The 57,671-nt window shown below is 47.8% G+C and carries 46 protein-coding genes (2 of these 46 running past the window's edge); 13 read left to right on the top strand and 33 right to left on the bottom strand.

From position 1 onward, the window contains the following. The 5 genes from AAIH57_RS02040 to AAIH57_RS02020 form a co-directional block, all read right to left on the bottom strand. A protein-coding gene (locus AAIH57_RS02040; protein WP_430020368.1) for a glycogen/starch/alpha-glucan phosphorylase crosses the window boundary here: on the bottom strand, positions 1-2,426 show its 5' portion. It extends 7 nt beyond the left edge of the window; only the first 2,426 of its 2,433 coding nucleotides appear in the window; the start codon lies at positions 2,424-2,426; its stop codon lies beyond the left edge, outside the window. Positions 2,427-2,720: 294 nt separating this feature from the next. Next, positions 2,721-3,824 (bottom strand): glucose-1-phosphate adenylyltransferase subunit GlgD, encoded by a 1,104-nt coding sequence (gene glgD, locus AAIH57_RS02035; RefSeq protein ID WP_175396248.1) that lies wholly within the window; start codon positions 3,822-3,824, stop codon positions 2,721-2,723. Between the two features lie 26 nt (positions 3,825-3,850). After that, positions 3,851-5,020 carry a glucose-1-phosphate adenylyltransferase gene (locus AAIH57_RS02030; protein ID WP_281366049.1) on the bottom strand — a complete coding sequence of 390 codons (1,170 nt, stop codon included), beginning with the start codon at positions 5,018-5,020 and terminating at the stop codon, positions 3,851-3,853. A gap of 566 nt (positions 5,021-5,586) precedes the next feature. Continuing rightward, positions 5,587-6,738 (bottom strand): iron-containing alcohol dehydrogenase, encoded by a 1,152-nt coding sequence (locus AAIH57_RS02025; protein WP_430020367.1) that lies wholly within the window; start codon positions 6,736-6,738, stop codon positions 5,587-5,589. A gap of 271 nt (positions 6,739-7,009) precedes the next feature. Then, positions 7,010-8,704: a M3 family oligoendopeptidase gene (locus tag AAIH57_RS02020; protein WP_175396245.1), complete on the bottom strand. Its 1,695-nt coding sequence runs from the start codon at positions 8,702-8,704 to the stop codon at positions 7,010-7,012. Positions 8,705-9,413: 709 nt separating this feature from the next. Between AAIH57_RS02020 and AAIH57_RS02015 the strand changes: the two genes are divergently transcribed. Then, positions 9,414-10,151 carry a hypothetical protein gene (locus AAIH57_RS02015; protein WP_175396244.1) on the top strand — a complete coding sequence of 246 codons (738 nt, stop codon included), beginning with the start codon at positions 9,414-9,416 and terminating at the stop codon, positions 10,149-10,151. Positions 10,152-10,287: 136 nt separating this feature from the next. After that, positions 10,288-10,500, top strand: a complete 213-nt coding sequence (locus AAIH57_RS02010; protein WP_175396243.1) for a hypothetical protein — start codon at positions 10,288-10,290, stop codon at positions 10,498-10,500. Between the two features lie 113 nt (positions 10,501-10,613). Here AAIH57_RS02010 and AAIH57_RS02005 read toward each other — a convergent pair whose 3' ends face one another. Beyond that, positions 10,614-13,355, bottom strand: a complete 2,742-nt coding sequence (locus AAIH57_RS02005) for a PAS domain S-box protein (protein ID WP_430020366.1) — start codon at positions 13,353-13,355, stop codon at positions 10,614-10,616. Between the two features lie 271 nt (positions 13,356-13,626). Here AAIH57_RS02005 and AAIH57_RS02000 point away from each other — a divergent pair, with 271 nt between their 5' ends. Further along, on the top strand, positions 13,627-14,451 hold the full coding sequence (locus AAIH57_RS02000; protein WP_430020365.1) for a protein-glutamine gamma-glutamyltransferase: 825 nt from the start codon (positions 13,627-13,629) through the stop codon (positions 14,449-14,451). 124 nt (positions 14,452-14,575) lie between these two features. Here the strand turns inward: AAIH57_RS02000 and infC are convergent, their stop codons facing one another. From infC to AAIH57_RS01965, 7 genes are all read right to left on the bottom strand, one after another. Continuing rightward, positions 14,576-15,067 (bottom strand): translation initiation factor IF-3, encoded by a 492-nt coding sequence (gene infC, locus AAIH57_RS01995; protein WP_430020364.1) that lies wholly within the window; start codon positions 15,065-15,067, stop codon positions 14,576-14,578. A 99-nt stretch (positions 15,068-15,166) separates the two neighbouring features. Further along, complete coding sequence (locus tag AAIH57_RS01990; RefSeq protein ID WP_175396239.1) at positions 15,167-16,099, bottom strand: manganese-dependent inorganic pyrophosphatase; 933 nt, start codon at positions 16,097-16,099, stop codon at positions 15,167-15,169. 362 nt (positions 16,100-16,461) lie between these two features. Further along, entirely contained in the window at positions 16,462-16,785 is a 324-nt protein-coding gene (locus AAIH57_RS01985; protein WP_430020363.1) for a (2Fe-2S) ferredoxin domain-containing protein, read from the bottom strand. 104 nt (positions 16,786-16,889) lie between these two features. Beyond that, positions 16,890-17,663 carry a metallophosphoesterase family protein gene (locus tag AAIH57_RS01980; protein WP_430020362.1) on the bottom strand — a complete coding sequence of 258 codons (774 nt, stop codon included), beginning with the start codon at positions 17,661-17,663 and terminating at the stop codon, positions 16,890-16,892. Between the two features lie 69 nt (positions 17,664-17,732). Continuing rightward, positions 17,733-18,740: an LLM class flavin-dependent oxidoreductase gene (locus AAIH57_RS01975; RefSeq protein WP_430020361.1), complete on the bottom strand. Its 1,008-nt coding sequence runs from the start codon at positions 18,738-18,740 to the stop codon at positions 17,733-17,735. A gap of 251 nt (positions 18,741-18,991) precedes the next feature. Further along, positions 18,992-20,929, bottom strand: a complete 1,938-nt coding sequence (locus AAIH57_RS01970; protein WP_430020360.1) for an LTA synthase family protein — start codon at positions 20,927-20,929, stop codon at positions 18,992-18,994. A 129-nt stretch (positions 20,930-21,058) separates the two neighbouring features. Further along, complete coding sequence (locus AAIH57_RS01965; protein WP_430020359.1) at positions 21,059-23,239, bottom strand: putative PEP-binding protein; 2,181 nt, start codon at positions 23,237-23,239, stop codon at positions 21,059-21,061. Between the two features lie 250 nt (positions 23,240-23,489). Here AAIH57_RS01965 and AAIH57_RS01960 point away from each other — a divergent pair, with 250 nt between their 5' ends. Next, positions 23,490-23,867, top strand: coding sequence for a VOC family protein (locus AAIH57_RS01960; RefSeq protein ID WP_430020358.1), 378 nt, complete (start codon positions 23,490-23,492; stop codon positions 23,865-23,867). Positions 23,868-24,094: 227 nt separating this feature from the next. Here the strand turns inward: AAIH57_RS01960 and AAIH57_RS01955 are convergent, their stop codons facing one another. The 9 genes from AAIH57_RS01955 to AAIH57_RS01915 all read right to left on the bottom strand — a co-directional run bounded on the left by AAIH57_RS01955 (position 24,095) and on the right by AAIH57_RS01915 (position 33,195). Next, positions 24,095-25,591 (bottom strand): helix-turn-helix domain-containing protein, encoded by a 1,497-nt coding sequence (locus AAIH57_RS01955; protein ID WP_430020357.1) that lies wholly within the window; start codon positions 25,589-25,591, stop codon positions 24,095-24,097. 274 nt (positions 25,592-25,865) lie between these two features. Beyond that, entirely contained in the window at positions 25,866-26,870 is a 1,005-nt protein-coding gene (locus AAIH57_RS01950; protein WP_430020356.1) for an ABC transporter substrate-binding protein, read from the bottom strand. 383 nt (positions 26,871-27,253) lie between these two features. Then, positions 27,254-27,940, bottom strand: coding sequence for a 3'-5' exonuclease (locus AAIH57_RS01945; RefSeq protein ID WP_430020355.1), 687 nt, complete (start codon positions 27,938-27,940; stop codon positions 27,254-27,256). A gap of 6 nt (positions 27,941-27,946) precedes the next feature. Then, positions 27,947-28,483, bottom strand: a complete 537-nt coding sequence (locus AAIH57_RS01940) for a DinB family protein (RefSeq protein ID WP_430020354.1) — start codon at positions 28,481-28,483, stop codon at positions 27,947-27,949. A gap of 33 nt (positions 28,484-28,516) precedes the next feature. Then, positions 28,517-29,104 carry a histidine phosphatase family protein gene (locus AAIH57_RS01935; protein ID WP_430020353.1) on the bottom strand — a complete coding sequence of 196 codons (588 nt, stop codon included), beginning with the start codon at positions 29,102-29,104 and terminating at the stop codon, positions 28,517-28,519. Beyond that, positions 29,101-31,284, bottom strand: a complete 2,184-nt coding sequence (locus AAIH57_RS01930) for a class I SAM-dependent methyltransferase (protein WP_430020352.1) — start codon at positions 31,282-31,284, stop codon at positions 29,101-29,103. Before AAIH57_RS01930 ends, AAIH57_RS01935 begins: the two co-directional genes overlap by 4 nt. 31 nt (positions 31,285-31,315) lie before the next feature. Next, a complete protein-coding gene (locus AAIH57_RS01925) occupies positions 31,316-32,131 on the bottom strand; it encodes an aminoglycoside phosphotransferase family protein (protein WP_175396229.1) in 816 nt (271 codons plus the stop codon). Positions 32,132-32,152: 21 nt separating this feature from the next. Then, complete coding sequence (locus tag AAIH57_RS01920; protein ID WP_430021309.1) at positions 32,153-32,725, bottom strand: GNAT family N-acetyltransferase; 573 nt, start codon at positions 32,723-32,725, stop codon at positions 32,153-32,155. A 23-nt stretch (positions 32,726-32,748) separates the two neighbouring features. Then, positions 32,749-33,195, bottom strand: coding sequence for a RidA family protein (locus tag AAIH57_RS01915; RefSeq protein ID WP_430020351.1), 447 nt, complete (start codon positions 33,193-33,195; stop codon positions 32,749-32,751). A 356-nt stretch (positions 33,196-33,551) separates the two neighbouring features. Between AAIH57_RS01915 and AAIH57_RS01910 the strand changes: the two genes are divergently transcribed. After that, entirely contained in the window at positions 33,552-34,496 is a 945-nt protein-coding gene (locus AAIH57_RS01910) for a glycosyl hydrolase (protein ID WP_430020350.1), read from the top strand. A gap of 125 nt (positions 34,497-34,621) precedes the next feature. Here AAIH57_RS01910 and AAIH57_RS01905 read toward each other — a convergent pair whose 3' ends face one another. Then, on the bottom strand, positions 34,622-35,503 hold the full coding sequence (locus tag AAIH57_RS01905; protein WP_175396226.1) for an AraC family transcriptional regulator: 882 nt from the start codon (positions 35,501-35,503) through the stop codon (positions 34,622-34,624). 125 nt (positions 35,504-35,628) lie between these two features. On the opposite strand from AAIH57_RS01905, the gene AAIH57_RS01900 reads away from it, so the two are divergent. The 7 genes from AAIH57_RS01900 (at position 35,629) to AAIH57_RS01870 (ending at position 45,390) form a co-directional block, all read left to right on the top strand. Continuing rightward, complete coding sequence (locus AAIH57_RS01900) at positions 35,629-36,918, top strand: Gfo/Idh/MocA family oxidoreductase (protein WP_430020349.1); 1,290 nt, start codon at positions 35,629-35,631, stop codon at positions 36,916-36,918. A gap of 111 nt (positions 36,919-37,029) precedes the next feature. Next, positions 37,030-38,850: a cache domain-containing sensor histidine kinase gene (locus AAIH57_RS01895; protein WP_430020348.1), complete on the top strand. Its 1,821-nt coding sequence runs from the start codon at positions 37,030-37,032 to the stop codon at positions 38,848-38,850. Further along, the gene (locus AAIH57_RS01890) at positions 38,825-40,426 is read left to right on the top strand and encodes a response regulator transcription factor (RefSeq protein ID WP_430020347.1); all 1,602 of its coding nucleotides are present in this window, start codon (positions 38,825-38,827) and stop codon (positions 40,424-40,426) included. Before AAIH57_RS01895 ends, AAIH57_RS01890 begins: the two co-directional genes overlap by 26 nt. A gap of 119 nt (positions 40,427-40,545) precedes the next feature. Then, the gene (locus AAIH57_RS01885; RefSeq protein ID WP_175396222.1) at positions 40,546-41,460 is read left to right on the top strand and encodes a carbohydrate ABC transporter permease; all 915 of its coding nucleotides are present in this window, start codon (positions 40,546-40,548) and stop codon (positions 41,458-41,460) included. Between the two features lie 5 nt (positions 41,461-41,465). After that, positions 41,466-42,305, top strand: a complete 840-nt coding sequence (locus AAIH57_RS01880) for a carbohydrate ABC transporter permease (protein WP_175396221.1) — start codon at positions 41,466-41,468, stop codon at positions 42,303-42,305. Positions 42,306-42,403: 98 nt separating this feature from the next. Further along, positions 42,404-43,720: an ABC transporter substrate-binding protein gene (locus tag AAIH57_RS01875; protein WP_430020346.1), complete on the top strand. Its 1,317-nt coding sequence runs from the start codon at positions 42,404-42,406 to the stop codon at positions 43,718-43,720. A 23-nt stretch (positions 43,721-43,743) separates the two neighbouring features. Beyond that, entirely contained in the window at positions 43,744-45,390 is a 1,647-nt protein-coding gene (locus AAIH57_RS01870) for an MGH1-like glycoside hydrolase domain-containing protein (protein ID WP_430020345.1), read from the top strand. A 126-nt stretch (positions 45,391-45,516) separates the two neighbouring features. On the opposite strand, the gene AAIH57_RS01865 is transcribed toward AAIH57_RS01870, so the two are convergent. Then, positions 45,517-45,861, bottom strand: coding sequence for a hypothetical protein (locus AAIH57_RS01865; protein WP_430020344.1), 345 nt, complete (start codon positions 45,859-45,861; stop codon positions 45,517-45,519). A 121-nt stretch (positions 45,862-45,982) separates the two neighbouring features. Between AAIH57_RS01865 and AAIH57_RS01860 the strand changes: the two genes are divergently transcribed. After that, entirely contained in the window at positions 45,983-46,390 is a 408-nt protein-coding gene (locus tag AAIH57_RS01860) for a hypothetical protein (protein WP_175396218.1), read from the top strand. Between the two features lie 170 nt (positions 46,391-46,560). Here AAIH57_RS01860 and AAIH57_RS01855 read toward each other — a convergent pair whose 3' ends face one another. From AAIH57_RS01855 to pepF, 9 genes are all read right to left on the bottom strand, one after another. Then, entirely contained in the window at positions 46,561-49,737 is a 3,177-nt protein-coding gene (locus tag AAIH57_RS01855; protein WP_430020343.1) for a bifunctional cytochrome P450/NADPH--P450 reductase, read from the bottom strand. Between the two features lie 357 nt (positions 49,738-50,094). Beyond that, positions 50,095-50,649 carry a glutathione peroxidase gene (locus AAIH57_RS01850; RefSeq protein WP_430020342.1) on the bottom strand — a complete coding sequence of 185 codons (555 nt, stop codon included), beginning with the start codon at positions 50,647-50,649 and terminating at the stop codon, positions 50,095-50,097. A gap of 227 nt (positions 50,650-50,876) precedes the next feature. Beyond that, the gene (locus AAIH57_RS01845) at positions 50,877-51,602 is read right to left on the bottom strand and encodes a LutC/YkgG family protein (protein WP_175396215.1); all 726 of its coding nucleotides are present in this window, start codon (positions 51,600-51,602) and stop codon (positions 50,877-50,879) included. Next, positions 51,592-53,109: a LutB/LldF family L-lactate oxidation iron-sulfur protein gene (locus AAIH57_RS01840; protein WP_430020341.1), complete on the bottom strand. Its 1,518-nt coding sequence runs from the start codon at positions 53,107-53,109 to the stop codon at positions 51,592-51,594. Before AAIH57_RS01840 ends, AAIH57_RS01845 begins: the two co-directional genes overlap by 11 nt. Beyond that, a complete protein-coding gene (locus AAIH57_RS01835; RefSeq protein WP_430020340.1) occupies positions 53,106-53,834 on the bottom strand; it encodes a (Fe-S)-binding protein in 729 nt (242 codons plus the stop codon). The genes AAIH57_RS01840 and AAIH57_RS01835 overlap by 4 nt, the downstream gene beginning before the upstream one ends. An 87-nt stretch (positions 53,835-53,921) precedes the next feature. Beyond that, entirely contained in the window at positions 53,922-54,683 is a 762-nt protein-coding gene (locus tag AAIH57_RS01830; RefSeq protein ID WP_430020339.1) for a DeoR/GlpR family DNA-binding transcription regulator, read from the bottom strand. A 1-nt stretch (position 54,684) separates the two neighbouring features. Then, positions 54,685-56,178, bottom strand: a complete 1,494-nt coding sequence (locus AAIH57_RS01825; protein ID WP_430020338.1) for a rhamnulokinase — start codon at positions 56,176-56,178, stop codon at positions 54,685-54,687. Positions 56,179-56,491: 313 nt separating this feature from the next. Beyond that, positions 56,492-57,007, bottom strand: coding sequence for a DUF2500 domain-containing protein (locus tag AAIH57_RS01820; RefSeq protein WP_430020337.1), 516 nt, complete (start codon positions 57,005-57,007; stop codon positions 56,492-56,494). Positions 57,008-57,115: 108 nt separating this feature from the next. Then, positions 57,116-57,671, bottom strand: partial view of an oligoendopeptidase F gene (gene pepF / locus AAIH57_RS01815; RefSeq protein ID WP_430020336.1) — the final stretch only. 1,247 nt of this gene lie beyond the right edge of the window; only the last 556 of its 1,803 coding nucleotides appear in the window; its start codon lies off the right edge, out of view — the gene reads right to left on this strand; it ends in the stop codon at positions 57,116-57,118.

Raw genomic sequence — 57,671 nt, 5'->3', positions numbered from 1 at the left:
TTCCAGTGTCCAGACACCGGATGAATGCCCCAGATGTCGGTCGCATACTCACTTATGGTACGATCACTGGAGAAAATACCGGATTGTGCCGTGTTCAGCACGGTTTTGCGTGCCCAGCCCGGCACATCCCGATAAGCCTTATCAATGGCCGCATGCGCATCTGCATAGGCAGCAAAGTCACGCAATACAAAGTATTCATCTCCATGTGCGAGCAGCGAGTCGTAGATATCCCAGAACTCTCCTTCTCGGCAGCAGAACGCACCTGGATGAACAAGCTGTTCAACCACTTCGCGAATGCGTTCATCCTGCTGCACAATCTCGTATGGACGATAGCTGCCTGAACGGTAATAATTCAGCACTTCGTCTGCACGAAGGCCAAAAATAAACATGTTTTCTTCCCCAACCTGTTCCGCCATCTCCACGTTAGCCCCATCCATCGTACCGATGGTTAATGCACCGTTCATCATAAATTTCATATTTCCCGTACCCGAAGCTTCCTTACCGGCTGTGGAGATCTGTTCACTAACGTCCGCGGCCGGAATAATCTTTTCAGCCAGAGATACCGAATAATTTTCGAGGAAAAATACCTTTAGACGATCACTCACAGCCTTATCCTGATTCACGGTATCTGCCACCGTATTGATCAGCTTGATAATTTTCTTCGCAAAATAGTAACTTGGTGCGGCCTTCGCCCCAAAAATGAACGTACGTGGCACGATATCAAACGACGAATCGTTCTTGAGACGGTTATACAGATGCATGACGTGCAAAATGTTTAGCAGCTGGCGTTTGTAGCCATGCAGCCTTTTCACCTGTACATCAAAAATGGAATCCGGATTAACTGCTGTTCCGGTATGATTCAGGATGTAAGCAGCGAGCCGTTCCTTATTTTCGTGTTTGATGGACCTGAACTGCTCCTGGAAAGAAGCATCATCTGCAAATCCCGTGAGTTCATTCAGCCTGCCCGGCTCGGTAATCCATTCAGTTCCTATGGTATCGGTAATCAGGCTGGACAGTTTCGGATTCGCATGCATCAACCAGCGGCGATGGGTTATCCCATTCGTCTTATTATTGAAACGCTCCGGATACAGGGCATAGAATGGTGCCATCTCCCGTTCCTTCAATATTTCAGTATGCAGCGCTGCCACACCATTGACACTATGACTGCCGACTATCGCCAGATGTGCCATACGAACTTGATCGTTTGCAATGATGGCCAGGTGCTGAATCCGATCTTGTTCACCCGGATAACGATCCAGAAGCATGCCGCAGAAGCGTTTGTTAATCTCTTCTATGATCATATAAATGCGAGGTAACAGCCTGCTGATCATAGACACAGGCCACTTCTCCAGCGCCTCGCTAAGCGTTGTATGATTCGTATAGGAAACGGTACGCGTAGTGATGTCCCATGCTTCGTCCCAACCATACCCTTTGATGTCAATGAGGATACGCATTAATTCCGGAATAACCAGCGTAGGATGGGTATCATTAATGTGGAAAGCGACCTTGTCTGGCAATCGGTCATATGGCAGCTCCAGCTTGTTGAATGTCCGCAATGCACTTTGCACACCGGCAGAACACATGAAGTATTGCTGTTTCAAACGAAGCAGTTTGCCCTCGTACTGGGAATCATCCGGATACAGGAACTCGGAAATCGACTCCACGGAGCGACTGTAATCCAGGTAACCGTAATAGTTCGAAGGGGTATCCAGTGATGTTTCCCGTTTCGGTTCAGCACTCCACAGGCGGAGCGTATTCACATGCGGCTGACCATAACCCAAGACAGGAATATCGTAAGGAACTGCAACGACGGATTCGGCATCTTTGGTAACAAAATGATAATGTCCATCCTGTTCATAGGCCTCTACTCTTCCCCAGAACTGAACTTCCACCTTTTTATCCGGGCGTCGTACTTCCCATTCATTGCCCTTATCGAGCCAGTTGTCCGGCAGCTCTACCTGGTTGCCACCAATGATTTTTTGCTCAAACAATCCGTATTTGTACCGAATGCCGCATCCATGACCGGCGTAGCCGAGTGATGCAAGCGAATCCAGAAAACACGCTGCCAGGCGGCCCAATCCGCCATTACCCAAACCTGCGTCAGATTCCTGTTCCTCTATTTCCTCCAGCGAGAATCCCAGTTCGGCGAGACTGTCGCGGACCAGTTCCAGTTCATTCACATTCAACAGATTGTTACCCAGCAGACGTCCAATCAGGAATTCCAGCGAGAAGTAATAAACCTGCTTATCCTGGCGCTGCTTAAATCCCTGATTCGACGCTGCCCAGTCCTGACCTGCATACTCACGGATCATGCTTCCCAGAACGTGATAGACATCTTCCTTCGTGGCTTCTTCAAGCGGTTTGCCCAATTTGCTGACCAGATTCCGTTGAAAGATACTCTTGAACGTTTCCTTGTTGTCAAACAAAAGCAGGTTCCTCCCGGTGAAATTCTGTAGGATGGTAAGTTTCATACGCTTTACTGCTCGAATGCGGCAAGCGGCCGTTCCGGTTACGAATCGTTCTTTCGATCGCCGTTATCCCTGGATTTTTTTAATCCTTTCAAAAGGTTAAACTCCAGGGATAAATGCGAACGCTCTGCTTCTCCAGAATCGACTTCGTCCCCTTCACTACTTCTGCCTTCTATCAAGCATTATCGTGCGCGTATTCCACCCTACAGAATTTTTATTTTATTTATAGATGATATCGGTTAACAGCCGGTATTAGATAATAGTGCTCTTTGCCAAGATATACGGGTTCGACGGGTCGCCGATGAGCGTCTGTCCACCGGTCAGTTTAACGTCTTTGTCCAGAATGACATTCTCCAGTACCGCATCTTCACCGATATAACATTTTTGCATAATAATCGAGCCTTTGATTTTGGCTCCCTTGGCTACATGCACGCCCCTGAACAAAATGCTGTTCTCCACTTCGCCGCCCACAATACAGCCGTTTGCAAGCAGTGAGTGTTTCACCTCTGCAGTGTCAAGATATTTGGCAGGTGCCTCATACTTGATCTTGGTCTGAACCGGTTCTTCCTTGAACAGTTGTTCATACAATCCCGTATTCAACAATTCCATACTGTTGCGATAGTAGCTGTCAATTGAATTGATCACGGCGTGATAACCATCATAAGCGTAGGCCGCAATGTTCAATCCATCCGGATTTTTCTGGATGACATCACGGAAGAAATTACTCTCGCCATGATCTATGCAGCGCTGCACCTGGCGCAGGAACAACTTTTTTTCCATGATGAAAATTTCTGTATATATATTCGGGTGATCGGCGCTTTGGTGAATGTCCACTACGTTACCGTTCCCGTCATGTTCAACTTTGACACAGGCGTCGTGCTCAGGAAGCAGTTGGTCCACTCTTTTGCAAACCAGAGTCACGTCTGCTCCCTTGCTTACATGATATCTGTAGACATCCTGCAGATCCGCTTTGGTCACATGCCGACTGCCCGCATGAACCACGTATTCCCCCGCCCCGCGGTGGAAGAAATCTAGATTGTTGTGAAAATGCTGCAAATCCCCCTGCGACGTATCGGTCGGATCATTCCAGTCTGGCGGCAAGATAAACATGCCTCCATGCTTGCGATCCAGATCCCAGGGCTTGCCGTCACTTAGGTGATCCATCAGCGAACGGTATTTGCGGCGGACAAATACACCAATACTCTCTATGCCCGCATTCATCATGTTGGATAATACAAAATCAATCAGACGGTAACGCCCAGCATAAGGCACCGCGGCTCCGCAGCGAAAGTACGTCAATTCCTTCAATTCCTCTAGTTCCTGATCAAGGTTAATAACACCGATTAATGGTTTCATCGCATGCACCGTCCTTTGGGCTCAGATTAGACTTTGGTTGTCATTCCCTGTTGAAGCTGTCGTTCCAATTCCTCCTGGTCAACAAGCAATACGTCACTTTCATCCTCTGGAGCAGGAGATAAATAAACTCCATCTGGAATGACCAGCCCTTCGGCAATGATGGCGTTGTGAATGCGGACGTTTTGCCCAATCTTTACCCGAGGCATTACAACTGAATCAATTACGGAACTATGCTCTCCGACCTCCACCCCGTAGAACAATACGGAATGATTGACCTCACCATGAACAACGCTGCCCTCACTAATAATGCAATTCCGCACCTTGGCGGCAGGCGAAATATACTGAGCGGGCTGATTCGGATTACGGGTATATATGCGCCAATCCGGATCATTCAGGTTGAGCGGTGTATCCTCATCCAGAAGATCCATGTTGGATTCCCACAGACTGCGGATGGTGCCTACGTCTTTCCAGTACCCTTCAAAAGGGTAGGCGTATAAGGATTTTTCATTTTCAAGCAATAAGGGAATGATGTCTTTGCCAAAATCGTATGAGGTGGATGCCTGCTGTTCGTCCTGGATCAGGAAGCGTTTCAATACATCCCACTTGAAGAGATAGATACCCATGGAAGCAAGTGTGCTTTTGGGTTCAGGAGGCTTTTCTTCGAATTCGTAGATGCGGTAGTCATCGTGGGTATTGAGCAGCCCGAACCTGCTGGCTTCTTCCAGCGGCACGTCAATGACCGATATGGTGCAATCTGCATCTTTTTCTTTGTGATACTGGAGCATCTTTTCGTAATCCATTTTGTAGATGTGATCCCCAGATAGAATAAGCACGTGTTCTGGATCGAATTGTTCAATAAAGTTCAAATTGCGGTGGATCGCATCCGCCGTGCCACGGTACCAGCTGCTCCCGTCTTCACGCTCATGTGGAGGAAGTACATAAACTCCGCCATTTTTGCGATCCAGATCCCAATCACTGCCGATGCCAATATATGAATGGAGTACCAGAGGTTCATATTGTGTAAGCACACCGACAGTGTCGATGCCCGAATTGGAGCAGTTGCTTAGAGGAAAATCAATGATCCGGTAAGTCCCGCCAAAGTATACAGCCGGCTTAGCCAATGATTTGGTCAACCCTTTTAACCTTTTGCCTTGCCCTCCTGCGAGCAGCATCGCTACAACTTCTTTTTTTGCCATCATTACAGCCTCCTCCACGCGCATTCGTTCTAGTTCATTTCAGAGCCCATAATCTTGTATTCTGTTGTGTGGACGCTGTTGTCATGATTAGGAGCATGCTGTACAGACAAACCTTGTAATTGGTATGAAATCTCACACGAGATTGCAACTGAACATCATTCATTGTCATGTCTGAGTAGGTTGATCATTGCAGAGAGTAGCCGTGACTTGCCGTGCAGAGGTGATTGGTGGATTCGAAATTAAGATGTACCCCGTGAAAAATGCAATGCACAATCCCTAATTAACATTAAACACGAAACGGGCTGAGGAATCTTGCTGGAAACGTAAGACAAAAGTTTAGGTCGAAATCACTCCTTTCCGATGCTCTTCTGTGATTAGATTATTGTATTCGCTATACAGGAATCAAAATCCTTTTGCTTCTGTACGAATGATTAAAATGGAAAAGTAAGTGATGTCTAAGTGTCATGACAAGACAAAAAGCCGGGACTTCTCCCGGCTCATTATGCCTGCTTTGCATGATTTATTTGCTGCCTCCCCTCCCTGCTTCATCCTGGCATGTCTACCATTTATACAATTTTCCGAAAAAGCTCAACCACTTCTTCTTTGGAAGGCTGATATGGGTTCCCTGGGGCACAGGCATCCTTCATTGCATTATCCGCAAGCAGTTCAAGATCAGGATCCGTCACACCCAGTTCAGACAACTTCTCTGGAATGCCCACTTCCCTGGAAAGCTGGCGAATGGCATCAATGACATATGTGGAACATTCCTCATCACTCTTGCCCTTCACATTCATGCCTATGGCTTTGGCGATATGGCGGAATTTGCCGGGCACATGCTTCGCGTTCATCTCCTCCACATAAGGAAGCAGCATGGCGTTACATACACCATGCGGCAGATCATACACTCCCCCGAGTTGATGTGCCATGGCATGCACGTAACCCAAACCGGCATTATTAAAGGCGATACCACCCAAGAAGCAGGCATAGGTCATATGCTCCCGTGCTTCGAGGTCACTTCCGTCTCTGACGGCTCTCGGCAGGTATTCAAAGATCAGTTCAACCGCTGCTGCTGCTGTTGCGCTGGTCACTGTAAATCCACCAGGGGTAACCATTGCTTCCACCGCATGAGTCAAAGCATCCATACCTGTAGCTGCCGTAAGGCTTGCTGGCTTGCTCAGCATCAATTCCGGATCATTCACGGACAGGGAGACCAGACTGTTTCGATCTACCATTACCATTTTCACCTTTCGTTCCTCATCTGTAATCACGTAGTTAATGGTCACCTCACTCGATGTACCTGCTGTAGTGTTAAATGCTATAAGCGGCACAGACTTATGATGCGATTGATGTAATCCTTCGTAGTCCCGAATATGTCCACCATTGGTAGCTACGATACCAATCCCTTTGGCTGCGTCCTGGGGCGAGCCTCCCCCTATGGATATAATGGCGTCACAGCCATGTTCCTGAAATATTTTCAGACCCTCATGCACATTTTGACACGTTGGATTGGGCTGTACTTCATCATATACGACATAGTCTAGCCCTGAATTTCTTAATATAGACAATACCTGTTCCGCTACACCAGAAGAGATCAGCTGTCGATCACTTACAACTAGCGCTTTGCAAATATCCATGTCCTGAATCATCCTGCCTGCTTCCTGTAAACATCCTCGACCCATCAAGTTCACGGGCGGAACATAATAAGCATGTGTTGCCATCTGAACCAGCCTCCTGTAACCCCTGATTTACTATCTTCATTGTAACTGAATCCGTTTTCAGAAATAGTGAAATTAATCACAATCAGCCTGAGAAATGTTACAAATCCACATTTTTTTACACCACATCTTTACCGTGTTCATCCCATTAAATCTATACGAAAAACGGCCCTGAAACCTTTTGGTTTCAAAGCCGCTTCATTTTCACTTGCCCAGTCAGTGTACGATTCAGCCATTCTCGATAGCCAGGTAATTGGTTCAATAAAGACCCAATTTACAACGCTTTATCGTCTACCCCATCCAGCCAGGCTTCAATATCTCCGATCACGGATGAGACACAACCGTCCTCGAAGGGAGAGTTCAGTCCTGCCAGTTCAACCAATCCTGTGAAAGAGAGACTTCCTCCCGCCTTGCACAAGGTCAGATAATCGGCCCATGCAGACTTCATATCCTCGTTACTGCGTTTCCAGAACTGGAATGCACAGATCTGTGCCAGCGTGTAGTCGATGTAATAGAACGGCGAGGAGAAAATGTGTCCCTGCTTGTGCCAGAATCCACCCTGCTCCAGATAGGCATTATCCTTATAATTGATGTGTGGCAGATACGTTTTCTCGATGTTGCGCCAAGCCTGTTTGCGCTCAGCCGGTGTTGCATCCGGGTTGGCATAAACAAAGTGCTGGAATTCATCTACGGCAACACCGTAAGGAATAAAGAGCAATCCTGAAGACAGGTGATCAAACTTGTATTTGTCCGTATCTTCCTTGAAGAACAATTCCATCCATGGCCAAGTGAAGAACTCCATGCTCATGGAATGAATCTCTGCCGATTCATAAGTCGGCCAGTTGTATTCCGGCACTTCAAAGTGACGGCTCTCATAAACCTGGAACGCGTGTCCCGCTTCGTGTGTCAGGACATCGATATCCCCTGAAGTACCATTGAAGTTCGAGAAAATAAACGGCACTTTATAATCATTCAGGAAGGTGCAATAGCCTCCACCCTGCTTGCCTTTTTTGCTCACCAAATCCATTAGTTCGTTATCCGTCATCATCTGGAAGAACGTATCCGTCTCCGGTGACAATTCAGCGTACATTTTTTTACCATTTTCAATAATCCAGTCCGGATCACCTTTCGGCGTCGGGTTACCTGTCTTGAAGCTGAAACCCTGGTCATAATAATAAAGGGTGTCCACATCAATCCGGCTGCGCTGACGCTCTCTGAGCTTTGTTGCAACGGGCACGATATAATCCCGAACCTGTGCTCTGAAATTAGACACCATCTCTGCGTTATAATCCGTACGGTTCATGCGGTCATAGCCCAGTTCCACATACGACGGATAGCCTAATTTTTTCGCAATTTGAGTACGCACTTTCACCAGTTCATCGTAAATGCGATCAAATTCCGCTTCATGCTCGGCCATGAATGTATATCTTGCTTCTGAAGCGCGCTCACGCATGGAACGGTCCGTGGACAATTCGAACGGGTGCAGCTGCGGCAATGTACGTTCTTCACCTTCAAACGGAATTTTGGCCGAAGCAATCAGCTGGTTGTACTCCGTGGAAAGTTTGTTCTCTTTTTGAAGGTCCTCGATAATTTCCGGGCTAAATGTTTTCAGGGACTGCTCCGCTAGTTGGAACAGCTGTGTTCCCCATTTTTGCTCCAGTTCAGCACGAAATTTGGAGTTAACCAGTGCCCGATAATAATCGGTGATGTATTCTTGAATGATTGGGGAGCTTTCATCGAGAAATTCGTTTTCTGCTTTGTAAAACGTATCATTGGTATCAATGGAATGACGGATATAAACCAATTGCGCCATGGTCTCAAAATCACTGCGCAGGGCGTTAATTTGATCCATAAATCCACTCTGCTCTTCAACCGTAGCTGCTGCTTCAAACCCTTTCAGAAGCTCATGGAATGATGTTTTGATTTTTTCCAGATCGGGACGTGTATACGTATATTCACTAAATTTCATTTATGTACACCCTTTCCTCTTAGGCATATTTCGGGAAATATCCCGAGTTGGACTAATCCCTATTATACAAAAGAGCAGCCTAAAAATCCCATCTTTACGAAAAATATTTGTCCATCGGTCAAATTGCACAACACGTTTCGTTATATATATTACGTACAAATGTCAGGTAATTCTCAACCAGAAGCTCTGGCAAATGGTCCTCATAAATAAAAATAAACAAATAAGCCCGCCTCGCATGATCGCGAAGCAAGCTTATAGGCTTGTCTCCCATTTCCTGTTAATTAGCTCTTGTCTTTGTCCATAATCCGATAGAACCAGCCCATTCCGACCATGCCCACGACCATTACGGCCACCATAATAATGATGTATGTCATGAATGTAACCCCCCTGCTCCCGAGTATTCAACACACTACTACCAGTTTACACGTTGAAACGCCTTTTGAATTGTCCGAACATTGACAAAAATACGACATCTTTAATTTTAATCAAAAAATAGTATCCCACATCCACCGTATCCGCATCCATTTGTTCAAAACAGAGATTAACCTTCCGCACGTTGGCGCGGGTTCGGTGAATAACTCTTAGGTCATACCATCCATTATGCTACGAACCACATGTTACCAGCTCAACGTTTCATCCGCGATATTTCCGGTGTATACTATAATTCTATGATTGGATATGGACTATTTACATAGAAAGGTTGAAATCAATGTCGACTCGTAATCCAATACGTCATCTAATTCTTACAATTATGCTAAGCCTTATGCTGGTTATTCTATCTGCTTGTGCGGATGGGGAAGCCCATCTCACGGTCAATATGGATGGCTCAACAGATCTGGATCTAAATCTCGGCGTAGCTGAATCAGCACTCGGAAAGATTGGACAGGACAATCTAATGACCCTGCTGGAAGATGCCCTGAAACGGAACAACTTCCAGGCTGAGGTGGTTGATGAAGGTGAACGGAAGCAGCTCTCGGCAACAACGCATTATGAGAAAAGCAGCACCGCCACAAGCTTCGATATGTCCCAGTTACCTGCGGGAATCCAAGTGGAACAGTCAACTGAATCAGGCTTCTTCACTTCCAAACTCCATATTAAGGCAACTGCTGACCTGATGGAATCCATGCCGGATGGAGAGATTAAAGACCAGATCAACAAGGTTCCGAGTTTCCTCAAAAAGCTGCTGCTAAAAGACGTGAACTTCGATTTCAAATTGAGTCTGCCGATCAAGGCAGAAGATTCCAACGCAGATCTGGTTGAAGATCAGGGGAAGACACTAACCTGGCACGTTTCCCCCCTCAATCCGAATACACTGGATTTGACGGTACAGGTTCCCAACATTCGGAACATTATCATTACAGCGGTCATCGCTTTAATTGTCATTGCTGCACTGCTCATCTGGTTTTTTGTCCGTCGCAAACGGACAAGACACCTCCGCAAGGGATAACTTCATCCGGCAAATGTTAATACTGGACTATAATTGGATGTTTGGCTTGCCAAACCGTGTTATGGATAGTAGAATACATCCGTACTGTGAGAACGGTTAAATTCATTTTGGAATAGCTAAAGAGGTGACAGGTTTCATGAATATCCGGGAATGCCCACTGCCTGGTATCGGAGTCAAGTACCAGTTTGATACAAAAAGCGGCAACCAACTGGTTATTATTGTACACGAAGATGGACGCCGCGAATTGTTCTCTGTTGATCCAAGTGATCAGGAAGAACTTACGTTGATTGCGGAACTTGAAGATGACGAATGCGTAACGCTCTCCGGGTTAATCGGAGGATGGTCCTGATCCCTTTCGGTTCACGGACTTGTATTTAAACCAAAAAACCTGACCCATACCCGGGTCAGGTTTTTTGACTATCATTCATCCTAATCAACATTGTCATTGCTTCCTGTTTCGCATTAACGATGAGCCCGGATGTATGGAACCCACGTACGCAGCACTCGAGTAATTTCAGATGAGCTGAACGGTTTACTTATAAAGTCCTGCATTCCGCATTGGAGACAGGCCTCACGGTCACTAGCACCCGCAAATGCCGTTATCGCCGCGATGACCGGAATCTCGGGATGCGTCTGTCTTATTTTGCAGGTTGCTTCGATGCCGTCCATAATAGGCATCTTAATATCCATGAAGACGATATCGTAGGATTCCCTTTCCAATGCACGTACCGCTTCATCTCCATTTTCGACAATATCACACACACCGCCGTGCTTACGAAGCAATTCTTCCATCAGGTGGCTGTTCACTGGCTGATCCTCGGCAATTAAAATCCGGATGTTGGCTGCAAGCTGGGATTGATCGTCATATCCATCTGTTTCTTCTGAACCTTCCACTACATCACCGGATTCGTCCTGCCACTTTTCAAGCAGAAGAGTGAAATGAAACTCTGCTCCCTTGCCCATTTCACTCTGCACTCCAATGGCTCCGCCCATCAGTTCAACCAGCTTCTTGCTGATCGCAAGTCCAAGCCCGGTTCCTCCGTATTTACGATTAATGGCCGGATCCAGTTGGGAGAACGATTGAAACAATTGATGCTGTTTGTCCATGGGGATGCCTATGCCCGTATCTTTTACGACGAAAGAAAGGTTCAGTTTGTTCGGATCGCCATCTTCGGCGACACTGGCATCCACACGAATCTGAATACTGCCTTTCTCCGTAAATTTGACCGCATTGCCCACCAGGTTAATCAGAATCTGACGAATTCGGGTTTCATCCCCTCTCACACGTTCAGGAATCCGATTAGACATCTCACAATATAGCTCTATATTTTTCTCCGCAGCTTTTAAGGCAAAAAGTTCAACAACATTCGCCAGCATCTCCTGGATATCCACTGCTTCGCGTGACAGATCCATTTTACCCGCCTCTATTTTGCTGAAATCGAGTATTTCATTGAGAATGTGGAGCAGAGACTCCCCGCTATCGATAATAATTTCGGCGAATCCGGATTGTTCTGCATCGAGTTCTGTTTCCTTTAACAGATGCGCCATGCCCATAATCCCGTTCAGCGGTGTGCGAAGCTCATGACTCATAATCGCAAGAAATTCCGATTTGGCACGGTCGGCCTGTTCGGCTGCTTCCTTGGCACGAATGATATCCTTCACCGACGTCATATCGCGGAACACCAGCACACCTCCGCGGGTATTCCCTTGGTCCATAATCGGTTTCAGCTGAAACTCTGCGAGGAAGCTGGAGCCGTCCTGTCTCCAGAAAACAGACTCCGTTCGCGGCAGGCTTCGACCTTCACGAACAGCCTTTACAATGGGGGTTTCATTCACGGGATAGGGTATTGCCTCGCTTTGCATCTGCAGTATGATATGCTCAAAGTGCCTGCCATTCATTTCGCTGGGACAAAAACCCACCATCTCAGATGCAGCCGGATTGGCAAATATTAACCTTCCATTCTGATCCAGTCCAATAACTCCTTCAGACATCGCATTCAGGATCAAGGCGCGTTCGTAGCTTAAATTCTCGATCTCTTCCACATACCTCTTTGATTCCGTGATATCACTTGTAATTCCATATACACCAACGACCCGATCCTCAAGGATAATGGGAACATTAATAACTCGGGTTTCAATTCGGCGTCCATCTTGGTGAATCAACCCAATTTCGTAACTTTGGGCATCTCCTTTGACGGATTCTTCAAAATGATATCGGGTCTTGGCCAAATCCACCGGATCAATCAGATGATCAAAGGATTGACTAAGCAGCTCCTCCTTCGAATGTCCTGTCAGAAGTTCCTGGCTAACGTTCGCTTTCAGCAAGTTCCCTTCCAGATCAAGCGAAGCTACGCCCAATGGATTACAGTCAAAGAGTGATTGGTACTCCTGCAGACTCTGCTGCTGCTTTTTGCTAGCCGTCATATCCCGGGTCACTGCAATCATCTCCTGCAGGTTGCCTTTCTTATCGTAGACATAGTGGGATATGGTGTCTGCCCAAACAACAGAACCATCCTTGTGCAGCAACCGATAGCTAATACGATCTGGAGCCAGACCTTGTATCTGACCTGCAACATAAGCCTCAACGAGTGGAATATCCGCCGGATGAATACAGAACAAGCCCGATTGGCCGATCATTTCTTCAGGCTCATATCCCAGCATGCTCTGGCAGGCTGGCGAAACATACTTGAAGGTCCGCTCTGAATCAGCACAATGTATGGCAATCAGATCCAGAGAAGACTCTGTGAGCAGCCGAGAGATCCGATTACTCTCCTCCAGCTGTTTACGCTGTTCGATCAAGCGCTGCTCCGCTTCCTTTTGATTCGTTATGTCCGCTGCCTGAACAAGCAGATACAGGGGATCACCGCTCGCCTCATCCCTTACGATACATGCTCTTACGGCGGACCATAGAAGTGAACCGTCCTTGTGCTTCAGCCGAACCTCCATTTCATACATTTGGCTTATTCCGTTCGTCATATCCCAAAACTTCGATCGAAGTTCCTCTATTTCCAGATCATCATCATGGATCATATGTACAATCGGGGAGTCAATCAACTCATCTTCCTTAAAGCCCAGCATTTCGCAAAACGCCGGATTAAGCTGAAGCCAATGTCCGTTTACATGTGAAGCAACAGCAATGCCGATGGGTGCATATTTGTACAATTGTTCAAACAGAGAGCGGTTCTCTGTAATTGGATTCGACACCACTTATCCTCCTTTTTAAATTCAACATATTCCGTAATTAACAGGCTGAGCTGTACATAACTTCATCTATAGAGTAGTACCCCGAATGGGATGATAATTAAACGATATCCTATGAATCTTTTGCATGAATCGACATTTTATTTCGAAGTTTCATCCCTACTGCATGGCAGGCAAACTCATCCGGTTATTTGTCGTCGTTTATATCCTTAAGATACTCGTGGTCAACCATTTGCACAAGCCTGTATATCCAACGAAACGGAGGTTGTAATGTATGATCATCGTCACCAATCAACCGCTTGATTTAGTACCTACCCACTGGTCTTCCTTTGAATGGCACTGGTTGCAGCAGCTGCAGAACAGACCCACCCTATATTCCTATCAGTCCATGGATCACCTTCAATTTGAATGGAAACTTCGGGCCTCCCTGGTTGAAGCGGCTGAGGGGCTAGATGCCAGCGGCGTCAGCTTTGCTTCATTTGAAAAATCCCGGTGTAATCCCGCATACTGGAATCTCAATAATGAAGGAGGTTTCGAGCTTAAACCGAATGTAACTCCGGCAGATGGAATCCGGGATATTTGGAAGAATGGTTCCTTGTATGCATTTGAATGCGCAACCGCTACAGTCATTGTACTTTATGGAGGCGTGCTCGGCAGTATCCGTGAAGAGGCCTTCAATTCACTCTTTCGCAACTTGCTGCTCTATGATTGGCATTATGACAGTGACCTTCGCCTAACCGAGAAAAACGGCAGCCATACCGCACTTCCCGGAGATGTGCTCTATTTTAAAAACCCGGATGTCTCTTCCGAAACACCAGAATGGCAGGGGGAAAACACCATCATGCTCCGTGAAGATCTGTATTACGGTCATGGGATAGGCATTGCCTCAGGAGGACAGATCATTCGTACACTGAATCAATTCCGCACGCCAGGCAGCAGAGTTACGGCCTACTTAATGGACAACGTTATTTATCCCGATTTTTATTATCTGTCCCGCTTTGCCGAAAATAGTGATATAAACATACCCGCAGGTTCTACGCCTGTTTTGCCCGGACAGTTATATGTGCGTGTTGGCGGCAGCCGGTATTTGCGAACATGATGTGGATCTCATGGGAACGTGAGAGAAATGCGTTTCATATTTCTGCCATAGCATAAAAAGAGCCCGATGAAATAACAGATCCTCTGCTTTTTCATTGGGCTTCTTCTTATGGGAAAATATAATGCTATTCGTGCGGGTCCAACTGGACAACAACTTGTTTACCACTCACTTGGACACCAGTTGTCTTACTGCCGTATTCAGATAGTGACTTGCATAACTGCTCAGCCCATTCCTTACCGGCGGTACCTTCTTTGCTTCCGCGCACCTGTATGACCAGTTTAACCGAGTCACCTTTTTTCAAGATGCGTTCTGCCTGAGATTGTTTCGTGTCCCGGTCATGGTCTTCCATCTGCAGGTTAAGACGAATTTCCTTTACTTTGCGTTTATCTGGGGATTTGCCGGTTTTTTTCTTCTCCTGCTGCGCTTCCTGTTTGGCTGCTCCGGCACTGATTAGTTTGCAGGGCGGCGGACTTGTCATCAGAGACAGGCATACCAGATCAACTTTATGCTGTTTGGCAAGAGCCAGTGCCTCTTTCGTAGACATAATGCCCAGATCCTCGCCGTTCAGGCCGGTCAGCTGGATTTCGGATGCTTTAATCTTTTCATTTTTAATCATGGTGAATTTCTCCTTTACAGCAAAAGCCTGTCCTGACCTATGACAGATCAGAGCAGGCTTGGATAAGATAAACGCTGCATTCAAGTACGAGATCTTAAATTACAGGTTGTTGAATGCTTCAGTCAGAACCGGCACAATTTGCGATTTCCGAGACACGACGCCTTTCAGCAGTGCTCTGCTATCGGAAAGAGTTACGTTATATGCTTTTTCGACTGCTTTGGTTGACTCACCGTAAGCCAGCGCGACGGAATCATTGTTCAGGATGTCAGTTACGACAAATACGAACAGATCCAGACCTTTACTTGAAATAATCGCTTCAATTGCCGCTTCAAGTTCAGGTTGTTTCACAAGTACATCATTGACGTCAACGGCGTTCACTTGTGCAATTTCCACTTTTGCTTGACCCATAGCGAATTCTTTCGCATCCAGGGAGATCAGTTCGGCAATTGTTTTTTGGCTCAGGTCCGCGCCGGCTTTCAGCATTTCCAGACCGTAGCTGTCTGCATCCACACCTGCGATGGCAGCCAGCTCACGTGCTGCTGCTACATCCTGCTCTGTGCAAGTCGGGGATTTGAACAACAGGGAATCGGAAATGATCGCGGACAACATCAGACCTGCAATCGGTGCGCTGACTTCCACGCCATTTTCTTTGTACATTTTATTCAAAATGGTTGCTGTACAACCTACAGGTTCTGCACGGAAATACAGTGGCTGGCTTGTTTCAAAGTTGGCAATACGATGGTGGTCAATAACTTCAGCCACAGTCACTTCTTCAATATCGCTTACACTTTGCTGACGCTCATTGTGGTCAACCAGGATGACCTTGTTAACTTCATTCGCAGCAGTTTTAATCAGACGTGGTGCTTCAACCTTGAAATGATCCAGTGCAAACTGGGTCTCACCGTTCACTTCACCAAGACGAACAGCTTCAACGTCCTGACCCAATTTGGTTTTGAGATCTGCATAAGCAATCGCAGAACAGATTGTATCCGTGTCGGGATTTTTGTGACCGAAGATTAACGCTTTTTCCATATTTATAGCCCTCCGTCAATTCTGATTTATACAGAATGGGAAAATCAACGTTACACAGACCACTTCGACGTCAGAACTACCTTCGGATCACTGTTATCGCCCGATTTTTCAATCCCTTTTTGTAAGGAAAAATCCGGTGATAAAGGTGAACGCTAGGCTTCTTCAGGTTTTTATCTGCCCTCTCCGTTATCGTGTAACTCTCTCCTCATTCGGTATAGAAAAATTTAATTAGACATATTTTAATTCATACCCTTACTGATTATAGCGTCTATAAGACTTACTTCCAATCCCTTTACAGCGAATTAAGTGAAAATCGTTCTCAAATCCACCTCTTCACACTGCGTTTTGGAAGGAAGCACTTCCTATTTGGAAGCCGTTTGAGCAACATTCGCAATCAGGTGACTCTCCAGCTTCTCCCCTTCACACAGTGCCTGTACCAACGCTCGGCCTGATTCGGGTGTCATGTTGCCATACCAATCCCCTTGAGGATATACGATCGTCACACAAGCATCATCGCACCGTCCATTACAACGTGTTCGTGTCGTATGAATAAATCCACCGGCCTGCTGCTTGATAATTTCGTCCCGCACAGCCTGAGTAACTTCCTCGCCTTCGTTACGCATGCAGGTACCGCCGTTGCAGAGCAAGATGTGATGCTGAAGTTGATCCAGATTATAAATAGCCAAAACTCGGTTCATTCCCCTCGACTTCGATGTGATATGTATTGAAATTCAAGCACCACTATAAAATTATAAAGTAGCATACGGAACCTGGATACGCAATGCAAATATTAATCTGCCGAACCCTGACCGCTCTCTCCCTTTTTCACATGAAACGTTTGTATGCTGCCATCCTCGCCAATCACCAGCATGTTCAACTGAGCGCCATACGCGCATCCGCCATCTATGCCGATCTTGTCTCCACTGGGATCAAACCAGATGTCTGCATGGTCATGCAGATGCTTCACAGGGGTGTGTCCAAATATCACCGTCTCCGTGATGGAAGTTGGCCTTGTGTAGAATTCTTCCCGAATCCACATAAAGTCTCGCTCAGGCTGGTTACGCCAGTCCTCCACGTCTGGATTAACTCCTGCATGCACAAAAATGTAACCAGGAACTTCATACACCAGGGGAAGTTCATCGAGAAAACGAAGATGATGCTCATACTGGGCACGAATCCACTGCTTGGCTTCCGTATAGGCCGTCCAATCGATCTGTTCTTCGTCAAAACTGACCTCCACGTAACTGCCCAGTGTCTGCAGTCCTCCATTGCGAATCCAGTGTCTGTCGTACTCTTCAACATCATTCATCAGCGCTTTGACCATCATGGCATCATGATTGCCCTTGATAACCACTATACCTTGCGTTTGTCGCAGTTCCATAATCTGTTCAACTACCTGCCGGCTCTTCGGTCCCCTGTCTACATAATCCCCAAGCAAAATCAGTTCGTCCTGACCGGGATCAACATTCACTTGATTAAGCAGCGCATTGAATTCATCATAACAGCCATGAATATCACTAATGATACATCTGCGAATGTGAATTTCTCCTTTCTGCTCACACAAGAATACAGTTGAAGCCCCGCACAGTGAGGCCCCAACCCCTTAGAAATATAAATTCCCGTTCAACCGATGTTAATCCTTCTTCAATCCAAAAGCTTCAGCGATCAGGCCAAAAGAGCGCAGACGTGCTTCAAAAGAGTGAATCGCTGATGCAATGATGACTTCATCGGCTTCGTGACGTTCTGCCATGGCCGTAATTTTCTCCTTCACCTGATCAGGCGTTCCCACGATGGAGAAGGAGCGACGCTGACGAATCTGTTCCATTTCCATGGCGGTATACGGATAATTATGCACGGTTTCCAGCGAAGGGAAGGAATTCTGTTCCAATCCTCTGCCAAGACGCAGAAAGAACAGTTCATTACTGCGGGCCAGTTCTGCCGCTTCTTCCTCCGTCTCCGCACAGAAAGCCGATACGGCAATCATGGAATGAGGCTTGTCATTCAGAATCGATGGTTTAAAATGTCTGCGATAATGCTTCATCGCTTCTTCTCCGCCAGGTGTACCGAAGAATTGTGCAAATGCATATGCCGTTCCCTGTGCTGCAGCAATACGGGCACCTTCTGAACTTGAGCCCAGCAGCCAAACTTCAGGTACAGTCGGCACGGATGGTCCAGCCACCAATGATGCAAAACGGTGACCCTCTGGCAGCTGCTCGTGGAAATAACCGCCCAGATCAGCGATCTGCTGCGGGAAAAATTGTACATTCGATGCTTTGCCCTCATTCAGCGCCCGGCTCGCGATTGGCATGCCGCCTGGTGCTCTGCCAATGCCGAGATCAATTCGTCCTGGGTGCAGCGCCTCAAGCAAACGGAAGTTCTCTGCGACTTTATAGGCGCTGTAGTGCGGCAGCATCACGCCGCCGGAGCCTACCCGGATACGATCCGTATGAGCTGCTACATGGGCAATCATCACTTCCGGACTGGAAAAGGACAGCGCTCCGCCGCCATGATGCTCGGACATCCAGAACCGGGAGTACCCAAGTTCATCGGCATGCTTCGCAAGGGTCACCGTCTTATGGAGGGTGTCCTGCACACTGCGTCCTTCATTGATATGTCCGTGTTCGAGTACACTAAGTTTCATCTATATTCATCCTCTCGTCTTCTGCGTTGTTGGCTGCAAATTATGTTAAAAACCTCGCTCATTCCATTGTAACATTATTAATTACAGTTTCAAAATAAACCCTGATTTTAGGATTACCGGATGGAGCATTGAACCTGGGCACTTCACCTATCTCATTATTTACACGGATCCGTAAACTATGAATACAAAAAAACGTCACCAGCATGAGCAGCAGCTGGCGACGTTACTTGTTGATCAGAGCCTGCATTCCGTTATGGTGCTCGTTTGGGCAGCAGCTTCACGTACTCATCCGATAACCTCATCAGGCTGAGCACATGCTCATAATCCGAACGATACGGTTCCAGATCGGTAACCGGTTCATACGTTTTGAGCGAGTAGGCTGTTCCATCTTCAAAACCTGCACCCGGAATAAACATGATGTCATTGTTCACAAATGAGCCGGTCGGCAAATAATAGCGGATACCGAATGCATTATGATCCATATTCAGCAGATCATGACCAAATGCGGTGAACTGTTCTTCTTTTAACGAAACACCCATCAGATTCATGACCGTCGGCAAAATATCAAGCTGGCCTCCAGGCTGTTCGATCACTTGACCTTTTACCTGTTTTGGCGTGTGAATCAGGAGAGGAATGTTAAAACGACTCACTTTGCCATCATACGGGACATTCAGGTTGGCCTGAATCTGCTCCGTAATCTCGTCATTTGCGGGCAATCCGAAGTGATCCCCGTAGATGACAAGTGTTGTATTATCCCACAACCCGTTGGCTTTCAGTTCGTCAATCAGCTGTCCGACCGCATAATCGGTGTAATTAATCGCTTGTAAATAGTCATGCAGCAATGTATTCGTAATCGTTGCAGGAATGGTGATGCGGGCACGATCCGCTGGCACCGTAAACGGTGAGTGGCTCGATGCTGTGATGAACTGAGCATAGAACGGCTGGTTTGCAGCCTGATGCGCAGCCATCTTTTCCACACCTACACGATACAATTCCTCATCCGATGGACCGAAATCGTTAAAACGGTCATTTTCGAAGCTCGGCTTGTCGAAGTATCGATCAAATCCAAGAGCAGGATACATCTTGTTCCGATTCCAGAACGTCACGTCATTGACGTGAAATGTCTCTGACTGATAACCTTCCTTGCGAAGCAGCTTCGGAAGACTTGGCAGCTCGCGGTCACTATAACCGGCTGACATCGGGACAACCCCGGTTGGATAAATGGACGTATTGGACATAAACTCGGCATCCGAGGTGTTTCCCTGTCCGATCTGTTGGAAAAAATGAGAGAAATAATAGCTTTCCTTGGCTAAATCGTTCAGTACCGGTGTTAACACCTGACCATCCAGCGAAGCGTTTATCGGAAAATTCTGAAAGGATTCCAATTGCAGCACAATCAGATTGCTGCCTTTGGCCTGACCAAAATATTTGGCCTTGATCTCCGATCCCTGACTTGCTTGATCCTGGTAAGGGTACTTGCTCACCAATTGATTGATTTTCTCAATCGTTTCATTAATATTGCCATTTGCAATGGCCTCGTTTTCCTTGCTTGTTAGAATGGCCGAAGATACCTGATAATTCAGAAACCCAAGATTTTCAGCCCGCACCAGTTCGTTATCAATGGTTTCGCCTTTGACAATGAAACTGCCTGACAGAACGATACAAAACGCAGCAGTAAGGGCTACGCCCAGCTTGCCCCAGTATCTTCTGCGAATTTTTCCGAAATGCAAGCCGCTGTCCCGGTAACTCCCATTCCTTCCACTCGAACGTCGACTGCGCAAAATGAGCCAAACCGGAAGTGCGAGTATGATATCTGCAAAGAACAAGAAATGTGAAGGACGTACCAGTGGTCCAATACTTCCCCGTACCTGTGCAACCTGCCCGAGTTCGCTGAGTGCCGTATATGTCGGTACGGAACTGAAATGCACGTTATACAATGTAGCCGCGAATAGAATGAGAGAGAACAGCAGGTTAAACCCGCCATATACGATCCGCTTCCAACGCTTCGGCACAATGAGATCCAGTATGCACACCACGGTCAGAGCCCCCAAAGCATCGGTTACCAGACCGACCCCGGACAAACCTTGGAAAAAGAAATACCGCAAAAGCGACAGCTTCAGCAGCATAAGGATAAATAGGACGGCAAATAAAGTCCGTGAGGAGGTCCGTTCATTTTTGGAATTTAACATGGTCGCTTTCAACCCTTATCTGAAATTTTACGTTCATTTTACAAAACGCATATTTCAGTATAACAGTTTTGCAATTTGTATTCCATGAACGGACCCGAATTCCTCTAACCAGCTTATTTGCTCATAAACTTAAGCTGTTGTCGATATATCATCATTCTGTACGTCTCTGTCCTGCATCCGAGCCATAAGTAACGCTTGTGCTGCAGCAATTCTTGTGTAGGCCACCTGCTCAGGCGGACAGCTTACGTAGTCCATTCCCATGCGGTGACTATAAGTCAGGATATCCAAACCAATACTTTCCTCCACACAAAGACCCACTTTTAAATGAGGTTTGCGGAGGCGGGCCTGAACAATAGCACGTTCCAGCAATTGTTCCCCCCCTTCAAGATGCAGAATCTCAGTCCCAAAGGACAGGAAATCGGCATGCCTAACGATGTGGGCTACAGTCAACGCCATTTGAGGACCTTCGATCATGGAGCCTACCCTGTAGTGGCAGTGACGTCTTTCCTCCCCGAGAATCTGGTCAGCCACATCATCAATCAGCTCTCTGATCATCTGAAGTTCGCTGCCTGGACCTCTCGAAGTCACTACAATCTCAGGGCGAACCCACAGTCCTTGACGAATGCTTTTGAGCGCCGCACGAAAAATGGCTTCAATCTGCATTTCATAGATCTCCGGGAAAACGGTTCCAAGACAACAACCACGCTGTCTACTGATCGGATGTTGTTCATACAACCGGTAAACACGCTGGATTATGCGATCCAGCTCCTCAAGACTGGTTTCATTTCCCCCTTCATTGCCTGCCCGCAAGGAATTCCGACGTTCCTCTAACGCTTCCACATCCGGAAGAAGTTCATCCAACAGGGAGTCAAACAGCCGTATGGTTACCGGATATCCGTCCATTTCTTCGAAAATCTGCTCCAAATCGGACTGCAGCATGGGCAGCAGACGTTCCAGGCCGCGTTTGCGCTCATACTCCGTTTCCGCCAGCACCATCTTTTGTACATAGGGTAACCGTGAAGAGGAAAGCAGCATATGTTCCGTTCGACTTAGACCAATTCCCTCGGCCCCAAGCGTACGGGCTATCGCGGCGTCACGGGGGTGGCTTGCATTTGCCAGTACGGTTATATTTTTCACATCATCTGCCCATTCGAGCAGCTGTCGAAGTTCAAGTGAAGGAGATGATTGTTGATGTTTATTGACCACGGCAGTTCTCTTTAATTCTGCAAATTGATTTGCCCCTTCGAATACGTGAGAGGGCTCCACACGCAGCAGCGCCTCTTGCCTGGTCAGCAGACCTTCGTGGACGAAATCTACCATTGTTTTTAGAGCTGATTCAGGAGTCAGACATGCGTCCCGGGCATGTAAAAGGTAAAGCTTACCCGACTCAATGATAAATTGGATTTCCTGAACAGCAGTACTCCGGCTCTCCAGCTCAAGGCTTACTTGCAGCAGAATCTTATACAATTCAGGTTCCGTATTCCTCAGCTGCTCCAGTTCCTCAGTATCAGATGCAGAAGCTGCAGAGGGAGTGTAGTCCCCGTACAATCCTTTAACCCCAGTCAGCGGATGACGCGAGTAAATTGTCCCCATTCCGCAGCGATCCCCATATTCTCCATTCACCAACACTTGGATTAATACCGGCGTACCCTGCTCTACCGAAACAGTGTTGACGTTTTGATTTTGCCTTCCTGAATCTATACGGGCGAAAGCACGAATGGCACCTTGCAGTTGAAGCTGCACATCCTGAGGGAAAGGTGGATGCCCCCATTCTTCGATGACGTCTTTATATTGGGCTATAGCAAACTCAAGCTTCGTTTCATCCAGGCTCGTGATATTACCCAATCGTTCTTCAAACACTGCATACGGAATTCCATGGACCAAGCGGCCATAATTCTGCAGCAATATCCGGTAACAGTTCAATGCATAGGGACGATTGTTGATTTGACGTGCAAAGCCTTCTACCGTGATGTCATTTAAACCTACATGCAGTAACACTAGGGAGTTCGCAGCTTCGGGAAGTACGTCACTGGCTTGCACAGCAAGCAAAAGCGGAGCCTCCGGATCGCCGAAGGTTTTGCCTGTATGCTGCTCCAGCTGCCAAACTGCCTTGATTACATCCTCCGACCCTTCGCCGTAAAATCGTTCAGGACGGGTATGGAACTCGTGACAGTATTCCGTTGTAATGGTGAATCCCGCCGGGACAGGCCAACCCGCTTGACATAGCTCCGCAAGCCCGGCTCCTATACTGCCCATTAGTCCTTTCATCTCTGCCGTGCCTTCTTCCAACAGAACTACCCGTGTCGTCATTACAGCGCTCCCATCCGCCATTCCATGGCTATGCTTAGAGGTACTCGCTTGTTGCGAATCGCCCTCTTTTTAATGGTATGATGCAAACCCGCAGTCAAGGACATTTGCTTGCGCATTTTGTGTTGGGAATGTAAACGGATATGGCAAGAAATTTATGGTAGTATATAGCTTGACTCATCAGAAATAACTCAAGAATGACGAGGCATACCCATGCTAGGTGAATCATCACATTACAAAGGAGTGACTATCATTGTTTAGCAAAGTTGGTCAAATCATGTTGTACGTAAACGATCAGGACAAAGCCCTTCAGTTTTGGACAGAAAAAGCAGGCTTCCACGTGGTCTCCGAAGAAAACAGCGGGGACATGCGGTGGATTGAGATTGCTCCTGAAGAAGGTGCCGAGACAACTCTTATTCTGCACGACAAAGAACTCATTGCCAAAATGTCCCCTGAGTTAAATCTGGGTACACCTTCGCTTATGTTTTTCACAAAAGACCTCAATCGGCTCTATTCGGACTTGTCCAGCAAGCAGGTTACGGTTGGTGAACTGGTTACGATTCCGGGCGGAAGAGTGTTCAACTTTGCAGATGATGAGAATAACTACTTCGCTGTGATGGAAAAAGAGTAATGTAATGCAGGTATCTTTGTTACGATCTTGTGATCTTCAACCAGATGAGAGCTTTGGTTTATGAATGTCTTTAACACAAACTAGGCGACTGACAATAGTAGTCAGCCGCCTAGTTTGTTTTACAACCATAGAACTTCACTATATTTGCCCTATCGATTTTCGTTCTTTTCAACACAATATTCCCGCAAATCCGAAAGCGCCAATATCTACGTCAATGTGTCCAATCCTCAAGCCATAAACCGCAATATGTCATCAATCTTTTTCCCATGGGAAATAACACCGTAGTTCATCCAGCTCAGAAAATCGACCTCATACACATGGCCACGCTTGACGGCAGGCAGCTGCTTCCATTCTGTCGTGTCCAGCAGCTTTCGCTCCTCCCCGGGTATGACAGAATCCACATTATCAAATGTAATGAACAAATGATCGGCATGCAGCTGGGCCAAATGTTCCGGTTGAATGTCGATTCTGCGCTCCTCCTTAGTCCATTGCTGTACAAGAGGATGCGGTGTCAAGCCCAGGTCTCCGTACATTACAGGTCCTACATAACCTTGCTGTGCACCGTACAACACAATTTGAGTCGCTGAGATGCGCAAAAAGGCTACCGTTTTTCCATGTGTGCACCGCGCTAACAGATCCTTGGCCTCTCTCACCTTTTCTTCATAAGTACCGACAATATCCCAAACACGACTCCCTTTTCCCAACACGTCCGCAGTCGATCTCAAAATGGAACGCCAGTCCTCTCCTTGGTGATTCACATAAAAAGTAGGGACAGTATGCTTGAAACGTTCCAGATTCCACCGTGTATGACCAGCATTAAGCAAAATAAAGTCAGGCTTATGGCTCTCATTGAAAATCGCATCCTGCCGGGTCACATCGAATTCTGGTATATGATCCAATCCCAAATATCGCTGTTTTCCCCAGGAATGGTGAGCAGATTGAAGTACGGGCTCCACACCGAGCGCAAGCACAAAATCCTCCAGATACGGCGCAAATACACGCACTTCCTGACGATAATGACGTCTGTATACACCCGGTGAGATGCCTGCATATTGCTTAAACCGACGACTGAAATAATATTCGTTACTGAACCCAACATTCTGAGCAATGTCATGCAGCCGATCATCCGTTAGCTGCAGAAGCTGTTTGGAACGTTCCAGGCGAATCGTATTCACATAATCCAGAGGAAGCTTGCCGGTCATCTCCTTGAATTGCCGAGTATAACTGGATCTGGTGAGCCGAGTATCCGCGGCCAGTTCATCCACCGTAATAGGTTGATTGTAATGGTCACGGATATAGCGAATAGACCGTTGTAAAAGGGATCGATGATCCTGGCAAGTATTTCGCGGATCATTTTGTTGAAGGAGCACACGGAACCATTCCTGAAAGCGAAGCTGCATGTCCCATTGTTCTAGCCAATCACTTGTTTCCTGTTGGCGCAGCATTTGATCCAATACTTCCAGACAGGAGCTCCACGGGCTGTAGGACAACTCTATAGGCATGGATGCTTCCAAGGTTCCTTTTCGTTGCTGAAGAGCAGGTTTCTTCTTATCAAGTTGAGCGTATGAAGCATCCTTGCTTTCCTTACCCGGTACCAGGTCAAGTCTATAATAATGCAACTTTGTTTCTGAGAAAGTTTTAATTTGCAGAGGTAAGATGGGTACTCCAGCGGGAACAAACAGTATCATTCCTTTGCTTAACTTGAACATGACATCTTGAGCCATCAGTTCTCCCTCTCCCTGGGTAACAATGAACAATGAATGGTTACTTGACGTCGTGTAATTTATTCTAATGGATGTTTCTGAAAGAGGGTACTGCACATACTGAATATGTTGAAGAGAACAAAGCCAGGGCTTGGGAAGAATCTGTTCTATTGTAAGTGACATCGTCATCGTCCTTAATTGAGAATAGTTATCATTTATAAACAGTGTAAACGAAAAAAGAAAGCTCTTCAACCCTGGCTGAAGAGCTTTCATGATTGCATACATAAAGATTTCACTAAGGCGTCATTTTTTGTAAGAGGTCATCAATCTTCATCGAATTCGCCGTTATCGCACCTGATTGCCAATACGACCTTTCCATCATGTACACCTGGTTGTTTTTGACTGCAGGAAGGGATTTCCACAACTTGCTATCCAGCACCTTCAAAGCTTCCTTGTTCTCGGGGGAAGACCAGTCTCCATTGGATGGAAATACAATAATATGATCCGCATCAAGCTCTGGAATACCCTCTTCAGAAAGGATTTCCTGATATTCTTCCATCTTGCTGACCAGTGGATGCGGCGTTAAACCAAGCTCCGAATAAATAAATCCGGTAAACCGATTTTTAATACCGAATAATGCCAGTGTATTATCGCTGATATTCAGTCGGACAACAGCTACAGTCTCACCCCCGACTGCTTCCTTAAGCTTCGCCTTGGCGTCTGCAATCTTGGCCTCATATGCCGAAACAACTTCTTTACCCTTGTCCGGTTTACCTACCACATCGGCAATGGTCGTCAAAATCTGATTGGAATCCTGCAAAATGTCTTCTGGCAGGCGGTACGTCGGTGCCACCTTTGAATACATCTCATATTTCTCCATGTCCACTCCGCCATCCACTATGATGAGATCCGGATCATATTGCAATAACGCTTCAATGCTGCCTGTGGTGTCAAATTGAGGCACATCCAGATCCAAATATTCCTGTACGCCCCACATCGGATTATACCACTGCACTACAGGTGTGATATCCAGAGCCTTCAGGTAATCTTCCACATAGATACCAGCAATGCGCTGCGGATGAACCGGAATCGTTACATCTCCGAATTCATCCTGTACCACACGTGTCTCCGTCTCTTTGTTTGTTTCAGATGCAATGTCGCCAGAAGCAGCATTCTCAGTTACCGGTGTCTGAGCCTTCCCTTCCTGTGTTCCGGAATTAGCACTACATCCCGTGATAAGCACTACCGTAACCAGAACTGCGATTCCCCAACCTTTAATACTGTTACTCCAACTTGCCATGCTACTCTTCACCCCTATGTAATCAGCTGTATAAAAGAGAATGTAAATATATAATGATTATCATTCTCAATTAAGTTCTAAGGTGAATTGTACCTTACGCCTTACCAGACTCACAATACACATTTGAATTCATTTTTTTATACAAACAAGAAGCACGGGGGTTATCTTGCCTCTGCTATCGCAGAGGCAATTTCCCGTTATGATAACTAGCAAGCAGTTGTCCCAGAAAAGTACTGTGGACTTCACCCTGCAGTAATCCAGCCACAATCAGTCCGTTATCATCACTCACATAACCGGCCAATTCGGGATTTTCTTAAACTTCTGATCTGTGATCAGCTTGCCATCATTCAAATCGTTCAGGAGCTTCTCCGCCGCTGTTCTGCTCATTTCGGCATTCCTCCATTTGGTGTGATCTTGTACATCTCAGGTATCTCAAATCTTCGCACGAAGCGAGTAGGATCTGCAGTGAAGTGATCCAAGCCCCTCTCATCATACTCCTGAAGAAGTTGACCCAGTATGCGAGCAATAATGCCGCAATCCGCCAAGGCATCATGTCTTCGAATGCCGACTGTATTGATGTTATAATACTGAATCAGAAAATCCGTAGATATAACCTCACGCACTTCAGGATGAATATACGTGAACATCGCTTTCGTATCCAGCACCTTATTGGTAAACATCGACACGCCCAATTGCTCGCAGTGGCGCTTCAGTATAGGCAGATCATATTCATACCCTGCATGTGTTACGAGAATCTTGTCCCCCACAAAGCTGGAGAATGCATGAAATGCTTCTGTAAAAGCAGGAGCTGTGATCATATCCTCATTCGATATGCCCGTTAACTTGGCTACAGCATTCGGTATCGGTTTACTGGCACGTGAGAAGGAAGAGAATGTTGAATTCCTTGTCTGTCCGCGTTTGTAATCCATTGCACCGAATTGGGTAATGCTCTCTTGCTCGGGATGAATCCCTGTCCCTTCGAGATCAAATATGCAGTACAAGCGCTCGTGCAGCTCGGGCACATACAGGTCGTCCACAACATACCGGTCGGGATAAAACTTGATTTCCATAAGTACCTACCCCTTGAACTGTTCGGAATATGTACGTCTCAGGTAGACGATGTGAGCATAGTGGTGTCGGCAATGGTCCGCAATATGGAACAGACTCCAGCGAATCACTGCACCTTCTCCATTTTCATAAGGAACCACCCGTTCCAGATCATGATCTTGCAAAGACAGGCATACACTTCTGAACATTTCCCGAATGGAAGAATGCTCTTGCAGCCAGGTTTGTATCGTCAAGTCCGGTATCAAAGGTAACTTTCCATCTGCGTCAAACATCGGTCCATATTTCTCCGTATAGCCAGCAGGCACTTCTTGAGACTGTAAGCGAAATACCCAGTGAAGCAACACAACACTGATGTGTCTTAACAGCTGGGCTGTGCTGTTTACATCATGTGCAGGTCCTTTGAACTGCAATTCCTCCGCACTCATGTCTTTCACGAGTCGAATTAATCTCTCATCATTGTAATCTACCATGGCATGCAGCAGACCTACTACCGGCGTCATGGCTGGATCAGGGCTCAAATCATTGATATTTGTCATTTCATCCATGCTGTAACCTCCTTGAGGATCTACGGATTAGAATTAATTTGACTCTTGCCACAGACGGGTGACCTGCACCAAATTATGTTCCTTATCGAACTCCAATTTATAAATATCCGGCATCGTTGTGCTCACCCAGAAATCGTAACCGTAGGAAGGATCAAAATGCTGAAAAATAAGGGTCATCACATCCCCATGTGTCCCAATCGCCACTTTTTGTCCAGCGTGTGTATCCAGAATTCGCTCAATTACAGGTACAGCTCGTGAGCATGCCTGTTCACCTGACTCTCCTCCCGGGTATGCATAGGAAGGATCAAGGTATAATCGTTGTTTGGCTTCACGAAAATCGGCATGCTTCACCGTCTCATCAGATAGCTTACGTTCTCGCAAATCTTCCTCTGTCACCACGAATGCACCCGCTCCTTCAGCCAGTTCCTGAATCGTATCCACTGCCCGCTTGTAAGGACTGGAATAAAAGCATTGAATTCGCTCCTCACGGAGCAGAGTTGCAACTGCCGCCGCATCCCGCTTCCCCTGTTCCGTGAGTCCCCGCTCTCGTTCCTGCCCTTCCACATAAGCTGACTCCGCATGCCGAACAAAGTATAAAACCGTTGTGGCCTCATTCCTCATCTGCCCGCCATCCCTTTCTTCTTCTCAATAACAATCAGGCAGGTGCTGTCTGGCAAAGGTGTTGGCTGACCGTCTTCCTTCATGAACACAATGCGTTCTGCAAGTGCCTCGTTATACCCTTCCTGAAGAAAATGCTCCAGCCGAATGATCTCGGCCTGCTCACCAAGTGCTTCGCGAATACAATTTTCATAGGTAGATGGGGTAAAGATGCCAAACTGTTCCTGGATCTCGTGAACATATGCTTCTTCGCCCCATGTATATGTGTACAGAAATTCCATCGCATCGTTGATGTTGAGAACAGCTTCATTTTCAGCAGCCCGTTCGAATGTAATCTCACGACCCTGGAAGTCCTGAGCATATCGTTCCAACCAGCGCATCCCTTCCGGTTCCAAAAAGCGAATCCGCCTTTTCTGATCTTCAGGTTCTGTCATAATGCCATCCCTGATCAAGATCCTTCCACCCGGCGACAGTACGTGAAACGAACTCTTCAGTGCTGCGACAACCGTGTCCGTGTTAAATCTCCGTCCGTCTCGCTCAATATAGGAGTATAACTCATGCAGAATAGATGAAAAAATGACCGTATCCACCGTGCCTGGCTGCACGTATTGATCCAGCTGCAAAGCATCCCCTTTCATCACCTGCCAGCTGTGACCTTCCCGCTGCTTTTTGCGCTCCAGCGCTTCGATGACATTGGTAGATATATCAATGCCGATCGGCTCCGCATCCGGTTTCTCCTGCTCAATGAGATCAAGCAGCACGCCCCCGCCAGGACCAATATCCAGGACACGTTTGCCAACGATGTAGTCCAGCAGCACTTTTTTATAATCACCCGAGCTGTTCATGTCCGCCAGATATGTTTCTTCATTATGAAACCGGTCATACGCATCCCGCCGCAGTCCGAACAAATCGAATAGCAACAATACAGCCTTCTCGTATAATGGAGATTTCTCGGCTTCAATACAAAACGCAATCAGCTTCTCGGCCGCAGGAGAAAACTCAAAAGTCACAAAAACCGTATCCGTCAAATCAGGATGACGTAAGGCGCGATGGGTCAAGTGGGGATAAGTGACCGACTGTCCCTCTTCAATCTGTTTCCAGGACCATTGTTCCAGGTACTTCTCAATCATTCGTTTTTTGTAGATGTTCAGCTTCTTGACGCCTTTATAATCGTAATACATCGTATTCATTAACGGTTCGAAGCTGATATGGCGTACTTCATCTGCCTCCGGTGCTGAGGTAGCCATGTCCTTACTGTGCAGGGAGAGAAGGAAAACTTTGACCATTTCCTGCAAAGAAAAATCACGCAATGCGGATTCCACGTACCACAATGTGAGATGAGACAGCGGTGCCAGCACCTTTTCTATATCAAGCTCTGTCTGCAGGTTGGCATAAGCCTCATCCATGGACTCTCCTTCACGAATGGATAAACTCCTCAGACGGGATAGTCGTTCCTTCAACGGCCAGTCTGCATGATCCGGCTCACTAATGATCCACCCTACAATTCGCTTTACTTCTGATTCGACCTGTCTCCACAGCATCGGATCAACACCAGCAATAATGCATTCATTGAGCGCCATTAGGATGGTCTGCAATTCCTCGGCTGTCAGCCAGCCTTGCGTTATGAAGGAATGCAGCGGAGCATTCTCTGCAAAAGGGATCTCACCTCGTATGTATTGACCAATAAGACCATGCGTCGCAATTAAGGTGCGGATCATGTGCTGCCTCGGCATTATGGTGTTCTCCCGATCAGCATATAATTCGGGTGCTTGATCAACCGTATTATTTTGGCCTTCGTCCATGCTTCCTGTCTTCCGATGAATAACGTACTGACTGTATAACTGTGCGGATCCAATATTATGTACGAACAGATTTATCCCTGCGCGCTGCCAAACCTTTCTTTGTTTCAGGGAACCGGCTTTGGCTGTCTCCGACCAGACCAGCACTTCCTCTACCAACTCACGTACCCAAAAGGAAACATTCAGCTGATCCAGTACGCGCAAACTCCGCTCCACGTAGTCCAGAACGGGATTGGTCCCTTCAAGTTCAGCAATGGAATGAATACGTTCCAGATTAATAATGGGTTGCTCGGCTGCTGCCAGCAGCTGCAGCCATGAATGCTGCCCCGCCTCTGGGATGTTGCCTCTTCTGTAGGAATGTATGGCTTCTAATGAGTGCAGCATGTTGACATTCACCTCGTTATTTTAGTTCAATTTATACGTTCAATTGATTCAGTTGCTCCTGGACAAATTTCAGCACTTCTTCTGCTTCATTGCCTGGCAAACACTCTTCCAGACGTGCAGCAGCAACAGGCAGAATCCATGATTCGATCTCCTTCCAGGTTAAGCCAGTAAGGTGCATATAATGGTTGGTGTACCCATCCACAATCGTATCACGAGACCTTTCAAATCCCAATCGAATCTCCGGATCCGCATCCTCCGGTAACGATGCGCTTTTTAATATGACCCAGCTGCGTGCCACATCACCTGCAGGATCGCCCGACATGCCCGTCATCCAATCGATCACATAGCAGCTGTCTTTCATCTCGTTCACCATGACATTATCGGGATGATAATCACCGTGACAGATCTGTGTTCGTTCCGGGAGACTTGACAGGTAAACCAGTATGCGTGTCTTATCCTCTTCGGACAATAGCTGTGTTCTTCGAATTGCGCCTGACAAGATCTGCTTCTGTGAAGGAAGAACTCCTTGATCGTCACTTTGGGAATGAAGCTCCACATGGCAGACAGCCAGTTGATGTACAAGCTCCTGAAGTCTTAGGGGCTGTCCAAACATCATTGAAAACATCGTATGACCTTCAATTCGTTCAAACACGATTCCTTGACGATTCGCCTCATCTATAATTACCCTGGCCTGTGGCACGGGCAATCCCTTGTCATATAGAATTTGCGTAATTCTGAATTCATTCTGGACAGCTTCAAACGAAAAGTCACTTTTGTACAATTTCATAATCTGATTGGACGGATAAGCATAGATGTCTGCGGTTCTTCCCTGACCAATAAGCTTCATAACTGAGCCCCCACCCATCTGTTATTCGAATTCTTTGCCTCTGATTTTACTAAACACCATGACATCTACCAGCGTACCTGCACGGTCACGACGCACACTTCGCAGTATGCCTTCAAGAGTAAATCCTGCGCGCTCAGCCACTTTGGCACTTCGTATATTACGCGAATCACAGCGAATCTCCAATCGATTCGCATCCAGATATTGAATTGCGAACTGCTCAATCCCTTGCACAGCTTCCGTCATCAGTCCTTCACCGGTCCGCAATGTTCTGATCCAATAGCCAATCTCGAAACAGCGTGCATTCCAATCGATGCGATGCAGACCGCTGCTGCCTACAAATTCATTGGTATGTCTATCTCGCAAATGGAGAACCATATCGGTTCGCTCCAAAAATTGCAATCTGGCTTTGCGAACATGCGCTTCGGATTCTTCTAACGAAGGTATATTTTCGGCAAAGGGCAGCCACGGACGCAGCTGCTCCACACTTTCGCGAATGGCATCGTTAACTTCCGCCCCATCTCCCCACTCCGGAGCTCGAATCGTGAGACGGGTTGTATTGAAGCTCTCAGGAAAGGACAGCATAATCGGATTCATTGGATTGGTGTTAGCCATGCTCCCTACTCCTCTACCTGGAATATGGAATCCACAATAAGCGGCAGGTTATCCCGTACGGAGACAGCTCCAAAAACCGACCGTGCGTGCACGCCCTTCTCCCCAAATACGTCCAGCATTAGATCCGAAAACCCGTTCAAAACTTTGTGATGTTCCTGATAGGAAGCAGAAGCATTAATGAAGCCCTGAACCTTGATCACACGTTTCACCCGATCCAGTGAACCCAGCACATCCTGGACAACGGCGAGCACTTCGATCCCTGCATTCCGGGCAAAATCATACCCCTGCTCGGTCGTAAAATCCTCCCCTAGTTTGCCACGCTCCACTGTATCCGGCCCTTTCCCTGACACGTACATCAACCCATTTACAATGACCGCATTGGCATACTTCGCTGCCGGTGCGCTTGCCTGTGGCAAGATAATTCCCAATTCACTCAACCTCGTTGCTATCATCGGCTTCGACCTCCCTGGAGACAAATGTTTACATCGTACATCTATCAATATATTACTATTTTGGATAAACATTAATATACGCCCGATCTAAGACTTAAGCAATGTTTATACCTTGATCACAGGTACCGTGCCATCCTAGTTCATTGCTTTCAAGTTTAACTCCCCTATACTACGTTCAATATTTTATCAGATGGCACATCCCCAAGGTTGTTTCTAAATTAAATGCTTATTTCAGAATTAGTTAATATATTAATTCATACCAATTGAAAACGTTATATTGTAATTTCACCCGATCTCTTTTACGATAGATACAATGCTTACTAATATTATGCGGCTAATTAAAGGAGGACTTTATCTTGAGTGCACCCTTATTTCGTGATCCCATCTTCGATGGAGCGGCTGATCCGGTCGTTGTATGGAATCGTTCCGAGCAAACCTGGTGGATGATCTACACCAATCGCAGAGCTACTGCAGGAGGTCCGAAGTTTGCATGGGTTCACGGCACGGATCTTGGCGTAGCCTCTTCATCCGATGGAGGACAGTCATGGACTTATCGCGGTACGTTGACAGGTCTTGAGCATGAATGGGGACATAATACGTTCTGGGCACCGGAGATTTTCTGGCATAACAACACGTACCACATGTATGTCAGTTATATACAAGGCGTACCTCATGACTGGCCGGGTCATGACCGTCACATTATGCATTACACCAGCCCCGACCTCCTGACTTGGACGTTTCATGGCAAACTGGAGCTTAGTTCAGACCGCGTCATCGATGCCTGCATCTACCCTCTCCCGGATGGACGATTCCGTATGTGGTACAAGGACGAGACGAATTCTTCTCACACCTATGCCGCAGACAGCACGGATCTCTACCATTGGGACGTTATCGGTCCGGTCATTACAGGTCGTGCCCACGAAGGGCCTAACGTTTTTCGTTTCCATGATTCCTATTGGATGATTGTTGATGAATGGAGAGGACAAGCCGTATATAAATCTGATGATCTGGAACATTGGGAGTGGAACAGCATGATCCTTGATCAGCCGGGGATTCGCGAAGATGATGGCGTGATCGGTTTGCATGCAGATGTGGTGGTCCAGGATGAAGAAGCCTATATCTTCTATTTCACTCATCCGGACCGTATCGAAGGCGTCGATCATGCCAGTGAGCCTGCTCGTCGTTCCTCGGTTCAAGCCGCCCGGCTGGATGTAGTGAACGGGGTTATGGTCTGCAACCGTGATGAAGAGCTGCAATTGCAGCTTCGTCCTGAGACAGATGTTGACCATATTTCCGTTTGAGCACACCCTGCAAGACGAATCTCAGTATATTTCTAATGTAAAATAACTGGCAAAGACCTGAACAAAGACCTGCTTTTGCAGGCTTGTTCAGGTCTTCTTTTGATTCCCGCTTGATTCTGAGCAATTTACAGAGATTGAGACAGACCCGAATCTTTATACCCCTGTCTGTATGTTCTTGGAGACATTTGAACTGTCCGTTTGAACACTTTGCCAAAATGGGAAAAGTTACTGAAGCCTGCACGCCAGGCGATCTCCGTAATGGAATCCCCACTCTCCCGCAGCAAGCGCTGCGCTTCCTTCACGCGAAGCAGATTCAGATAATCGATAAAGGTGAATCCTGTGGTTTGTTTGAACAATCGACTGAGATAATGCGGACTGATCCGGAATTCTGCCGCAACTTCGGGCAGCGAAAGAGGGTTCTGATAATTTTCATTCAGATAGCGGACAACCGCTTGCGTTTTGGGATGTAGAATCGGCTCGCTCTCCGCAGCATGTACCTTGCCCTGCTGTTGATTGCGGTATGCGATCAGCAGCAATTCAATGGATCGGTGGCGCAGCAGCAGACTGCTTCCCGCTTGGGGCTGGACCATCTCATCAATCATTTCATTGACAATTCGTTCTGCGGTTTCGCTGTTATGTGGTGGAAGCCTCAGCATCGGAACTTCCCATCCGAAAGGTTCCTTTAACCCCTCAATCAATGAAGGCGCTATACTCATCTCCCCAAACAGCTCCGGCTTCAGGTACAGTACAATTCGTTCATGGTCTGGTCTCCCGCTCTCCAGTGTCTTATGAACGGCATTCCGGTCCACGAATACAAAATCCCCGGCTTTTACGTGGTAGGAGCGGTCTTTAATAAAATAGATGCGCTCACCCTTCAAGAGATAGTACAGCTCATAATGGTCATGAAGATGGTCAGCTGTCATGGAATAATAGCCAAGCCGGCGATCATATTCAATATCCAAATATCCGGTAGGATCGTGGTAATCTGCTCGAAACGGCTGTGACATGATGCAGCCCCCTTTTCAAGGATTATAGCAAAATAAGCGGGGTTTGAAAGCGATTACGCAAAAAATGCGGCGAAAGAAGTATTCCCTTGTTATAGTCTAGAGCTATATTCAAGGAGGCGATAGATATGAGTGGCAAGAAACGCTATGTATTGGTTGGTACCGGGGGGCGGGCCGAATTTTTTTACGGTGCACTGGCACAAAACTTTCGTGAACAATCCGAACTTGCAGCATTTTGTGATATCAATCAGACCCGGATGAATTATGCCAATCAACTGCTGCGAGAACGATATAAATACAATGAGGTCCCCACCTATACAGCAGATCAATTTGATCAAATGATTGAAAACGAGAAACCGGACGCCGTCATTGTGACCAGTATTGACCGTACTCATCACAAGTACATCATTCGGGCCATGGAGCTTGGATGCGATGTCGTGACCGAGAAGCCCATGACCATTGATGAGCACAAATGCCAGGACATCCTTGATGCCGCCAAGCGGACCGGGCAAAATATCAGGGTGACCTTTAACTACCGTTATGCTCCCCATCATACCAAGATCCGTGAGCTGATCATGAACGATACGATTGGAAAAGTCACCTCCGTTCACTTCGAATGGCTGCTCAATACCCGGCATGGTGCAGATTATTTCCGCCGCTGGCACCGCGACAAACGTAACAGCGGAGGATTGCTTGTGCATAAGTCCACCCATCACTTTGATCTGGTCAATTTCTGGATCGGTTCTCAGCCCGAAACGGTCTTTGCGTTTGGTGATCTGATGTACTATGGACGGGAAAATGCGGAAGAACGTGGCGTTACCCAATTCTACAACCGCGCAACCGGCAATCCGCTCGCCCAGGAGGATCCGTTTGCACTTCATCTGGATTCGGATGCACATCTCAAAGCGATGTATCTGGACGCGGAGCCTGAAGATGGCTATCAGCGCGATCAGAGCGTATTTGGGGATGGCATCAATATTGAGGATACGATGGGCGTGCTCGTCCAGTATCAGAACAAAGCGATTTTGACCTATTCCCTTGTCGCCTATCAGCCGTGGGAGGGATATCGTATTGCCATTAACGGCACCAAAGGCCGGATCGAGATGTCCATTGTGGAACAGTCCTATGTCAATTCACTCGGCGACAAAAGTCTGGAAGGTGCACTGATTGGCAAAACGCTGCGTGTACTTCCCATGTTCGATGCCCCGTATGAAGTGCATGTCGAAGAGCAAAAAGGCGGACATGGCGGGGGAGACCCGGTACTGCTGAATGATCTGTTCGGCGAGCCTGCGGAGGATCCGTATGCCCGTGCTGCCAACCATATCGATGGAGCGAGATCCATCCTGACCGGTATTGCAGCCAACCGTGCCATTTCTACAGGGATGCCTGTCCAAATCAATAGCCTGGTTCAATTTTAATTATTGCAAGGGTGTTCCTTCAACATGTTATTCAAGACTGCGTATTTCACGCGGTCTTTTTTCCATTTGGAGTCCTGGCTTGAGAAAATCTTAATATCAAGGAGGAAATGGATGTTCTTTTCATTAAAAAGCCGGCTGATTGCCTTGATTATTGTCTTGTTTGTCCTCTCATTCGGCACGCTCTCCTTCCTGCTATTTGCGGAATCACGGGCTGTCATACGCTCCTATATCGAATCCTCTGCTCTGGAGAAAATGGAGGAATACGGCTCTTATATTGATATGGTCCAAATGCAGATTTACGATGCAGCCTCCCTCGTCTTCAACAGTGATATGGCGAAAAGTTGGGATAATGCCCTGAGTGATCCGCAGTTGTCCGAGGGGGAGAAAATGTTGGCAAACCTTGCCATGAGCCGATTTCTGACGCAGGCTACGAACAGTTACACCAGTATTTCCGATGTGTCCATCTATCGACTAAACGGGCTTCGGATTGGCGCCGAAAATCAGGTCACCAATGACCCTGCCTTTTTGCAAGAATCATGGTATACGAATTTTTTCGCATCCGGAGACCGATGGCTGTCGGCACATACTGACGAGCATGAACGCGTTAGAGATCATGGCAATCCGGTGGTTAGCCTGCTCATGCCTATTGGAACCTTCCATCATGCTACGGCACGTAATGTCATGAAGGTCAATGTAAGCGAGTCCTACTTTCTGGAACCACTAAGCCGGATTCATCTGGCTAAGAACAGCACCATTTTTCTGCTGAACGAACAAGGCCAGCCCATCCTCTCCCAAAAGGCTCATGAACTTGGGACGAGGGCCGTATCCCAAATCGATCTTATACGAAAGAGTACACCGAAATCAGGTGTTGAATATCTGAGCAATGATGAGGGTAAACGGGACATTATGGTATACAAAAAATTGGGACGCACGGGCTGGATGCTGGTTGGTTTGGCACCGGAGAAAGAAATGTATTCCTCTCTGCACAAACTCCAAACGACAACACTTGTAGTCACGATCGCCGTGATATTTCTGTCCCTGTGTGCTGCGGCCTGGCTGTCTTACGGGGTAACCAAACCCTTGACACGTCTTGTGCTGGCGATGAGGCAGGTGCAGCGTGGTGCTTTTGACCAGGCCGAGTCTCTACTGCCTCCGGACCAAAATGTAAAAAGCGAGATCAGTTATGTCGTCTCTACCTTCCGCTACATGATCCTCCGGCTGAGACAGCATATCCAAAATGAATTCGAGTTGAAACTGCTTCGGCAGCAAGCCGAATATAAAGCACTGCTGATGCAGATTAACCCTCATTTTATGTTCAACACGCTGGAGCTGGTAAGCAGTCTCGCCATGCAGCGTCGAACAGACGATACCGTGCAGGTCATAGAGGATCTTGGCAAAATGATGCGGTACTCCATGCATACGAATGATGATCTTGTATCATTGGCCGAGGAACTTGCATATGTCCGCCACTACATCTCCATTCTGCAAACCCGTTTCGGTCCTAAACTTGAAATCTCCATTAAGGAATCGGGCGGTCTGGATCGTCTCGTCATCGTCAAGTTTATTCTGCAGCCGTTGATCGAGAATGCCGTGAAATACAGCTTCCAGCACCAAACTACTGCACAGGTGCATATTCGAATTATCAGATTGGACCAACGTCTGCAAATCCAGATAAAGGACAACGGACCCGGCATGCCCCAGGAGATCATATCCAGACTCCAGGATCCTCAGGCTGTCACCTCACAGCTGGAGCCGATTCTACGGAATTCAGGCTGGCACATTGGACTTGGAAATGTGATTGCCCGGTGTCGCCTGCATTACGGCTCCCTTTTTGCCATTCATATTACAAACGGGGATGCCCAGGGCACATGTATCGAACTGATTCTACCCGTACAGGAGGATAATCATGTACAACGTATTGATCGCCGATGATGAAATCGAAGTTCGCGAAGGTCTGAAACTGAAAGTGGACTGGGATGGAATGGGCTTTGCTATCTCAGGTGAGGCAGCCAACGGCGTTGAAGCTGTTGAACTGCTGAAACAAGGTCCGTTTGATCTGCTCGTAACAGATATGAACATGCCTGTCATGGATGGAGTGCAGCTGCTGGATATTTGCAGAATCCACAATCCGTCCATTGAAATTATCATTATTACCGGATATGAAGATTTCCAATACGCCAGAGCCGGAGTCCGCAGTCATGCCATGGACTACCTTTTGAAGCCAGTGACGCGGGAAGATCTGAGAACAGCCTTAACCAAGATCAAAGAGGAAATGGACAAGAAACGAAAGACCCGGGATGATTCCGAAATGATGCAGTGGCGCCTGTCCCAATACTATCAACAGATGAAAACACACTTCCTGCTGGATCTCGTGAAGGGCAGCAAGCTCCCTCCTTCTGCACTACCGGAACGAATCAGACTGTTCCATCTGGATGAATGGCAGTATTCCCAGGTTTGCTTCCTGACTGCGGGTCTGAGGGAAACAAGCCATCCACCTGCTTCCGAGACCCGTGTTCCGGAGGATATGCACCTCCCGTTCCAGATGGTCTGTCGTGAAATTGCCCAGTCCTATTCGGGGAGCGCACATGTTTTTCAGGATACAGCCCATCCTGGAATCATGCATTTCATGTTATTGGATGGCGTTCAGCATCAATTTGCGGAAAGACTGTCGGCACAAGTTAATTCCTATTTGACAATGGAAGTGCAGATGGGAATTGGGCTGACGGTAGCAGGGCTTGACCGCTGGAAGGAAGGGTACGTCCATTCCCTGCTGGCTTGGAACCTTGCCGGACGTCAGACTGGTCAAGCTCAGACCACACAGGTAACGGATCATAGCCCGCTGCTGCCAGAAGAGACCAGTCGCGCACTGCATCGATGCCTCATTCGAGGCGAACTGGATTCCTTCCGCAGCATGATTCGAAAAGAGCTGGATGATGCCTTTCGGCAATCCCCTTCCCGCCTCGTCCGGTGTCTTTTGCAAATTTCACTTCTGATGGAGTCAGCGGCTATGGACTACGTGCGTCATGCTCATAGCAAGCAATCTCAGTGGCTTTCTCCCGAATGGGTACTGTGGCTGGAAACCCCCGAGCAAGCGGATCGGATGCTTATGCAATGGGCACGGGATTTTGTGGATCTGCAGCGTCCATCCGAGATCACGGAAGCGAGTTTGATCGAATCGGCGAAACGATATATCGACGAAAACTACATGCAGGAAATAACGCTCACCTCTCTGGCGGAGCAATTTAATTATCACCCTTCCTACTTCTCGGAAATATTTAAGGCAGGAGCAGGCATCTCCTTTATTCAATATGTGACAGAGACCCGGATGAAACACGCAACACGTCTATTGAAGGAAACTCAATTGAGTGTATGGGATATCACCGAGCTTACAGGCTTCTCTTCACCAAGCTATTTCAGTGCCAGATTCAAAAAGATGCACAACATGAGTCCTTCGGAGTACCGAGTAATGCAATCCGAAAAAATCGCTAATGAGCATCCGAAGAAATGAGATTCCGGCCCCTTCGCTTCCCAGGTAAGATGAAGTTATCAGGTCGTTTACCGCTTGTCATGTAAGCGGATTCAATATTCTGAACGACCGTCCACTCTTAGCCTGAAGGGAGGCAAATCATGAAAAAAATGTCCACGCCCTTATACGGCCAGCAAAATAAGACAGCCTACTTGTTCCTTCTGCCTTGGCTTATTGGCCTATTCTGCCTAACACTGGGGCCAATGGTTGCATCACTGTATTTATCCATGACCAAGTTCAATCTGTTGTCGCCACCGACGTGGACAGGGCTCAGCAATTATGTGCAAATCTTCAGTGAAGATGATACGTTTCGCAGATCGCTAGGGCTCACCTTCTTTTATGTTTTCCTGTCCGTTCCACTTCGACTGGCATTTGCACTGCTGGTAGCGATGGCGCTAAACAAAGGCATTCGCGGACTAGGGATCTATCGGACCGTGTATTACATTCCTTCTCTCTTGGGAGGAAGCGTAGCGATTGCCATTGTATGGCGCCAAATCTTCGACGGCAATGGACTCGTCAATCAGTTTCTGAACTGGTTCGGCATAGCAGGACCTGCTTGGATTGCACATCCCGATTACGTCATTTACACCATTGTTACGCTGTCCGTGTGGCAGTTTGGCTCGGCGATGGTGATCTTCCTGGCTGGGCTTAAGCAGATACCTGCCGATCTCTACGAAGCATCCGATGTGGACGGAGCCAGTAAGCTGCGCCAATTCTTCCGCATCACCCTGCCGATGCTGTCACCCGTCATTTTTTTTAATCTGATTATGAGCATGATCAATTCCTTCCAGGCCTTCACTCCGGCATATGTCATCGGAGATGGTCGCGGAGGACCCCTCGATGCCACGATGTTCTACACCTTGTACCTTTATCTGAAAGGCTTTTCGTTCTTTGATATGGGATATGCCTCGGCACTGGCATGGATCATGCTGGTCATTATCGGTGTTTTCACTGCTATCGTCTTTCTCACATCCAGGTTTTGGGTGTTCTATGGCGACAACCAGGAGGGGAGGTAATGTATATGCCGTTCAGACGAAAGCTGGTTCAAACCGGGAGGCACATTGTCATTATCCTTCTCGGTCTGCTGATGCTATACCCGGTGTTATGGCTCATCTTCAGTTCGTTCAAACCAAACCAGCTGATCTTCACCAGCAGCAGTCTTATTCCGACCAGCTTCACACTGGATCATTACGTGAATGGCTGGAAAGGGCTGCAGGGCGTTTCCTTTGGCCGATTCTTCGGCAATTCGGCATTAATCTCGGTCATGAGCGTCCTGGGGAATGTCATCTCGTGCTCACTCGCTGCTTATGCATTTTCCAGGCTCCGATTTAAGCTAAAGACGCTGTGGTTCAGTATCATGCTGGTCACAATCATGCTGCCTTACCATGTGACGCTGGTACCCCAATATATTCTCTATAACGAATTGCAATGGATTAATACGTACTTCCCGCTTATTTTGCCTAAATGGCTGGCACAGGACTCCTTCTTCATTCTGCTGATGGTGCAATTTATCCGCGGTATTCCACGGGAGCTCGACGAGAGTGCAACGATCGACGGTTGCGGACAATCCCAGATTTTTTTCCGAATTGTGGTACCTCTCCTGGTTCCCGCACTGATCACAACCGCCATCTTCACTTTTATCTGGAGCTGGGACGATTTCTTCAGCCAGATGATCTACCTGAGCAAGATTGATCTGTTCACCGTTCAACTGGGCATACGCTCCCTGTTCGATCCATCGGGACAATCGGATTGGGGTGCATTGCTCGCCATGTCGACGCTGTCTCTGCTGCCCGTAACAATCATCTTTCTGGTGTTTCAGCGCTATTTTCTTGAAGGCATTGCTACAACTGGTCTGAAGTAAGTACCGATTAAAAGATTGTCAGGCTACGGTCTACCACTCTCCACATGTTTAAGTACGCCAAAGTTTCAAAATCACCATATTTGTTGGGAGGATGAACAATGTTTAAACGACTCAAGATGGGAATGGCCGCCTCACTCCTGTTACTCGCAACAGCCTGCTCTGGTACGGATCATACAGGCGCTGACGGCAATACGGATCAAAAGGGCGAAGCCAACGGTCAGGTTGAACTGCGCATGATGTGGTGGGGTGACCAGAAGCGAGCCGATATTACGAACGAAGCCCTTCAAGTATTTCAGGAGAAACATCCGAATATTAAAATTGTGGGCGAATTTGCTCCTTCCTCCGGATACTTTGACAAACTGAATACGCAGCTGGCGTCAGGCACTGCACCGGATGTTTTCTTCCTGGGTGGAAATGTGGTCGACTATGCCAAAAAGAATGTGCTGCTCAATCTTGATCCGTATGTTGGCAAGGAGTTGAACCTGGATGGCATGGATACCACCATGGTGGAATACGGGCGTCTTGACGGAAAGCTTCAGCATATTTCAGCAGGTGCCAACGCACGCGGCATTGTGATCAACAAGGCTTTGTTTGAAAAAGCTGGCATTCCTCTGCCTGATTCGGATTGGACCTGGGATGATTATGCGGCCATCAGCAAGGAGCTGTCTGACAAGCTCGGCGATGGTATATTTGGAACCTATAACTTCACGGTCGACGGCATGGACATCTACTTAAAGCAGCGTGGCAAACAGCTGTATGACATGAAAAACGGTACATTAGGGTTTGCACAGGAAGATGTCCTCGCATGGTTCCAGTATTGGGAGAAGGCTTCGGCATCCGGCGGTGTGGTTACACCTGAAATGCAGGTCTCCAATCCCCATGATGACACGAGCAAATCCCTGCTGATCACGGGCAAAGCCGCCATGAGCCTGCTTCCTTCCAACCAGCTGGCTGCCTTCCAGAGTCTGACGGAAGATCCGCTAATTCTGCATCCTGTTCCGCGTGGACCCAAAGGTACGGGTGTCGTTTTCGAATCCAGTCAGGGATTATCGGGCTATGCGAATACCAAGTATCCGAAAGAGGTTGCCACGCTAATGGATTTCTGGATCAATGATCCAGATGCTGCCCGAATTCTTGGCAATGACCGCGGCGTTCCTGTTACGGAAACCAATCGTAATCTTCTTCAGAAAGAAGCGGGAGCTGTTGAAGAGCTCGTTTATGACTATACCAATTTTGTATCTGAAGCCACCAAAACGGAACCTTTTGATGTGAGCTATAACCCTCCTGGTTTTGCCGAATTCTCCAAGCTGGCTCAGACGACAACCCAGGAAATTGGCTTTGGACGCAAAAGTGTCGAGGAAGCCGTATCGAGTTTCTACAACGGTACCGTTCGAATCTTCGAATCGAATCAATAACCGAGCCCCACAAGGAGGCGGACATGACAGAAGAACTAGTAAACCGGCTGCGCCAAATCTCCATTCAAGACCTCGTGCAGCCGGCTAAACCGGAAGATGCAAAGATCCTGCAAGAGTGGCAGGAAACTGGAGTTCGTTTTGCCGCATCAGACGGACGACTGGAAAAGGCCTATTACACTGCAGTAGAGAAGCTGCTTGCCTGCATTGTTCCCATGGATGGCAGCGATCCTGTTCTACAGGAAGGAGGAATTTATCTCGGCTGCTGGCTGGAGAGCACAGGTACGATTAACGCAGAGCTGCTGTCCCGCCTGGTTCCATCCGTTTCCCAAACGACCTATCTTAGCTTTGCCGCTCATCAGCGAGAAGATGGCTTGCTGCCTTATAAACTGACGGAGGACGGTCCTTCCTATCGTCAGATTCAACTGGTTACTCCACTAGCCCGAAGTGTATGGAACCACTATCTGCTTCACGGCCAGGACCGCATTTTCCTAAAAACGATGTATACGGCCATGTCACGTTATGACGAATGGATCGCGCGTCACCGGGATACTCGGGGAACCGGATGTGTTGAGGCCTTCAGCACATTTGATACCGGACATGATCTGTCACCGAGGTTCTGGCATGTGCCGGATACGCCCTACAGGAATGATCCTGCTGCATGTCATCCGGATTCTCCGGTACTGCCCTTCCTGGCCCCGGATTTGACCGCCAATATATATTGCCAGCGCATGTATTTGGCCCGTATGGCTGAGGAGCTTGGCGAATCCGGTTTGGAATGGAAGGCCAAAGCCGAAATCAGTCTGGATCGTCTCTTTCGTTATTGTTATGACGAAGATGAGCAGTTCTTTTATGATCGTGATCGAAATGACGAGCTGGTCAGAGTCCAATCCGATGTGCTGCTGCGCGTGATGGCCTGCGAAGTGGGCGACCAAGAATTGTTCGACAAGGTGTTACGAAGATATCTGCTGAATACAAGCAAGTTTTTTGCCCGATATCCCTTTCCATCCATAGCCATGGACGATCCCAGGTTCGATCCTTCATCTGCCTATAACAGCTGGGGTGGACCATCCAATTTTTTGAGCCTGATTCGAGCACCCCATGCCTTCGAAGCTCATCATCGGTATGTGGAATTGACCTGGGTGATGAATCCGATCCTTGCTGCATTGTCCAGAGCGCAACGTTTTGCCCAAAACCTAAGCCCATGGACCGGTGAGGAAGGCTTCACAGAAACTTACTCCCCTGCGATCCTGTGTCTACTCGATTATGTGGAACGATTATGCGGAATTATGCCCGTCGGTTCAGACCAGCTGTGGTTTACCGGACTTCTTCCCGTGGACATGGATCATGGCGAGGTGGTTGCTGGCAATACGGCATACAGCCGAACCGTAAATGGTCAGCATTTCGAGTTGGTGATTACACAAGACCATCTTATGGTTTACCGGGAAGGCAGGCTTCACATTCAAGGCCCGTCTGGCATTCGACTGGTTACCGATCGTGAGGGTCGGCTTGAAAGTGTCATTGGAATGAGTGTGCGGACAATTAAGGGTGAGCTCATCTATCAGGGGAAATCCATCCCGATCCTAATCAAAGGAAATGAGATGCAATGCTATACGGATGGTGTTTTAAAAACTGTCCGAGATATCGGCATTATCTATCCCAGTTATCAATGAATTAAAAGGCGCAAATGCAGAGACTCTCTCTGCACTTGCGCCTTTACTATTTCCAAGCTTTCATTAGGAGATCTTGTCCCTTCGATCCTCAAGCAGCAGCTATGAAAACGAATCAAACGAATATGATCAAGATTTGCGTTTCCACGCGGGGTGACGATAAAATTCAATCGTATCGATAAAACTCACGTTATACTCCTGCTCCACATCGGACAAGTTCAGCAGCTGTCGGTCGATTGCTTTTAATCCCATAACCACATCATGCCGCAGAAGGTCCATTGCAATTTTGCCAACGAACCCGCCCTCGATCTCCTTATATCTGCTTCGAAACTCTTCATTGTAGATCAATTCCGGAGTAAAGGATGCTTCAACAAACGCATTAACGAGTGTTAGCTCATTTCCTTCCATTTGCACGGCGATATAATAATTCCCGCGTTCATCCTTTATAAGATCTTTGTTTATTTCCACGTTCATTGGATTCACTCCCTATATCATATATTATGGACCTTGTTGAACAAACATGGGCAGCCAACTGCTCACCTCTGGACCTCTTCCGCTCATATAATAGGTATAAACGGAGAACGGAGGATGACTTATGAATTGGCATCATCTCCATACAGGCAAAACGCTTCAACAGCGTCTGGCAGAGCTGCAGGGACATCTGGCCGAGCTTAATACACCGAGATCAGGACTTGAACCGGGCCGCATCAAACGGGTGTACCCTCATCATTTTATCGAAGTCAATCGACAATTGTTTATTCCGCTCACCCTGTTATCCATCCGTGTGTTTGATACGCCGCAAACACGCCGAGGTGTGCGGGTAGGCATTCGCACCGTGTTCCCATCCAAAAACGCCTTTCGAAATATCCGACTGGTTGGCGTGGGAATCGATTATCTGGAGCTTCAGGGAAAGGGCAAATTTCCTTCCCGCATCCTGTTTCCTCTGACCCAGATCGAATCCATCAAACGTCCAGCACTGCAAAAGAAAAAGCAGACGCGCTGATTCGTATCGTGTCATGAATTCATGCTCCCCTTCAAATTATAACGCAACTTCTGCAGCTCTGCCTGCTTATGTCTTCATGGCAAAAACGGTGAGCACAGAATTTCTCTGTGTCTCACCGCGCAGCTTATTCATGTAAAAATAAGCGGATTAGCTCCATTGGGGTTTCCTCATTATAAGCCTGTCCAAACATCTTTGGCATAGCGCCCTTCCTGCTGCAAACGTTCAAGCCATGCATCAGCCTGTTCTGCCGAATTGCCGCCAATGTCGGTGTATGCTTTCTTCAGCGTATCTTCCACATCAGGGGCCATCTTGCTTCCATCTCCGCAAATATACAGATGCCCGCCCTGCTCAAGCAGTGGGATCAGCTTTTGGGCGTCGTCTCTCATCAGATGCTGCACGTAGCACTTGTCCTGTCCGTCCACTCTGGAGAAAGCGGTATGGAGCTGGACAAGCCCTTCTTGCTGTGCAGCTTCAAGCTCATTTTTATACAAATAGTCATGCTCCGGATTACGGCATCCAAAGTAAAGATGGGCTTCGCCAACCTGCTGCCCTTGTTCCTTCAAAACACGTCTTGCCTGCAGGAAGCCACGGAATGGTGCCACACCTGTTCCTGGACCTACCATAATAATCGGTACCTCCGCTTGATCTGGCAATTCAAACCCGGACTCTGGCGTCCGTATGAACATGACCACCTCTTCACCCGGTTTCAGGTTCGCCAGATAGTTTGACGCTATGCCTTTATATTCCCCTTGTCCGCTCCAGGCAGGAGCACGAACTACACTAACTGTGATACTGGCCTGTTCCGGCTGAACACGAGGTGAACTGGAGATGGAATAATATCTCGCTTTGAGTGAAGGCAGCAGTTCCAGGAAGCGTTCAAACGGTATTTCACACGCCTCGTATTTAACCAGATAATCCAGCATCGATACCCGCTTTCCTCGCACTTCTTCCATATACACGGATTCATCCAGAAGCGCTTCAAGCTCCTTCTTGTGCGGCGGGCACACGGTGTATGCTGCCAGCTCTCTCAGCTGTGCACGTGTTGCTGCTTCTTGCAATTCTACGCTGTGGCTGAGCAAGTCATACAGATTAACCGGCTGATGCAGAGGCAAGTGCGCAGCGCTTCGACCAGATGCATCCAAAACCAGGTGTTCCGTACCAGTGAAACCATAACGTTTTAGTACACGCTCCACGAGTTCCGGTGAATTTTGCGGGAGAATCCCCAAATGATCGCCTTCCTTGTAGGTCATGCCTTCAGGCAGTTGGATCTCCAGATGACGTGTACTCCGCTGGCTGCCCGCATCATGAAGTTCCCGGTTCTCGAGCACTTGAGCTACATGGGCATCATACGTATCTGCAAGCGGTGTCACCGCCAGTCCACTTACAAACTGTACGGACAATGAACTGCGCTCACTGCCTGAGCTGCTGTTCAGCTCAAGTCCCAACGCTCGTGCCAAATCCGGCCACAATTGTTCAGTCCAGTCCTCAACCTGCTTCTCAAAATCCCCGCTAGCATCACTTTCACCAAGAGGAGATAACCGCATTGCTCCCTTCGAAGAGAGCTGTTCATCAATCAAACGCGGGATGCGCTGATACGTGCTGGCCCAGTTGTGATCCCCGCATCCAAGCACTGCAAAGCGGACTCCCTCAAATTCCTTGTGATCTGCATGTTCAATCCATTCTACAAAATCCTTGGCATTGCTCGGCGGTTGGCCGTTGTACGATGCACTGACGATGACAACAGCACCTTCTTTAGGCAGCTTGCCTACTCGATCATTCAGTGCTGCCACTTCACTTCGAAAGCCTTGATATCGTGCATGATCTGCAATCTCACGGGCAATACCTTCCGCGGTACCCAGATTGGAACCATACAAGACAAGCATCGGGGTGTGATGGGCATTTGCCGCATCAGGCTCTTTTCTTTTGGCAGCCGAGGACGGCTGCTCCTGTACCGAAACACCTGGAACAGCCATGACAGGCTGCCCACCACGGGCACGAACCCGAATGGTGAAATGATCCGGCTTGAGTGTCAATGTCTCTTTTACTTTCAACTGGTAATCCGTATGATCGATCAGATCAAAATGTTTCAGGACCATGCCCAGCACAAGCGTTGCTTCCTGAAGTGCAAACTGCTGTCCAATGCAGGCCCGTTGACCATTACCAAACGGCTTGTAGGCATCATGCGGCACCTTGCTCGGATCCTCGAACCGCTCGGGACGGAATTCCTCTACATCGTCACCCCAAGCATCACGGTCACGATGCAGCTTGGGAATGAGCACACTTACACTATCCCCTTTTTGCAAAGGATACTTTCCTGCGAGCACCGTGTCTTCTTTGGCGTACAGGGAAAATGCCGGGGCCGTTGGCCACAGGCGCAATGCTTCGTTTAGCACCATGCGGATATATTTCAGATTGCGAACCTGATTGTACGTCGGAACCGGATCTTTTAAAATCTGGTCAGCTTCGGCTTGCGCCTTGGCCAGCTTGTCCGGATTTTTCATCAAGTAGTATATGGCAAAGGATAATAATCCACTCGTTGTCTCATGTCCTGCAATGAGGAATGTAATAATCTGATATCGGATATTCTCATCGTCAAGTGTTTCACCCGTTTCCGGATCCTTGCCGCTAAGCATATGGGATAACAGATCATCCGCACCTTCCTGAGGCTGCTCTTTGCGTTCCGCAATGATATGATCGACCAGCGTGAACATCGAACGAATATCCTGTTCGAATTGTTTCTTTTTACTGATCATCAGCTTGTCCTGAATACGAAGGCGCTGCAGTGAACTCATGGATTCATCCAGTGCGCGTACCATGCTCGTGATAAATGGATGCGGTTCTTCTCTGTAAAAGCTGTTAAACCGATAGTTAAATCCACATAATCCGATCGTATCCAGAGTGAGGCGCGTCATATCATCAGGTACGTTAACCGTTTCGTCGGGATTCAGCCTGGACCATTTCTGAACAAGCTGCACAGCCAGATCAATCATTTTGTTATGATATCCCTGCATTGCACGCTGGCTGAAGCTGGGAAGCAGCACGTTATGAGCTTTTTTCCAGTTGGGTTCATCGGTCCAGCTTGTAAACAGGCCATCTCCCGCAAATGCACGAACCTTCGCAAGAGGTGCCCACACACGCTTGTCGAATTTGGATTCATCCGTTACCTCGGCCACCAGCTCATGACCCGAAATATACAGCTCGCTTCGTCCCGGGTACTCCATTCGAAAGATTGGTCCATATTGGTCGGCAAGTTTGACCAGGGATTGCACAGGCTCCTCAAAGTTTAAATGTGGCAAGTTAGCCAAAGGGCCGAATGTTTTGGGCTGTGGTACTGAAAATGGGGACATAATCTTCGCTCCTCTTCCAACTTATTAGTCCAACCAAATAAATAATGAATGGTTTGAAAAAACTCCTTAAATTAACTGACATGACTTCATTTTCTGCAAGTAATCACATTTGATGCATAACATAGAAAAAACAAATCAGAACCGATTGACCGAATTGGTATATTGGTCATTTTAAAGTAAAAAAAATGGAGTGACATCGTTACCTTACTTTTACCCTAACATTTCCAGTTCCAATCTACAACAGTCTCAAAGTCATAGGACTATTGGGTAGCTGCTCTATCCAGAGATCCAAGTGGTCCCTTGGCCTGAGGTATTCAGGCCTTGTCCACCTTGGTTTTGGCAACGGCTTCGCTTATTCTAGAGCTGCTTGAGAAGTTCCTTTATTCGCGTTTCCATTCTCATCGGTTCAATGGTAGTCTCATAACGACCACTCACCTCTCCGTTTCGACGGATCAGAAATTTGGTGAAGTTCCATTTGATCCCGTTCCCTTGGTACAATGTCGGATGGTTTTCCCTGACAAAATGGTCCATCCACTGTCCTTCCTCCGTTTCCAGGTCATATCCCCGGAATGCTGCCTCTTCAGTCAAATGGCGAAACAACGGGTGAATGGATGGCCCGGCAACCTCAATCTTATCAAACATCGGAAAGGTGATATGAAATTCATTTTTGCAATATTCCGCTATCTCAGCGTTACCGCCCGGTTCTTTATGGTTAAATTGATCGCAGGGAAACGCCAAAATCTCCAGTCCTTGCCCCCGGTACTTATCATACAGCTGCTGCAGCGCCAAAAATTGTCTGGAGTAGCTGCACTTGCTGGCTGTATTCACAATGAGCAGCGCCTTCCCCGCGAACTCTGATAAATCACCAATGCGTCCATCCGCTGACGAAATCGGATAAGAATAAATGTTCACTATAAAGCCCCCCTTATCTTGTTAACAACGAAAAGTATCTAAATTGATTATACTCGCGGGTCGATGATAGGTTAAATATATAGATGCTATAATTTTAATAGTTTTTGTCTATGACCTTGAGTAATGACTATATAAAAAACAACTGCCCTGAGCAGAGCAGAACAGCTCTGCTTCACCAGACAGTTGTTGTATTGATTGTATGACTACCGGGCTTAAGTTCATATTTATTACCCCATAATTAGACCGTATACAATACCCGGACCGTGCACGCCAATCGTCAAATCATTTTCAATATCGGAAGATCGACTTGGGCCAGAAATAAAATGAATACCTGCGGGAAGATTCTCTCTTCCCATTTCATCAAATCGATTCAGCGTCTCACCCAATCTCGTATGCAGACGTTCTACCGGAATGACAATGATCAATACCGTTGGCAGCAGGCTTACAGAACGTCCCTTTTGTGGTGATGACAGCACAGTCACAGAACCCGTGTATGCTGTCGCGTAATCCGCCATGACCACTCCGATGTCGGCCTCTGCTGCCCGAGCTTTCCAGTTTTCATCTGGCTTGCTGTTCCATACGGAAACCTGAACTTCTGGCAGGCTCGCTTCGAGCTGCAGTTCGTCCAAAACCTGTTCGTTTTGCCGAATCAGATATTTGGCTCCCAGCTCGTTAGCCTTGATTGTAATAAAGGCGGATACTTCCTCCAGATTTTTCACCCGGACCACGTGAGCGCCGACACTCACAAAATTATCCGTAAATGCCTGTATGCGTTTGTCCTCATCCCAGTCCAGTTCATTCCAGAACGATGGTGCACCTCGAAAGGGTTGTGTTGGTGCTTGTTTCTGCCGGGGTCTTCTCAATTTGGAAGCAATCCCATTCATGAATGTTTCCTGCTTCTCACGCGACCGCTTCTCCAGTTGATCCAGCCATTCCTGATGTTCAGCGCTCATGCTTGTCGCCTCCTTGCTCTCGTTCACGCAGAATTCGCTCCATCCGGTTACGAACAGCTGAATCCATCTCTCTCTGATCCTTAGTCAGCTCCTGGTCCAGCTTGTTCCATTGCTGACGGAATGAACGCTTTGCCAGACTGGGTGCCACTCTGTAGGTGTTCCAGCCTTTTAGCGGACCCAGCTTGAGAGAGATACCGTCATTGCGTACAACCGCTTTCTGACCGATCTGCCCGAGACGAATGGCTGCACTGAATCGTTTCGAGTTCGACACCACTGCGGCGAATCCCTTCATGCCGGCACCTTCAAGCTTATTGCCGTGTCCTTCTTCCACCTTGCGTCTGCGGAGATACACAAGCATATCATGCAGAGGTATTTTGACAGGACATGCTTCATAGCAAGCTCCACACAAACTTGAAGCACTGGCAATGTCGTTCCACTCGTCTATATTTCCATTCAGCGCAGGCGTCAGCACTGCTCCAATCGGACCGCTGTAGGTTCCCCCATAGGCATGCCCGCCAATATGACGGTATACTGGACAAGCATTAAGACAGGCACCGCAGCGTATGCAGTTGAGCAGTTCCTGAAATTCAGGATCACCCAGCTGCAGGGATCGTCCATTATCCACAATAATGATATGCATTTCTTCAGGTCCGTCCCCGTCCTCCGTTCGGCGCGGCCCGGTTATGCCTGACATGTACATCGTCAACTTCTGTCCTGTTGCCGAACGAGGCAGCAGCGTGGCCATCACTTCGAGATCCGTCCAGGATGGAATAATACGTTCCATCCCCATTAGCGTTATTTGCGTTTTGGGTACAGTGGATACCATACGGGCATTGCCTTCATTTTCGAACAATACCATGGATCCGGTCTCCGCAATGGCAAAGTTGCAGCCGGTCATGCCAATATCTGCCTCGAGGAATTTTTCCCGCAGTTTTTTGCGTACAAACCCGGCGAGTACGGTGGTATCCGGTTCCAGGATTTCTCCCGCTTCCTTCGATAACAATTCGGCGATCTGATAACGATTTTTGTGAATGGCCGGGATGACAATATGAGATGGGGCTTCTCCAGCCAACTGGATGATGTATTCGCCCAGATCGGTCTCAATCGCTTCGATGCCGGCAGATTCAAGCGCATGGTTCAAATGTACTTCTTCCGACACCATTGATTTGGATTTCACCACGGACGCAGCTTCCTTGTGTGCCGCTATATCGAGAGCAATGGCAGCTGCCTCCACCGATGTATCCGCAAAATGAATATGAACACCGTTAGCACGGGCATTGTTTACGAATTCATTCAGATAATAATCGAGATATGCGATCGTGTGCAGACGAATCTGGCGGCCCCGTTCCCGCCATTCGTCCCAGTTTCCGTGTTCTTCCGAGGCGGATTTCTTCCCATTCCGCAGTCGTTCAGTAGTGAACTTCACAGCTTTGCGCAGAAAATCATCATTAAGCGCGAGTTCTGCTCGCTTTTTGACAGACACATCCATTACACCCGGTTGACTCATCCTGTTCGCACCCCCTCATACAGTAATTCGGCCAAATGCATGACACGCACCGGTTCATTCCGGTAACGCAAATTGCCTGCGATATTCATGAGACACGCCATATCCAGTCCAACAAGCACCTCTGCTTCGGTCTCTTTGATATGATCGACTTTCTCGGTTACCATGGCTCCGGAGATATCCGACATTTTTACAGCAAATGTTCCCCCGAACCCGCAGCAATCCTCTCCAAAAGGAAGAGGTACAAATTCCAGCCCTTTCACTGCGGACAACAGTGCCATAGGTTCATCCTTCACCCCAAGCAGCCTGCTGCCATGACAGGACGGATGATACGTTACCTTATGAGGGAAATGTGCGCCCAGATCTGTTATTCCAAGCACCTGCACCAGAAATTGTGTGAATTCATAAGCTTTCGCTTCCAGTCGTTTTGCCTTTTCAAGCCATATCGGTTCATCTGCAAACAGCTCAGGATAATGGTGAATCATATACGTACAAGAACCTGAAGGACAGACTACAAAATCGCTGTCGTCAAACGCTTCCAGGATCGTTTTGGCTGCCACCCTCGTCTCATCCCAGTACCCGCTATTGTATGAAGGCTGACCGCAGCAGGTTTGAACAGGCGGGAATTCCAGCCGAACGCCATGAGCGGCAAGCAGTCTCACCATCGCTTCTCCCACACGCGGATAGATGGCATCGCTGAGGCAGGTAATGAACAAGGAGACCTTCATAATCACACGCTCCCATAATCGATTAGTTGTTGGTCTATTATCGTAATTCTGTAGTATTGGGTCAGTTCTGAATGAATTGTATTTCGCTTATACGGTTGTAATTTGGATGTCGTAGTCCTTCAATCGATGGATTAGATCCCCTTCCTGCGGCTCATTGATGATCACAGCATGAACCGCATTCAATCCCGTTACCTTTGCGAATGCACGGACACCGAACTTGCTGGCGTCTGCGAGCAAAATGACCTGGTCGGAAATACCGACCATTTTCTGCTTCAATCTGGCTTGCAGTTCATTGGACTCGCTGATTCCACCACCCTCCAGATGCACACCCTTGCAGGACAAAAACAGTTTATCGACATGATACGTCTCCAGAGAACGTTCGGCGAGCGGCCCGACAAATGACAAGGAACGCTGTGCTAGCTGACCTCCGGTAGAGATCACCTCAATCTTGTCTTTGCTGCTAAGTTCAGTCGCCACCTGAATGGAGTTGGTTAGCACCGTCAGCGGAATATCCGGCATATTCGCAGCCATGTAACCTGCCGTGGTGCTGGCATCCAGCAGAATTCGATCTCCAGGGCGAATCATGGAAAGAGCAGCCTGGGCAATTCGTTTCTTCTCTTCCGCATGCGTTGTTTCCCTTACACGATAAGGGATCTCCGGCTGATCGTCCTTAATGCTCACAGCTCCTCCATGGGAGCGCTTTAATCTCCCGGCTTGCTCCAGCCGATCCAGATCGCGGCGGATGGTCTCTTCGGTTACCCTGCAGCGATCACTCAGCTCGGATACACGCATGCTGCCATTCTCATTCACCATCTCTACAATCCGATCATACCGCTCGGCAGCAAGCATGTTACACCTCACTCCCGGCTTGTGAATTCAATGAGTCCGTCAATCTCAGAAATCTGCCATATGCTTCTTCCCAAATGGGTCTATCCTTCGGTTCATAATCGGATACCGGGAACGAATCACGAATGACCTTGCGTGCTTCCCAGATATCCTTAAACGCCCCGCTGGCGATCCATTGAACGGCCATGTTGCCAATTGCACTGCCTTCCGCAGGCCCTGCCCATACCGGTTTGCCAATCGAATTTGCGGTCCACTGACATAACACTTGATTCTGGATGCCTCCACCGACCATATGCAGTCCATTGAAAGATTGACCCGATAATTGTTCCGTCCACTCCAGTACTCTTCTGTACTTCAGCGCGAGGCTCTCCAGAATTGAACGGGCGATGGCTCCCTGATTCTGCGGTTCCTGCTGTCCCGTATTCCGGCAATATTGACGAATCCGGGACGTCATGTCACCCGCTGGCATGAACAGATCATCGTCCGGATCAAAGAGACTTGCAAATGGAGGGGCCAGTTCCGCCTGCTTCAATAACTCAGCGTAGCTGATTCCCATCCCCTGCCGCTCCCATTCGCGCATGCTCTCCTGTAATATCCAGAGGCCCATAATGTTTTTGAGCAGACGGAATGTTCCCCCCGCGCCGCCTTCATTCGTAAAGTTCAGAGCCAGACTCTCGGAACTAATGGCAGGGTGATCAATCTCCGTACCCATTAGTGACCAGGTTCCACAGCTCAGGTAAGCGAACGAACGATCCGTTGCAGGGACAGCGACTACTGCTGAACCCGTATCATGCTCAGCCACGGCAATAACAGGAATGGCGGATATCCCCAGATCACCGGTTATACTGCTGCGGAGCTGACCTACTCTCGTACCCGGCATCACCGCTTCACCAAACATATGATCCGAGACCCCGATATGGGCAAGCAATTCTCCGTCCCATTGGCCGCTCACCGGGTTGTAGAGCTGCGTCGTTGTTGCATTGGTGAACTCATTCACTGCTTCCCCAGTCAGGAAGTAACGAAGCAGATCGGGAATCATAAGAAAACGATCCGCCGCATCCAGCAATGGTGAACCCTTTCGCTGCAGGGTTGCGAGTTGGTACAGGGTGTTAAAACTGAGGAATTGAATGCCTGTACGTTCGAAGATCCGCCGGGAAGTCAGCTCTTTGCGAACCTGTTCCATCATGCCGTTAAACTGTGCATCACGATAATGATAGGGATTACCGAGCAACTCGCCATTGCTCCCCAGCAAGCCAAAGTCCACTCCCCAAGAATCGATCCCCAGACTCTCCGGGTGCTCTCCTTGTTGCTTAACCCGTTGCAGCCCTTGCAACAATTCATGATGCAAACGCAATATGTCCCAGTGCATCCGCTCGCCGGCTTTGACCGGCTCATTTTTGAAACGATGGACCTCGGTTGCCGTAATTCCCCGGTCATTGAGATGACCCAGCAGCGCTCTCCCACTGCCAGCTCCCAGATCGTATGCCAGCACACTCACTGCTCTTCACCAACCTTTCTATACATATGGTACAGATTCTCTTTGCTTATTTGTTTGTTTGTTTTTGTTTTATACTGTTTTGCTTTATTTCACGAGTATATCACTGTTGTAAGCGTTTGAATACCCTGTGTTTAGTTCTTCTTCAACAAAAAAACGACCTGATCCCATGGATAAGTCGTTCTTCTGTTTGGATTCAGCATCTTGCATAATTCGATTCCACTCAATCCAGAGTACAGTATATAGACGAATAGGAGCATTTCGATCTATATATTGAAGATTGGAAGTCGCTTATTGGATTTATGCAAATGCTCTATTACGTATAAAACCGGCCATTGCTTACACCAGACTGAGGCTGCACATCTCTCTCGAAATGCTTGAACCTTGTCCCCTGATATGTGAGCATCCCCCGGTCGTTTTCTACCAGCATGCCGTAGTTGCTTCCGCCGACATTCAGTTCCAAGCGTTCCCCATTATCCAGTTGAAATGTTGCGTAATACCAGGTTGAAGCACTGCTATCCCCGCTTCCTCCAGTAACTTCCGTTCTCTTCGCCACCACAGTGCAATGCAGTGTGAGCAGCGTTGCTACATTGTTCGAGGACCATGTTCGCATTCCTGAAATAATCGCAATGACGATGACACTAGCAATAATAAGAAATATGGCACCAATAAATATCGAGCCAAATGCACTCATCGCCCCAAACTCGTTAAATCCCGAAAAAAATCCCCCCTGATTGCCCTCAAACCCCGGCACACCGTTCATGTCATCAAATACACCGAAGCCGTCCGTAGTTAATCGGCCCAGCGATGAAGATATGCTTATTGCCTTCATTCATCATCGTTCCTTTCCGGCTCCAAAATAAGATGCACCGTCCCCAGCCAAGGAGACGGTGCACGCAGACAACCCTACTTGCCTTGTCCGTATACTATATGAATGGAATCAGGAATACAGACGTTCAAGTTCATCAACCAGACTGCCAACATACGCCACAGCAGCACGGATCGGTTCCGGTCCGGACATGTCCACACCCGCAAGCTTCATAAGCTCTTGCGGCGATAGACTTCCACCTGCTTTCAATGCTTCAAGCCAGCGGTCCACGGCAGGCTGCCCTTCTTCGCGAATAAGTCCGGCTGCTGCAGTGGATGCCGTTAAACCTGCTGCATAGGTGTAAGGATACAGTCCCATGTAATAATGTGGCTGCCTCATCCAGGTCAGCTTGGCCCCTTCGTCCACAACCAGATCCGATCCCCAGAACCCGGAGAGAATATTTCCTTTGAGCTCACTAAGCGTCTTGGCTGTAATCGGTTCATCCTTGGTGGCAAGTGCATATACCTGTCGCTGTAATTCACCTTCAAGCAGGTGTGTCACAAAGTTGTGGTAATACGTGTTGAGCAATTGCAAAATCACCCAGCGGCGCATTCTTGGATTGTCAGAACGTTTCAACAGATGATCGGCCAACAGCATCTCATTCATGGTAGATGGTGCCTCAATGAAA

The organism is Paenibacillus sp. MABNR03 (assembly GCF_050455445.1).
GTDB classification, from domain to species: domain Bacteria; phylum Bacillota; class Bacilli; order Paenibacillales; family Paenibacillaceae; genus Paenibacillus; species Paenibacillus xylanilyticus.
This window is presented reverse-complemented; position numbering and strand designations above follow the sequence as displayed.

Coding starts and splice junctions, on each gene's coding strand:
- AAIH57_RS01905 (WP_175396226.1), bottom strand. CDS start 35,503: ATGTCACAGCCGTTTCGAGCAGATTACCACGATCCTACCGGATATTTG.
- AAIH57_RS01875 (WP_430020346.1), top strand. CDS start 42,404: ATGTTTAAACGACTCAAGATGGGAATGGCCGCCTCACTCCTGTTACTC.
- AAIH57_RS01920 (WP_430021309.1), bottom strand. CDS start 32,725: ATGAATCCGATTATGCTGTCCTTTCCTGAGAGCTTCAATACAACCCGT.
- AAIH57_RS02015 (WP_175396244.1), top strand. CDS start 9,414: ATGTCGACTCGTAATCCAATACGTCATCTAATTCTTACAATTATGCTA.
- AAIH57_RS01965 (WP_430020359.1), bottom strand. CDS start 23,239: ATGACGACACGGGTAGTTCTGTTGGAAGAAGGCACGGCAGAGATGAAA.
- AAIH57_RS01895 (WP_430020348.1), top strand. CDS start 37,030: ATGTTCTTTTCATTAAAAAGCCGGCTGATTGCCTTGATTATTGTCTTG.
- AAIH57_RS02010 (WP_175396243.1), top strand. CDS start 10,288: ATGAATATCCGGGAATGCCCACTGCCTGGTATCGGAGTCAAGTACCAG.
- AAIH57_RS01925 (WP_175396229.1), bottom strand. CDS start 32,131: ATGAAGCTTATTGGTCAGGGAAGAACCGCAGACATCTATGCTTATCCG.
- AAIH57_RS01890 (WP_430020347.1), top strand. CDS start 38,825: ATGTACAACGTATTGATCGCCGATGATGAAATCGAAGTTCGCGAAGGT.
- AAIH57_RS01955 (WP_430020357.1), bottom strand. CDS start 25,591: ATGGCTCAAGATGTCATGTTCAAGTTAAGCAAAGGAATGATACTGTTT.
- AAIH57_RS01865 (WP_430020344.1), bottom strand. CDS start 45,861: ATGAACGTGGAAATAAACAAAGATCTTATAAAGGATGAACGCGGGAAT.
- AAIH57_RS01870 (WP_430020345.1), top strand. CDS start 43,744: ATGACAGAAGAACTAGTAAACCGGCTGCGCCAAATCTCCATTCAAGAC.
- AAIH57_RS02000 (WP_430020365.1), top strand. CDS start 13,627: ATGATCATCGTCACCAATCAACCGCTTGATTTAGTACCTACCCACTGG.
- AAIH57_RS01885 (WP_175396222.1), top strand. CDS start 40,546: ATGAAAAAAATGTCCACGCCCTTATACGGCCAGCAAAATAAGACAGCC.
- AAIH57_RS01820 (WP_430020337.1), bottom strand. CDS start 57,007: ATGAAGGCAATAAGCATATCTTCATCGCTGGGCCGATTAACTACGGAC.
- AAIH57_RS01975 (WP_430020361.1), bottom strand. CDS start 18,740: ATGAAACTTAGTGTACTCGAACACGGACATATCAATGAAGGACGCAGT.
- glgD (WP_175396248.1), bottom strand. CDS start 3,824: ATGAAACCATTAATCGGTGTTATTAACCTTGATCAGGAACTAGAGGAA.
- AAIH57_RS01970 (WP_430020360.1), bottom strand. CDS start 20,929: ATGTTAAATTCCAAAAATGAACGGACCTCCTCACGGACTTTATTTGCC.
- AAIH57_RS01880 (WP_175396221.1), top strand. CDS start 41,466: ATGCCGTTCAGACGAAAGCTGGTTCAAACCGGGAGGCACATTGTCATT.
- AAIH57_RS01855 (WP_430020343.1), bottom strand. CDS start 49,737: ATGTCCCCATTTTCAGTACCACAGCCCAAAACATTCGGCCCTTTGGCT.
- AAIH57_RS01845 (WP_175396215.1), bottom strand. CDS start 51,602: ATGAGCGCTGAACATCAGGAATGGCTGGATCAACTGGAGAAGCGGTCG.
- AAIH57_RS02025 (WP_430020367.1), bottom strand. CDS start 6,738: ATGGCAACACATGCTTATTATGTTCCGCCCGTGAACTTGATGGGTCGA.
- AAIH57_RS01835 (WP_430020340.1), bottom strand. CDS start 53,834: ATGAAGGTCTCCTTGTTCATTACCTGCCTCAGCGATGCCATCTATCCG.
- AAIH57_RS01940 (WP_430020354.1), bottom strand. CDS start 28,483: ATGGATGAAATGACAAATATCAATGATTTGAGCCCTGATCCAGCCATG.
- AAIH57_RS01900 (WP_430020349.1), top strand. CDS start 35,629: ATGAGTGGCAAGAAACGCTATGTATTGGTTGGTACCGGGGGGCGGGCC.
- AAIH57_RS01950 (WP_430020356.1), bottom strand. CDS start 26,870: ATGGCAAGTTGGAGTAACAGTATTAAAGGTTGGGGAATCGCAGTTCTG.
- AAIH57_RS02020 (WP_175396245.1), bottom strand. CDS start 8,704: ATGAAATTTAGTGAATATACGTATACACGTCCCGATCTGGAAAAAATC.
- AAIH57_RS01840 (WP_430020341.1), bottom strand. CDS start 53,109: ATGAGTCAACCGGGTGTAATGGATGTGTCTGTCAAAAAGCGAGCAGAA.
- AAIH57_RS01860 (WP_175396218.1), top strand. CDS start 45,983: ATGAATTGGCATCATCTCCATACAGGCAAAACGCTTCAACAGCGTCTG.
- AAIH57_RS01935 (WP_430020353.1), bottom strand. CDS start 29,104: ATGAGGAATGAGGCCACAACGGTTTTATACTTTGTTCGGCATGCGGAG.
- AAIH57_RS02030 (WP_281366049.1), bottom strand. CDS start 5,020: ATGGCAAAAAAAGAAGTTGTAGCGATGCTGCTCGCAGGAGGGCAAGGC.
- AAIH57_RS01945 (WP_430020355.1), bottom strand. CDS start 27,940: ATGGAAATCAAGTTTTATCCCGACCGGTATGTTGTGGACGACCTGTAT.
- infC (WP_430020364.1), bottom strand. CDS start 15,067: ATGATTAAAAATGAAAAGATTAAAGCATCCGAAATCCAGCTGACCGGC.
- AAIH57_RS01830 (WP_430020339.1), bottom strand. CDS start 54,683: ATGCTTGCTGCCGAGCGGTATGATCGGATTGTAGAGATGGTGAATGAG.
- AAIH57_RS01915 (WP_430020351.1), bottom strand. CDS start 33,195: ATGATAGCAACGAGGTTGAGTGAATTGGGAATTATCTTGCCACAGGCA.
- AAIH57_RS01930 (WP_430020352.1), bottom strand. CDS start 31,284: ATGCTGCACTCATTAGAAGCCATACATTCCTACAGAAGAGGCAACATC.
- AAIH57_RS01990 (WP_175396239.1), bottom strand. CDS start 16,099: ATGGAAAAAGCGTTAATCTTCGGTCACAAAAATCCCGACACGGATACA.